The sequence below is a fragment of the Comamonas sp. GW821-FHT11H03 genome, assembly GCF_058807955.1.
On the sequence record NZ_JBXARF010000006.1, the window covers coordinates 55,985 to 113,655 of the forward strand.

50 protein-coding genes and 1 pseudogene (1 of these 51 cut by a window edge) are annotated in these 57,671 nt (G+C 58.4%); 21 read left to right on the forward strand and 30 right to left on the reverse strand.

The window, feature by feature from the left end; all coding sequences use genetic code 11:
• Window positions 1-154: 154 nt before the first annotated feature.
• Entirely contained in the window at window positions 155-751 is a 597-nt protein-coding gene (gene ssuE / locus AC1RTQ_RS14595) for an NADPH-dependent FMN reductase (protein WP_302089999.1), read from the reverse strand.
• Window positions 752-819: 68 nt separating this feature from the next.
• Complete coding sequence (locus AC1RTQ_RS14600; RefSeq protein WP_302089998.1) at window positions 820-1,851, reverse strand: sulfate ABC transporter substrate-binding protein; 1,032 nt, start codon at window positions 1,849-1,851, stop codon at window positions 820-822.
• 143 nt (window positions 1,852-1,994) lie between these two features.
• Here AC1RTQ_RS14600 and AC1RTQ_RS14605 point away from each other — a divergent pair, with 143 nt between their 5' ends.
• Window positions 1,995-2,270, forward strand: coding sequence for an oxidative damage protection protein (locus AC1RTQ_RS14605; RefSeq protein WP_003053502.1), 276 nt, complete (start codon window positions 1,995-1,997; stop codon window positions 2,268-2,270).
• A 377-nt stretch (window positions 2,271-2,647) separates the two neighbouring features.
• A complete protein-coding gene (locus tag AC1RTQ_RS14610; protein WP_492876761.1) occupies window positions 2,648-3,811 on the forward strand; it encodes a GGDEF domain-containing protein in 1,164 nt (387 codons plus the stop codon).
• A 198-nt stretch (window positions 3,812-4,009) separates the two neighbouring features.
• On the opposite strand, the gene AC1RTQ_RS14615 is transcribed toward AC1RTQ_RS14610, so the two are convergent.
• The 8 genes from AC1RTQ_RS14615 to AC1RTQ_RS14650 all read right to left on the reverse strand — a co-directional run bounded on the left by AC1RTQ_RS14615 (window position 4,010) and on the right by AC1RTQ_RS14650 (window position 14,579).
• Complete coding sequence (locus AC1RTQ_RS14615) at window positions 4,010-4,264, reverse strand: transcriptional repressor (protein WP_492877110.1); 255 nt, start codon at window positions 4,262-4,264, stop codon at window positions 4,010-4,012.
• 14 nt (window positions 4,265-4,278) lie between these two features.
• Window positions 4,279-5,667: an efflux transporter outer membrane subunit gene (locus tag AC1RTQ_RS14620; protein WP_492876763.1), complete on the reverse strand. Its 1,389-nt coding sequence runs from the start codon at window positions 5,665-5,667 to the stop codon at window positions 4,279-4,281.
• A gap of 2 nt (window positions 5,668-5,669) precedes the next feature.
• A complete protein-coding gene (locus AC1RTQ_RS14625; RefSeq protein ID WP_492877112.1) occupies window positions 5,670-7,628 on the reverse strand; it encodes an ABC transporter permease in 1,959 nt (652 codons plus the stop codon).
• A 5-nt stretch (window positions 7,629-7,633) separates the two neighbouring features.
• Window positions 7,634-8,815, reverse strand: coding sequence for an efflux RND transporter periplasmic adaptor subunit (locus AC1RTQ_RS14630; RefSeq protein ID WP_492876765.1), 1,182 nt, complete (start codon window positions 8,813-8,815; stop codon window positions 7,634-7,636).
• A 109-nt stretch (window positions 8,816-8,924) separates the two neighbouring features.
• Window positions 8,925-9,266 (reverse strand): DUF3325 domain-containing protein, encoded by a 342-nt coding sequence (locus AC1RTQ_RS14635; RefSeq protein ID WP_492876768.1) that lies wholly within the window; start codon window positions 9,264-9,266, stop codon window positions 8,925-8,927.
• Window positions 9,263-10,975, reverse strand: coding sequence for a PepSY-associated TM helix domain-containing protein (locus tag AC1RTQ_RS14640; RefSeq protein ID WP_492877114.1), 1,713 nt, complete (start codon window positions 10,973-10,975; stop codon window positions 9,263-9,265). The genes AC1RTQ_RS14635 and AC1RTQ_RS14640 overlap by 4 nt, the downstream gene beginning before the upstream one ends.
• 305 nt (window positions 10,976-11,280) lie before the next feature.
• Entirely contained in the window at window positions 11,281-13,467 is a 2,187-nt protein-coding gene (locus AC1RTQ_RS14645; RefSeq protein ID WP_492876770.1) for a TonB-dependent siderophore receptor, read from the reverse strand.
• A 722-nt stretch (window positions 13,468-14,189) separates the two neighbouring features.
• On the reverse strand, window positions 14,190-14,579 hold the full coding sequence (locus AC1RTQ_RS14650) for a MerR family transcriptional regulator (protein WP_492876772.1): 390 nt from the start codon (window positions 14,577-14,579) through the stop codon (window positions 14,190-14,192).
• Between the two features lie 73 nt (window positions 14,580-14,652).
• On the opposite strand from AC1RTQ_RS14650, the gene AC1RTQ_RS14655 reads away from it, so the two are divergent.
• Window positions 14,653-15,732, forward strand: a complete 1,080-nt coding sequence (locus AC1RTQ_RS14655; protein ID WP_492876774.1) for an SDR family oxidoreductase — start codon at window positions 14,653-14,655, stop codon at window positions 15,730-15,732.
• Window positions 15,733-16,265: 533 nt separating this feature from the next.
• Here AC1RTQ_RS14655 and AC1RTQ_RS14660 read toward each other — a convergent pair.
• The 7 genes from AC1RTQ_RS14660 to AC1RTQ_RS14690 form a co-directional block, all read right to left on the reverse strand.
• Window positions 16,266-22,160 (reverse strand): pilus assembly protein, encoded by a 5,895-nt coding sequence (locus AC1RTQ_RS14660; RefSeq protein ID WP_492876776.1) that lies wholly within the window; start codon window positions 22,158-22,160, stop codon window positions 16,266-16,268.
• Between the two features lie 141 nt (window positions 22,161-22,301).
• Window positions 22,302-22,871, reverse strand: coding sequence for a pilus assembly PilX family protein (locus tag AC1RTQ_RS14665; RefSeq protein WP_492876778.1), 570 nt, complete (start codon window positions 22,869-22,871; stop codon window positions 22,302-22,304).
• A 5-nt stretch (window positions 22,872-22,876) separates the two neighbouring features.
• Window positions 22,877-23,962, reverse strand: coding sequence for a PilW family protein (locus tag AC1RTQ_RS14670; protein ID WP_492876780.1), 1,086 nt, complete (start codon window positions 23,960-23,962; stop codon window positions 22,877-22,879).
• A gap of 48 nt (window positions 23,963-24,010) precedes the next feature.
• Window positions 24,011-24,523, reverse strand: coding sequence for a hypothetical protein (locus tag AC1RTQ_RS14675; protein ID WP_492876782.1), 513 nt, complete (start codon window positions 24,521-24,523; stop codon window positions 24,011-24,013).
• Window positions 24,517-25,086, reverse strand: a complete 570-nt coding sequence (locus AC1RTQ_RS14680) for a GspH/FimT family pseudopilin (RefSeq protein ID WP_492876784.1) — start codon at window positions 25,084-25,086, stop codon at window positions 24,517-24,519. Before AC1RTQ_RS14680 ends, AC1RTQ_RS14675 begins: the two co-directional genes overlap by 7 nt.
• Entirely contained in the window at window positions 25,086-25,502 is a 417-nt protein-coding gene (locus AC1RTQ_RS14685; protein WP_492876786.1) for a type IV pilin protein, read from the reverse strand. The genes AC1RTQ_RS14680 and AC1RTQ_RS14685 overlap by 1 nt, the downstream gene beginning before the upstream one ends.
• A 224-nt stretch (window positions 25,503-25,726) precedes the next feature.
• Window positions 25,727-25,984, reverse strand: a complete 258-nt coding sequence (locus AC1RTQ_RS14690) for a hypothetical protein (protein ID WP_492876788.1) — start codon at window positions 25,982-25,984, stop codon at window positions 25,727-25,729.
• A gap of 593 nt (window positions 25,985-26,577) precedes the next feature.
• On the opposite strand from AC1RTQ_RS14690, the gene AC1RTQ_RS14695 reads away from it, so the two are divergent.
• Complete coding sequence (locus tag AC1RTQ_RS14695; protein ID WP_492876790.1) at window positions 26,578-27,558, forward strand: helix-turn-helix domain-containing protein; 981 nt, start codon at window positions 26,578-26,580, stop codon at window positions 27,556-27,558.
• Window positions 27,559-27,989: 431 nt separating this feature from the next.
• Here AC1RTQ_RS14695 and AC1RTQ_RS14700 read toward each other — a convergent pair whose 3' ends face one another.
• Complete coding sequence (locus AC1RTQ_RS14700) at window positions 27,990-28,472, reverse strand: GreA/GreB family elongation factor (RefSeq protein ID WP_492876792.1); 483 nt, start codon at window positions 28,470-28,472, stop codon at window positions 27,990-27,992.
• A 284-nt stretch (window positions 28,473-28,756) separates the two neighbouring features.
• Between AC1RTQ_RS14700 and AC1RTQ_RS14705 the strand changes: the two genes are divergently transcribed.
• Window positions 28,757-29,731: a Bug family tripartite tricarboxylate transporter substrate binding protein gene (locus AC1RTQ_RS14705; protein WP_492876794.1), complete on the forward strand. Its 975-nt coding sequence runs from the start codon at window positions 28,757-28,759 to the stop codon at window positions 29,729-29,731.
• A gap of 699 nt (window positions 29,732-30,430) precedes the next feature.
• On the opposite strand, the pseudogene AC1RTQ_RS14710 reads toward AC1RTQ_RS14705, so the two are convergent.
• Window positions 30,431-30,550: pseudogene (locus tag AC1RTQ_RS14710) on the reverse strand (IS30 family transposase); the annotation flags it as partial.
• Window positions 30,551-30,787: 237 nt separating this feature from the next.
• On the opposite strand from AC1RTQ_RS14710, the gene AC1RTQ_RS14715 reads away from it, so the two are divergent.
• The 7 genes from AC1RTQ_RS14715 to AC1RTQ_RS14745 all read left to right on the forward strand — a co-directional run bounded on the left by AC1RTQ_RS14715 (window position 30,788) and on the right by AC1RTQ_RS14745 (window position 36,651).
• Complete coding sequence (locus AC1RTQ_RS14715) at window positions 30,788-31,030, forward strand: hypothetical protein (RefSeq protein ID WP_492876796.1); 243 nt, start codon at window positions 30,788-30,790, stop codon at window positions 31,028-31,030.
• 476 nt (window positions 31,031-31,506) lie between these two features.
• Window positions 31,507-32,364 (forward strand): helix-turn-helix transcriptional regulator, encoded by an 858-nt coding sequence (locus AC1RTQ_RS14720; RefSeq protein ID WP_492876798.1) that lies wholly within the window; start codon window positions 31,507-31,509, stop codon window positions 32,362-32,364.
• A gap of 594 nt (window positions 32,365-32,958) precedes the next feature.
• Window positions 32,959-33,558 (forward strand): hypothetical protein, encoded by a 600-nt coding sequence (locus tag AC1RTQ_RS14725; RefSeq protein ID WP_492876800.1) that lies wholly within the window; start codon window positions 32,959-32,961, stop codon window positions 33,556-33,558.
• A 54-nt stretch (window positions 33,559-33,612) separates the two neighbouring features.
• Window positions 33,613-34,020 carry a hypothetical protein gene (locus AC1RTQ_RS14730; RefSeq protein ID WP_492876802.1) on the forward strand — a complete coding sequence of 136 codons (408 nt, stop codon included), beginning with the start codon at window positions 33,613-33,615 and terminating at the stop codon, window positions 34,018-34,020.
• A gap of 22 nt (window positions 34,021-34,042) precedes the next feature.
• Window positions 34,043-35,431 carry an LssY C-terminal domain-containing protein gene (locus tag AC1RTQ_RS14735; RefSeq protein ID WP_492876804.1) on the forward strand — a complete coding sequence of 463 codons (1,389 nt, stop codon included), beginning with the start codon at window positions 34,043-34,045 and terminating at the stop codon, window positions 35,429-35,431.
• 201 nt (window positions 35,432-35,632) lie between these two features.
• On the forward strand, window positions 35,633-36,160 hold the full coding sequence (locus tag AC1RTQ_RS14740; RefSeq protein WP_492877116.1) for a DUF3011 domain-containing protein: 528 nt from the start codon (window positions 35,633-35,635) through the stop codon (window positions 36,158-36,160).
• Entirely contained in the window at window positions 36,160-36,651 is a 492-nt protein-coding gene (locus AC1RTQ_RS14745) for a lysozyme inhibitor LprI family protein (protein WP_492876806.1), read from the forward strand. Before AC1RTQ_RS14740 ends, AC1RTQ_RS14745 begins: the two co-directional genes overlap by 1 nt.
• Window positions 36,652-36,906: 255 nt before the next feature.
• Here AC1RTQ_RS14745 and AC1RTQ_RS14750 read toward each other — a convergent pair whose 3' ends face one another.
• Genes AC1RTQ_RS14750 through AC1RTQ_RS14765 form a run of 4 tightly spaced genes read right to left on the reverse strand, consistent with a single transcriptional unit; the run spans window position 36,907 to window position 39,740 of the window.
• On the reverse strand, window positions 36,907-37,464 hold the full coding sequence (locus tag AC1RTQ_RS14750) for a DUF924 family protein (RefSeq protein WP_492876808.1): 558 nt from the start codon (window positions 37,462-37,464) through the stop codon (window positions 36,907-36,909).
• A 13-nt stretch (window positions 37,465-37,477) separates the two neighbouring features.
• Window positions 37,478-38,683, reverse strand: a complete 1,206-nt coding sequence (locus tag AC1RTQ_RS14755; protein ID WP_492876810.1) for a low temperature requirement protein A — start codon at window positions 38,681-38,683, stop codon at window positions 37,478-37,480.
• Window positions 38,680-38,943, reverse strand: coding sequence for a hypothetical protein (locus AC1RTQ_RS14760; RefSeq protein WP_039049033.1), 264 nt, complete (start codon window positions 38,941-38,943; stop codon window positions 38,680-38,682). Before AC1RTQ_RS14760 ends, AC1RTQ_RS14755 begins: the two co-directional genes overlap by 4 nt.
• Window positions 38,944-38,966: 23 nt before the next feature.
• A complete protein-coding gene (locus AC1RTQ_RS14765; RefSeq protein ID WP_492876812.1) occupies window positions 38,967-39,740 on the reverse strand; it encodes an SDR family oxidoreductase in 774 nt (257 codons plus the stop codon).
• Window positions 39,741-39,878: 138 nt separating this feature from the next.
• On the opposite strand from AC1RTQ_RS14765, the gene AC1RTQ_RS14770 reads away from it, so the two are divergent.
• Together AC1RTQ_RS14770 and AC1RTQ_RS14775 are read left to right on the forward strand one after the other, a co-directional pair.
• Entirely contained in the window at window positions 39,879-40,781 is a 903-nt protein-coding gene (locus AC1RTQ_RS14770) for a LysR family transcriptional regulator (RefSeq protein ID WP_492876814.1), read from the forward strand.
• A gap of 216 nt (window positions 40,782-40,997) precedes the next feature.
• Window positions 40,998-41,342 (forward strand): hypothetical protein, encoded by a 345-nt coding sequence (locus AC1RTQ_RS14775; RefSeq protein ID WP_492876816.1) that lies wholly within the window; start codon window positions 40,998-41,000, stop codon window positions 41,340-41,342.
• A gap of 706 nt (window positions 41,343-42,048) precedes the next feature.
• On the opposite strand, the gene AC1RTQ_RS14780 is transcribed toward AC1RTQ_RS14775, so the two are convergent.
• Window positions 42,049-43,449, reverse strand: coding sequence for an aminotransferase-like domain-containing protein (locus tag AC1RTQ_RS14780; protein ID WP_492876818.1), 1,401 nt, complete (start codon window positions 43,447-43,449; stop codon window positions 42,049-42,051).
• Between the two features lie 171 nt (window positions 43,450-43,620).
• Here AC1RTQ_RS14780 and AC1RTQ_RS14785 point away from each other — a divergent pair, with 171 nt between their 5' ends.
• From AC1RTQ_RS14785 to AC1RTQ_RS14800, 4 genes are all read left to right on the forward strand, one after another.
• Window positions 43,621-44,910 carry a hydroxymethylglutaryl-CoA reductase, degradative gene (locus AC1RTQ_RS14785; protein WP_492876820.1) on the forward strand — a complete coding sequence of 430 codons (1,290 nt, stop codon included), beginning with the start codon at window positions 43,621-43,623 and terminating at the stop codon, window positions 44,908-44,910.
• A gap of 82 nt (window positions 44,911-44,992) precedes the next feature.
• Window positions 44,993-45,436 carry a hypothetical protein gene (locus AC1RTQ_RS14790; RefSeq protein ID WP_003081546.1) on the forward strand — a complete coding sequence of 148 codons (444 nt, stop codon included), beginning with the start codon at window positions 44,993-44,995 and terminating at the stop codon, window positions 45,434-45,436.
• Between the two features lie 17 nt (window positions 45,437-45,453).
• Window positions 45,454-46,836, forward strand: coding sequence for a tripartite tricarboxylate transporter permease (locus AC1RTQ_RS14795; protein WP_492876822.1), 1,383 nt, complete (start codon window positions 45,454-45,456; stop codon window positions 46,834-46,836).
• A 15-nt stretch (window positions 46,837-46,851) separates the two neighbouring features.
• The gene (locus AC1RTQ_RS14800; protein ID WP_492876824.1) at window positions 46,852-47,745 is read left to right on the forward strand and encodes a hydroxymethylglutaryl-CoA lyase; all 894 of its coding nucleotides are present in this window, start codon (window positions 46,852-46,854) and stop codon (window positions 47,743-47,745) included.
• 39 nt (window positions 47,746-47,784) lie between these two features.
• Here AC1RTQ_RS14800 and AC1RTQ_RS14805 read toward each other — a convergent pair whose 3' ends face one another.
• Window positions 47,785-48,555 carry an AraC family transcriptional regulator gene (locus AC1RTQ_RS14805; protein WP_492876826.1) on the reverse strand — a complete coding sequence of 257 codons (771 nt, stop codon included), beginning with the start codon at window positions 48,553-48,555 and terminating at the stop codon, window positions 47,785-47,787.
• A 20-nt stretch (window positions 48,556-48,575) separates the two neighbouring features.
• Between AC1RTQ_RS14805 and AC1RTQ_RS14810 the strand changes: the two genes are divergently transcribed.
• Window positions 48,576-49,484 (forward strand): sulfite exporter TauE/SafE family protein, encoded by a 909-nt coding sequence (locus AC1RTQ_RS14810; protein WP_492876828.1) that lies wholly within the window; start codon window positions 48,576-48,578, stop codon window positions 49,482-49,484.
• Window positions 49,485-49,721: 237 nt separating this feature from the next.
• On the opposite strand, the gene fabF is transcribed toward AC1RTQ_RS14810, so the two are convergent.
• Window positions 49,722-50,993 (reverse strand): beta-ketoacyl-ACP synthase II, encoded by a 1,272-nt coding sequence (gene fabF / locus AC1RTQ_RS14815; protein ID WP_492876830.1) that lies wholly within the window; start codon window positions 50,991-50,993, stop codon window positions 49,722-49,724.
• A gap of 97 nt (window positions 50,994-51,090) precedes the next feature.
• Between fabF and AC1RTQ_RS14820 the strand changes: the two genes are divergently transcribed.
• A complete protein-coding gene (locus AC1RTQ_RS14820; RefSeq protein ID WP_492876832.1) occupies window positions 51,091-51,672 on the forward strand; it encodes a TetR/AcrR family transcriptional regulator in 582 nt (193 codons plus the stop codon).
• Between the two features lie 222 nt (window positions 51,673-51,894).
• Here the strand turns inward: AC1RTQ_RS14820 and AC1RTQ_RS14825 are convergent, their stop codons facing one another.
• The 3 genes from AC1RTQ_RS14825 to AC1RTQ_RS14835 form a co-directional block, all read right to left on the reverse strand.
• Window positions 51,895-53,475 carry an esterase-like activity of phytase family protein gene (locus AC1RTQ_RS14825; RefSeq protein WP_492876834.1) on the reverse strand — a complete coding sequence of 527 codons (1,581 nt, stop codon included), beginning with the start codon at window positions 53,473-53,475 and terminating at the stop codon, window positions 51,895-51,897.
• 108 nt (window positions 53,476-53,583) lie between these two features.
• Window positions 53,584-54,684 carry a porin gene (locus AC1RTQ_RS14830; RefSeq protein WP_492877118.1) on the reverse strand — a complete coding sequence of 367 codons (1,101 nt, stop codon included), beginning with the start codon at window positions 54,682-54,684 and terminating at the stop codon, window positions 53,584-53,586.
• A 439-nt stretch (window positions 54,685-55,123) separates the two neighbouring features.
• Window positions 55,124-56,350, reverse strand: coding sequence for an FAD-dependent monooxygenase (locus tag AC1RTQ_RS14835; protein ID WP_492876836.1), 1,227 nt, complete (start codon window positions 56,348-56,350; stop codon window positions 55,124-55,126).
• Between the two features lie 140 nt (window positions 56,351-56,490).
• On the opposite strand from AC1RTQ_RS14835, the gene AC1RTQ_RS14840 reads away from it, so the two are divergent.
• On the forward strand, window positions 56,491-57,432 hold the full coding sequence (locus AC1RTQ_RS14840; RefSeq protein ID WP_492876838.1) for a LysR family transcriptional regulator: 942 nt from the start codon (window positions 56,491-56,493) through the stop codon (window positions 57,430-57,432).
• A gap of 199 nt (window positions 57,433-57,631) precedes the next feature.
• On the opposite strand, the gene AC1RTQ_RS14845 is transcribed toward AC1RTQ_RS14840, so the two are convergent.
• Window positions 57,632-57,671, reverse strand: partial view of a bifunctional diguanylate cyclase/phosphodiesterase gene (locus AC1RTQ_RS14845; protein ID WP_492876840.1) — the final stretch only. It continues 1,907 nt past the right edge of the window; the window shows 40 of its 1,947 coding nt (coding positions 1,908-1,947); its start codon lies beyond the right edge, outside the window; its stop codon occupies window positions 57,632-57,634.

The window sequence follows — 57,671 nt, forward strand, 5'->3', positions numbered from 1 at the left end:
TTCAGGCGCAGCTCGGCCTTCGCAGTGCGGGAACTGCTATCAAAAAAATGGTAAATGCGTCAACGCTGCGAGAAAGGACGGCCAGCAAGGACCGCCCCGCAGCAAAGGTCGTCGTCCCCTGGGGGAAGCGGCAAAGCCGCTCAGGGGGACCTACTTAAACGCTACATCGCACGTCGGCAAACGCAATGCTTTCAAAGTCATTGGCTGCGGCCCATTGGGCACTGCGGCGCAGATCGGTGGCCAGCAACTGGGCTGCATCCTCGACGCGCTCGGCGATCTCGGGGGCCAGGCCATAGCCGCCTTCAGGCAGCAGAGGCACACCCTGGTCGGTGGCATAGATGCCCGGCAGTATGTGGCGCGCGCCAAGCGACTGCAGCACGGGGCGCAGCGCGTAGTCCAGCGCCAGCATATGGTGAGGGCTGCCGCCAGTGGCCAATGGCAGAACCAGCTTGCCCTTGAGCGCCGTCTGCGGCAGCACATCGAGAAACACCTTGAGCAGGCCGCTATAGGCCGCCTTGTAGACCGGCGTGGCCACCACCACCGCGTCGGCACGGGCCACTCTATCGGTCACGGCACGAATCTCGGGGTGATCGAAGCGGGCATGCAACAGGGCTGCGGGCTCCAGCTGGTTGAGCTGCAGCACGGGCTCGGTGCTCAGCCCCTGCACCTGCAGGCGAGCGGCCACGGCATTGAGCAAGGCACTGGAGCGCGAAGGCTGCGAGGGACTACCGGCAATCAGCAAAATCGACATGGCTTGGCTTTATCTTTTTGTTATTGCAAAGTCAGGAGCACTCATCGCGCTCCCTTCCTGCGTTTCGCTTATTTCTTGGTGTAGATCTGATCGAAGCTGCCGCCGTCGGCAAAGTGAGCCTTGTCTGCCGCTGCCCAGCCGCCAAAAGCCTTGTCGATAGTGAACAGCTCCAGCTTGGGGAACTGGCCGGCAAACTCGGCCGCCACCTTGGCATCGGTCGGGCGGTAGAAGTTCTTGCCGGCAATGCGCTGGGCCTCCTCGGAGTACAGATACTTCAGATAGGCCTCGGCCACGGCACGCGTACCCTTTTTATCGACCACCTTGTCGACCACGGCCACCGAAGGCTCGGCCAGGATCGACAGCGAAGGCGCGACGATCTGGAACTTCTCGGGGCCGAACTCCTTGAGCGCCAGATAGGCCTCGTTCTCCCAGGCCAGCAGCACATCGCCCAGGCCGCGCTGCACAAAGGTCACGGTGGAGCCGCGCGCGCCGGTGTCCAGCACGGGCACGTTCTTGTAAAGCTTGGTGATGAAATCCTTGGCTTGTGCATCGCCGCCATACTTGCGCTTGGCAAATTCCCAGGCCGCCAGATAGTTCCAGCGTGCACCGCCCGAGGTCTTGGGGTTGGGAGTGATCACCTGAATGCCAGGCTTGACCAGGTCGTCCCAATCCTTGATGCCCTTGGGATTGCCCTTCTTGACCAGGAACACGATGGTGGAGCTGTAGGGCGCGCTGTTGTGCGGCAAGCGCTTTTGCCAGTCGGCCTTGACATTGCCGTTCTTGACCAGGGCGTCGATATCGCCTGCAAGGGCCAGCGTAGCCACGTCGGCCTCAATACCGTCGATGATGGAACGCGCCTGCTTGCCCGAGCCGCCATGCGACTGCTTGATGGTCACATCCTGATTCTGCGTGGCCTTCCAGTGCTTGGCGAACGCCTGGTTGTAGTTCACATAGAGCTCGCGTGTCGGGTCGTAGGATACGTTGAGCAGTTGCACACCGGTTTGCGCAAAAGCGGGCAATGTGGGCAGAGCCGAGAGGGTCAAGCCAGCAATCAGACCGGCAGCCAGAGGAAACTTGATAAAGTTGCGACGATTTTTCATTGGACTGTGTTCTTGGAGTGAATGGTTAACGGGCTTCTGCCCCGTTGCTGTGCATTCTTGAGCCGCATTCTTAAAACTCAAACTACTAAGATTTCAGTTTGTTATTACTCAAACATCTGAAATCAACCAAGAGGACCCTACACATGGCACGTACCGTTCACTGCATCAAGCTTGGTCAAGACGCTGAAGGCCTGGATTTCCCTCCTGCCCCGGGCGAACTGGGCAAGCGTATCTATGAAAGCGTGAGCAAGCAGGCCTGGGCCGACTGGCTCAAGCACCAGACCATGCTGATCAATGAAAACCGTCTGAACCTGGCCGATGCCCGCGCCCGCCAGTACCTGGCCCGCCAGATGGAAAACCATTTCTTTGGTGGTGGTGCCGATGCCGCAGCCGGCTATGTGCCTCCCAGCGCCGAGTAAGTTCTTCTGACTCGCACACCAAGCCCCGTGGCCCTGCCCCGGGGCTTTTTTATGTGTAAATTCGCAGCAGTAACGGCGAGGTTGCACGGCTGGTCCGCATGCTGCGGGTCAACGAAGACAGCCCGCCGATCGCGGCGGCAACGGCAGGCCGTCCTCTCCTTATGCCCGGCTCCATCCGCCACTTCCTTTCGACGACCCAGCCAACCAGAGATACTTGAAAATCCGCATCCTGCGACAATTCGCCTCGCGTGCGGCCCGTTCCATTTCAATGCCACGGCCCCGACCGTCACCCCCGAGCAACTGATCGGCTCCCGCGCTTTGCCCCTGGCCGGACGGCTCTCGCGCGGAGCCCACCCGCGCTGACACATCCATCGTCCATGGTTCTCGATCCCTTCACCCTGCTCGTTCTCACCGCGGCCATGGCCGCCGCCTCGGCGCTGTATCTGGCTGCGGAATGGGGCAGCGTGCGCGAACGCTCGCTGCTGCTCTGGAGCGGGGGGTTTGCCATCATCGCCGTGGGCTGTGTGCTGGCCCTGCTGCGCTCCAGCGGCCATGTGCTGTTGGGCATCTGGTTTCCCAACGGCTTGCTGATCTCCGCGCACTGGCTGTTCCTGGCCGGCGTTGCCGCGTTCACGCACACCCGGCTGCCGCGCACCTGGTGGCTGGTGGCCGTCGTCTGGCTGGCGATGCTGTTTCTACCTAGCGGGCCGTGGTGGTCCAGGGCAATGCTGGGCATCCAGTCGCTGCTGATCGCCGTCATCAGCCTGCGCGCCGGCCTGCTGCTGCGCCCGCAGGGCGGTACGCTGGGCGTGGGCGCGGCGCAACTGCGCTTCGTTCTGCTGGCACACGGCCTGTTCTACCTGGCCAAGGCCGTCTCGACCGTGGCGCTAGACACCTTCATCAACCTGACCAATTTCCACGGCACGGTGATCCTGGTCTCGCTGGTGGAAGGCGTGATGGCGATCATGCTGCTCGCGATGTCCATGACCGGCACCGAGCGCCATCGCCGTGAAGAGCGTATCGCGCAGATCGCCGCCCGCGACCCACTGACCGCCCTGGACAACCGCCGAGCGCTCTATCTGCGCGCACCTGAGTTGCTGCGGCAGGCCTCGCCGGCCAGCCCCGGTGCCCTGCTGCTGATCGACATTGACCACTTCAAGCAGGTCAACGACCTGCACGGTCACGATGCAGGCGACCGCCTGCTGGTGACCCTGAGCGACCTCATCCGCGGCTCGCTGCCCCACGGCGCGCTGGCCGCGCGACTGGGTGGGGACGAGTTCGTGATTCTGCTGCGCAGTGTCTCTGGCACCGTTGCGCAGGCGCTGGGACAGAGCCTGCGCGAGTCGTTCGCGCAGCAGGCGCGCGCCATGTTCGCAACGCCGGAGCCAGTATCCCTGAGCATCGGTGCGACCTTGTTCGACCAGTCCGAGGCCGAGCTGTCACATTGGCTCAAGCGGGCCGACGAAGCCCTATACGCATCAAAGCGCAAGGGACGGGACCGGATGGAACTCGCCCCGCCTCCGCCAGGGCGGCCGCAATGATACTCCTCTAGCCTCGACAGGAGCCAGTGCGGGGGCCCGGATGCACTTCACCTTTGGCGGTGCCCTGGCCTCATGGTCGTTACCGTGATGCGCCCTAAGCGGATGCCCCTCAGAGGCACAGGTATGTCTGCTTCTGGCAGGTTGCGGCTGTCGCCATTCGACGGCGGATTCAACCGGTTGCTGCCTGTCATGCTCACATCACAACCTACTGGTCACTGCCGCATAACGGTCAGACTCGCGCACTTTGATACCGTTGTGATGCACAACCCCCAGCCTGCTCAGCTGAGCCACCACCTGCATGACAGCCCCCACACTGACCGGGGTTCCCCAAAGGTATAGCTGACGATAGATCTCGTCTTTGCTGAGCGCATGCGCAGAAGAGCTCAGCAGGACCTGCAGCACGCCAATTCTGGCGACGGTTGGACGCAGTCCTGCTGCCCTCAACCGTGGCATCACACTTGCAAACCTCAACCCTCAGGCCCCTCTGGGGTTCGTCTCCAGCCACCTCCTAGGGCCCTGTAAAGCGCAATACTCGCCTGAAGGCGCTCCTGCCGCAACTGAACAGCGAGGTCCCGGCTCTGATAGGCCACACGCTGCACGTCCAGCAAGGTCTGCAAGTTGTCCGCACCAGCCTTGTATCGGCTTTCCGCCAGCGCAAGCGCCTTCTGTGCCTGAATCACTTCCTGCGCCTGAACCTGCGCCTGTTTCTCGGCACCGTCAACCGCATTTAATGCAACTTGAACATCATTGAAGGCCTGCAAAATGGCTTTGCGGTAGCCAATCAACAGCTCCTCCTTTTGCGCTACAGCCAGGTCACGATTGGAAGCAAGCCGTCCGGCATCGAAAATCGGAGCCAGAATCCCTGCTGCCAGAGAAGACAACGGACTCTCCAGCAGATTGCGGATCTTTTCGCTCTCAGAACCCAGGCTTGCGGTCAACGTTACGCGCGGCAGCATGGCTGCTCTGGCTACGGCAAGATTGGCATTCGCTGCAAGCAGCTGAGCCTCGGCTTTCGCCACGTCCGGCCTGTGTGTCATCAGGTCCGCTGGCGTACCCTCGCGAATGCCCGGAATCGCCAGATTTGACAGACTGGCCTCGCTCACCAGATCCATAGCCCATTGACCCGACAGCAGAGCCAGCACCGCATGTGCATCCGCTAGCTGCTTGCGCAGCAGAGCTACGACACGCTGCTGTGCGGCAACCTGACCGCGCTGCTGAGCCAGTTCCACGGAGGTTGCGGCCCCATAACGGGCTCGGGACTCCACCAGCTTCAACAGCCGCTCGGAAACTTCGAGATTGAGCTGGGCAATCGCAACGCGCTCACGCAAGCCCACACACTGGAGCCAAGTCTGAGCGACCGAGGCCGTGACCGTCAGGCGCACGGTCTCTCGGTCAAACACGCTGGCCTGTCTGCCGGACTCGGCGGCGTCCCTCAACGCCCGCTGGCGCCCCCAGAAGTCCAGCTCGTAGCTGCTCGACAGGCCTATCCGCCAGGCACTGGCATTTCTTTGCGTATGACTGTCCAGAGCGGCTGATCTTGAGGCCCCGAAATCTGCATTCACCTCCGGCACCAGCGCTGCGCGTGCATAAGCTGCGCGGGCATCCGCCTGCTGCACTCTCGCCACGGCTGCTGCCACATCCAGACTTTGAGTTCCGGCCCGCTCGACCAGTGCGCTGAGTTCAGGGCTGCCAAAATCATGCCACCAACGGGAGTTGACCTCCTCGCGCTCCGATCCCTGCTGTTGCGCCCAGGCATGAGGAATATCGAGAGACATTTTCCGAGCCTCATCACTGGATTCCTGTGCCGCGCATCCAGCCAGAGCAAGTGCCGCCAGTGCTGCGTTCCATTTGTACATGCCTACTCTCCCGCCAATGCTCGCACGGGCTCCAGCCGTGCCGCCGTTCTGGCCGGCATGAAGCCGAAGACCAGACCGGTGAGCACCGCACAGGCAAATGCCCCCAGCATGGCTTTCACCGAAAAAACCACGGGCACGCCCGAAGCAATCAGCACCAGGCCGATGCCCAAGCCTGCAAGCAGGCCCACGCCGCCGCCCACAACGGTCACCATGCTGGCTTCCGTCAGGAACTGACGCAGGATGTCACGCTGTCTGGCACCCACCGCCATGCGAATGCCGATCTCTCTGGTCCGCTCGCGCACCGTCATCAGCATCACGTTCATGACCCCGATACCTCCGACCACCAGCGAAACGGCTGCAATCAGCCCCAGCATCACGGCCATGCTCTGGCGCGTTGCTGCCTCGGCCTGAATACGGGCTGCAGCATTGCCGATGCCGAAGTCTTCCCTTCCCCCGTGCCGCGCCAGCAGGAGGCTGCGGATGGATTGCTCGGCTTCATGGACCCGCTCGGAAGAGCTGGCTTCCACGACCACGTAATCGGGCTGTGTCTGCGCCTGATAGACCCTGGCGCGTCCCGACTGATAGGGAATGAACACCATGTCGTCATAGTCCTGGGCACCAGAGTCCGCCCCTCGCTCGCTCATGACGCCAATGACCTCGAACGCCGAGTTTCCGATGATCAGCTGCCGACCCAGGGGATTGGCCACCTCCGGGAAAAAATGCCGGTGCGCCTTGTGCCCTATCACCACCAGCGGAGCCAGATCGCGATCTTCCACATCGGTGAAGTAACGGCCTTGAGCCACACTCCAGTGGTGGACCAGCGGCATCTCCTGGCTGGCCGCAAACACATAGAGCTGCTTGTCGGCCTTGCCATAGCGCACGGTGACGGGGTCTCCGATGACAGGCATCACTCTGCGTATCGCTGGCAACTCCCGCATGGCAGCCAGATCGTCTTCGGTGATCTGGCCCGCAGGTCCACCGCTGGCCGGCGGCTTGCTGCCCATATAGAGAATGGCCGTTCCCATGGTGCCCATCTGCTCGACCACCTTGCGCCGGGCACCTTCGCCGATGGCCAGCATGACGATCACCGAGGCCACACCGATCACGATGCCCAGCAAGGTCAGGCTGGTACGCACCCGGTTCATGCGCATTCCGCGCCAGGCACTGCGTGCAGCTTCGGAAATTTCAGCCACCCAGGAGACTCCCGATGTTGCTGTGTTGCGCTGCGCGGTCAATGGCGGTAGCTCGCCGTGAGCCTGACTGCCATGAGAAGCACTGTCATTGACGACGCGTCCATCGCTGATTTCGATGACACGTCTTGCCTGGGCGGCAACTTCGCGATCATGTGTGATCACGATGATGGTGTGTCCCGCATCGGCCAGTTCGCGCAGCAAGGCCATCACCTCGGCTCCGCTATGCGAATCAAGAGCCCCGGTAGGCTCATCGGCCAGGATGATGTGACCGCCATTCATCAAGGCCCGAGCAATGGACACTCGCTGCTGCTGACCACCCGATAGCTGATTGGGGCGATTGCCCAGGCGCGATCCCAGCCCCAGGCGTTCGAGCAGAAGCTGAGCCCTGTGCATCCGCTGCGCCTTGGGCAAACCTGCGTAGATGGCAGGCATCTGCACATTCTCCGAAGCGCTTTCACTGGGAATCAGGTGGTAGCCCTGAAACACGAAACCGAAGGCCTCACGACGCAACCAGGCCAGGGCATCCGAGTCCAGCAAGGACACGTCCTGACCTTGAAACCGATAGCAACCCTCGCTTGGCTTATCAAGGCAGCCCAGGATATTCATCAAGGTGGACTTGCCCGAGCCAGAGCTGCCGACGACGGCAACATACTCGCCCGCGCGAATGTCCAGAGCGATGCCACGCAATACGGTCACCGACGGCTGGTCGCCCACACCGCCATAGTGCTTGCGAATGCCACGCAGCGAAATCAGCGCAGCCTGCTCCATCGCACTCACCATTGCAGCCACCGCAGGCCGCCTGGAATCAAGGTTTCGCCGACGATGACACGCTCGCCTTCGGCCACACCGTCGAGCACCTGCACCTGGTGGCGGCTTCTGACGCCCAGCTTCACACTTCGCAGCTCAGGCTGGCGTTCGGCCGTCAGCACCCGCACGCTCTGCGATTGCGGCTCCTTCTCAGACTGGAGCGCTGTCAATGGAAGCGTCAGGGCCTGCGGCGCGCTGCCGGTCACAAAGACCACCTGGGCCGTCATCTGCGGCAACAGTTCCGCATCCTTGTTGTCCACGTCAAACAATGCCGTATAGGTCACGGCCTTGGTGGCCGCAGCAGGTGTCGCAGCATTGCCTGCCACGGGGGCCACACTGGCCGGCGGCGCAGGCAGTACCTGCCTCACCCTGCCATTCCAGCGGCGCGCCTGTTCCTGACCGGCACTGCCCAGAGTCGTGAAATACACGGGCATGTCCGCTCTCACGCGCCGCACGTCGGCTTCCGACACATCGGTCCAGACCGTCATGGCCGTCAGATCGGCAATGCGCAAGATATTGGGCGTCTGATAGGTCGCATTCAGGGTCTGGCCTTCACGGGCATCGACAGACACCACCGTGCCGGACATGGGGGCATAGATGCGGGTGTAGCCCAGGCGGGCTTCATCAGCCTTGAGGCTCGCCTGCGTTTGCTGCATCTGTGCCTTGAGATGGTCGATGCGCGCCGCTGCACCGGCAACCTGGGCCTCGGCAATCTGCACGTCTTCCTGCCTAGTGGCTTCCTCGGCGGCCAGCTGCTGCTGTCGCTTCAACTGCTGACTGGCAAGCTTCAGCTGCGCCTGCTGCTCGGCGATCTGGGCACGCAGGCTCGCCAGCGATGCTCTTCCCGCATCCACGGTGGCACGCTGCACGCTGGGGTCAATCTCCACCAGCAATGCGCCCTTCTCGACCCTGGCCCCGGGACTGACCAGCAAACGGGTGATCTGCCCCGAAACCTGTGCCCCTACATCCACATAGGTTCTGGGTTGCAAGGTGCCGATGGCGGTGACCGAGGACTCCACATCGCCGCGCTGCACCGCAACACTCTGATACTCTATCCTTGGTCGACTGGCCCACCACAGAGCAGTACCTGCAGCACAGACCAGAAGCAGGCCGAGGCCACTCCAGCGTTTGACTTTTCCCACCGTCATGAACGTCGCACTTTCCAGAAAACAATTCGCAGCCGCTGCTCAAACGCATGCTCAGGGCATGGGTTGGAGCGATTGAAGATCCAAAGCCAAACAGGCGTCGAGGTGGCCGTCACCAGAGGCAACTGGCTGCGCCCAGCAGCGCCATCACGGCAGCAGCTACCGAAAAACGCCGAGCCGACCAGGACAGCCCTGCGACTGTCGCGAGCGCTCCCAGACTCCAAAAACCCAGCACAAGCGCAGTACCAACCGTTGCGCTCCAACTGCGAATGGCCGGTAGCCAGACTGCCAATAAAAGTAGACCGCCCAGCACACGTAGCGCCATGCGATGTGCGGCAGGCACCTCGTCCCGAGGCTTCAGTTGCGCGTAATGACGGTCCATGGCAAGGGCCAAAGCCGTCATTCCTCCCATTGAAAGAGCAAGAGCCTGCAAAGATGATTGCCACAGCGTCATGAGAGGCTCCCTTGCTTTGCGGAATCAGCATCCACCACCACAGACAAGTCTTTCGACACTTCACGAGGCATCTGTTTTCGCACAGGCTTTGGCCTGCGCATCCAGAACAAGGCAGCGACAGCCGCCACCCCGACAGCAATGGAAAAAAGCTCGACTCCCGCGCTTTCCCAATCCCCCTCCAGAAGGTATGCAGCAAGGTGATCTCCAGTGCTCAGAAAATTCAGCACAGGCAGCAGAAGACACAGCACAGCCAGGGCCGTCATCTGATCACGCCATGCCATTGGCGGCGACCTCAACAGCGCATGCAGAAGAGCCAGAATCCAGAGTGCGAAAAATGCCGTCAGCTCCCATCTGGAGCGTTGTGAAAGCTCGATGGGAAGCAAGCGATTGGCCCATAAAAATCCCACACAGGCGATGCCCAGCCCCACGATGGCCGCCACATTCACGGCTTCAATCATCCGGTAGACCGTGGAGGTGCTGGAGCCAAACTCTCCCTGATGCTTGCCCCGCCGTTTGACCATGAAGAGAATGGCCCCCGTGGCCATCATGGCGCTTCCTGCTAGCCCGCAAATGAAGTACAGCCACTTAAGCGGCAGCCCGCCATAAGTTGCCATATGCAGCCCGCCGATCACCGATTGCGTAAGTGATGCCACACCGCCATCCACACCTCCAGGCAGACGCAACTGCTGCAGCTCTCCAGTGGCAGCCGAGAACATGGCCATGCCACTGGTAGAACTGAGACGCTGGTTCAGATCATCGGCGGCATTCCACCCATAAACGCCAATACGTGCCGCAGCATCTCCGGGGTAGTCAATCACCACCGCGCGCACCGGTTGCCCGATCAAGGCCTGACCGCGCAGCACGAAGGACTCCAGATCCGGCACGGGCATGGACTGACCCGAACGCTGTGGCTTGCCAGGTTCATTCAGCGCCACCTGAAAAGACTTGACGGCTTCGGCACTGCTGCCGAAGTAGGCTGCAATGCCTGCAGGCATGAAGGTCGAACAAGAGATGGCAATGCCTGTGTAGGCGATCATGAACTGGAAAGGCAGCGTCAGCACCGCCACGGCGTTGTGCATGTCCAGCCAGCTTCTCTGCCCCTTGTGGGAACGAAAGGTGAAGAAGTCCTTAAAGATTCGTCTGTGGGTGATCACCCCGCTGACCAGGGCCACCAGCATGGCAAGCGCGGCGATGCCGACAATCCAGAGGCCAACCTGGCCCGCATGAAGCTGGTAATGGAAATCTACAAAATGATGACCACCCAAGGTCTCGCGCACCTTGGGTGCATCAGCAGCGTCCACGGCATTGCCAGACTTGGGATCGAGCCGCGCCGCAGCGTACTGCCCGTTGGCATCAAACCAGTAGACGCGTAAATCGCCTCCCCCTTGGGCATCTGCAGGCCAAAGCTCCCACATATCCGCACCTGGGTGCTGCCGCTTCATATACGCCAGGCCCCACTGCAGACGCCGACTCAGAGAAGACTCGGCTTCTTGCGCAGTGCCGACAGACCGCGCCTGGGCTTGCTCATGTGCATGATGCTCCGGGGTCATCCAATGGGTGATCGGCTCCTCGAATACGGCCAGTGTCCCAGTCAGGAAAACGGCATACAGCAGCCAGGAAAACCATAAGCCACACCAGGTATGCAACCAAGCCTGGGCTTGACGGAAGCTTCCTTTTCCGGCACCAAACTCACTCTTTGACTGCGCCATCACAGCCCCCTCAAGTACAGCAAAGCAATGGTTGCCGCGAGCATTAGAAGTATCAGAATGCTCAGCACAAACCATATCCTTCGAGGTGAGGCCGGGGAGAATGCCCAAATCACAGCAGCGACATACCACAGCCAGCTGGACTGCATGCCTCCCACAATCGCTTCAGCACGCGCTTGACTCATGGCGCCACATAAAACGACCCAGGCGCTCGAGATGGCATAGCCCCCCAGCACCGCTGCAGCTACGCGCGCGCCCACTCCCCAGCCAGAATGCGATGCATCAGTTTGCGACATTGCTACGCCTCTTCAAAACCGGCCCTTGAGGGACAAAGTCACCGAGCGCTTTTCACCGTAGAAGTTGCCATAGCCCGCATAGCCGACCGTGCTGTAGTAAGTCTTGTCAAACAAGTTCCCCACATTCATCGCAAGGCTCCAATCCTTGTTGAATGCATAGGCCACACGAGCCGACCAGACTGCGTAACCCGGGGAAGTGAAGTTGTACGGTGTCCAGGCTCCGTCATAACGGCCCGTTGCCGGGTTGTAAGCGCTGATGCCCGAAGCCCGGTAGTTCGAGCTTTGCGTCACCACGCCACCACCAACGCTCCAGCCACGCATGGCACCACTCATGCGGTAGTCCGCCCAGGCCTTGAACAGATGGCGCGGCGTGACCGTGCTGAACTGGGCGCTGTCCTTGCGTCTGTCTTCGTTGCTGTTGTAGGTATAGCCCACCGCCAGCTGGAGATTGGGAGTGATTCGCCCCGTCATCTCCAGATCAATGCCCTGGCTCAGCTTGAAGCCGTCGCGGAAGTAACAGCAACCGCCGCGCCAATCGGTCTGGGGATAAGCGGGGTCGTAAACGGCCTCGCCTTTTTTATCGGTACGAAACAAGGCCGCACTGGCAATCAGATCGGGGGTCAGCTCGCTTTTGACACCCAGCTCGTAGGTACGACCACGCACCGGATCCAGCGGCGTCCCCGGCAGTGGTGCCGAGAACTTTCCGGCCTGGGACTGATAGATCTCGGCGGTGCTGAAATACAGATTGGTCGACTTGGTCAGCTCATGCATCAGCCCCATATAGGGTACAAAGACATTCGATTCCCGACTCTTTGCCGTGAGCGCACCGTTCATGTCGTGCTGGGTATTGCGATCCTGCAGCACATAGCGTCCGCCCAAAACCACGGACCAGCGCTCAACGGGACGCAGGCGAATAGAGCCATAGAGGCCGCTCTTTTGCGTTTTTGTCTGCGAGCCGCTGGTCCAGTCACCCAGCGGATAACCGGGGTCCTCCGGTGGAATCCGGTTGAAGACGTCGGCCGGGCCCACTCTCGGCCACAGGCTCCGATTGTTATTGCTGTTGCGGTGCTGATCAAAACCCAGGATCACATCGTGCCGTTGACCAAAGGCATCGAAGCCGCCCTGCAAGTTGATGTCGAAGCTGGTTTCACGTTCGCGTGACTTGGCTTGATGGATCCACCAGTCCGCCCCCTGCAGCGTGACGGGATCCGGCGAACTTTCGATCTCCGCGCCGTTCACGCCTTCATTGAAGCGGGTGTGTCTGAGCTGGGTCTTGAGCAGCCAGTCGTTGCCTAGCTGCTGCTCGAGCTTGGCAAAGACCGTGGTGTTCTCGCGATTGATCCAGTTCCAGGGCGCGCCAAAGTTGGTATTGCGCGCAAAGCCGATATCGCTGCCGTCCGCATAGCGCGGCAGGCTGGCATTGAAGCCCGTATTTCTGTCCTTCTGATAGCTGGCACCCAGCGTGGCGACTGTGCTGGACGTCAGATCCAGCTCCAGCGCTCCATACAGCATCTGCCGCTTGAGCTTGGATGGTGCTGCCATTTCCTTGCGGTCATGGTTCACAGCCACGAAACGGCCACGCAGAGTTCCGCTCTCATTCAACGCGCCCGTCGTGTCGAGCTCGGCGCGATAGTTGCTCATGGTTCCGCCGGAAAGCATCACCTGGGTCTGACGTTTGGCCTGTGGCCTTTTGTAGGTGAAGTTCAGAACCCCACCCGCCTCACCTGCACCGAACAGGCCGTCGGCCCCGCGCAGCACACTGACGCTGTCGAACTGCGCCATGTCCAGACTGCGGCTGCCCGAGCGAGAGGAGCTGGCAGCACCGCCATCGAACCGGAAATTGGTGATGTTCATGCCGCGGGACATATAGGTCGTATCCAGCCAGGTCTCTTCGCGCGTGATCCCGGTGGTGTACTTCATCACATCATCGAGCGTGCGCATGGCCTGATCGTCCATACGCTGCCGGGTCACCACGGTCACAGACTGCGGAACTTCCTTCAAAGACTGAGCGGTCTTTCCTACCTCCACCCCATTGGCCACATAGGAATCACTAGACTCCCCGTAAACATTGGGCATTGCTTTTTCCTGCACTGTCACTTCCGACAGCGTGGACTCACCGCCCTCTTGTGCATGGCTGAGGTGCGGCAGCAAGCTGGCCACACCTGCGGCCAAGGCCATCGCATGAAGACGAAAAGGCAAAGCCCCTCTTAAGGGGCAAAACGAGCGTTCCAGCATGAGCGTTTCAAAGCAAACGAAGTGTTCTCTTCGGGCTGGAAGTTTTCAACAGCCGAAGAACCAATGACGCTGTGGCTAGAACGGAGACACCGTATGTGGGCTACCAGCAAATATAAATGAGAATGATTCTTCACATCATTTCTTCGCATTGTAAATATTGCGTCAAGAAAATCAACTGATTTGTAAACTCGCTAAGTTCTAGCGCAGCGCTGCCTGCGCACCAACCAGATACGAGATCACGTGCAGCATGGATAGCCATGGACTCCGTGAGTTGCGCGCGTCATGTCAGGCACGGATGAGTGTTAGCGCCTGGTGCTAAAAACTTGCGGCAGATCCCAACTGAATCAATCAGAGCGTTGTAGATCGAAGACTCGACCCAATGACTGCTCTGAGCATCAGCAGTCAGTGCCATTTCTGACTTGAGTGACGGCAGCCAGCCTGGACCGGCTGCTCGCACCCATGCGCCCGGCGACCGCTTCTGGCCGGACTGCGACCGATCGCAGATCGCCCCATCACAGACCTTGGCGTGCCGTCGCCCAGGCCTGCTTTGCAGAAGTTGCGGACAGAGTGGACGCACAGGCCTGCACTGAACCAGACAGAGCCTGGCCGCAAGGTTCTGGAAAATGCGTGAGCGGGGGCTTGAGGCCGCAAGCCTGCGGCAGCTTCCGCTCCTGGATACCGACAGCTCAGCTCGACGCCTTGGCCAGTTGCTGCAGCTCCAGTTGCCTGGCAGCGCTGGCTTCAAGATTTGCACGCTCTTCATCCAGATAGCGATAAATGCTTTTGAGGTCGGCGATTTTCTGTCTGATCTCCGCCATCTTCTTTTCAATGAGCTTGGCGCCGTCAGCACAATCGATCGTCTTGTTCCGCTGCGCATCCAGAATCTGACCTATTTCCCCCAGCGAAAAACCCATGCTTTGTGCGCGCTGGATAAAGGTCAGCTCCTGCAGAGTTTGCGCAGAGTAGACGCGATAGTTGTTAGATCGCCGCGTCGGCGAGATCAGGCCGATTTGCTCGTAGTAACGCAAAGTATGGCGGCTGGCGCCGCTGCGGGTCTCAAGTTCGCCGATTCTCATGAAAATACCGCTTGACTATAGAGGTAGGTCGACACTCTACATTTGATTTCTCACCTTACCAAGGAGCAGGAGAATGAGCGTGGAGTGCTTTGTCACCGGAGGGACGGGCTTTATCGGTCAACATTTGCTGGCGAACCTGAGTGCCAAAGGTCACACCGTTCGGGTGTTGATGCGGCGCCCAGAGCGACTAGATGCACTGCGAGAGCAAGTCGACAACCTGGGAGGGATTGCCACCCGGATATTTGCCGTTGCGGGCGACCTGGAGCAGGACAACCTCGGGCTGAGCCCTTCCGACCAGGCAGTGCTAAGGCAGTCCGCAGTCGTATTCCACCTGGGTGCCCACTTCGCTTGGGGGCTTTCTTTGGAGCATTCTCGGGCAGTCAATGTAGAAGGGGCAAAGCGCGTGGCGCTGTTGGCGGCTGGGCAAAAGAGCCGCTTGGTGATGATCGGCGGCTACATGCTGAAAAATCATGAACACCTGCTGCGCATCGGAATTGATCCTCGTCATCCGGAGCTGACGAATTGGCCTGCCGTCTACCGGCGCGTCGGTGCTTACGAGGCGAGCAAGCTGGAGGCGCACTTTGCGACTCTGGATCTCATGTCCGCCAAGGGCGGGGAAGTGACCGTAGTTCACCCCGCGACGGTCTGTGGCCACAGCCGCACGGGGCATATCCTTGACGGTCAGCCGCTGGTGGCGCTGATACGCAATCTTGCTCAGGGAAAGCTGGCTGCAGTGCCCGGTACCGCCGAGCATTGGCTGCCACTGGTCACCGTGGATTACCTGGTTGAGTTGGTGGCAGCTTGTGCTTTCGACCCTGCCATGGCGGGCAAGGAACTACTGGCGCTTGATGACCAAAGCCCCAACTTGCGGGAACTCCTGGGACAGGTGGCACGCCCCATGGGCCTGAAGCCTCCCAGGCATCACATTTCACTGCGATTGCTGAAATTGCTCCTGAGCATTGCGCCCGTCGCACGCCTCTTGAATACAAACGCTGAAGCCTTGGACTTCATCCAGACCACTCGCTTTGATACGGCGGCAGTCGAGCAATTTGCCAATAGGCATGGAATAGCCAAACCGGATATCCGCCAGTCTTTGCAGCACACTGCAATGTTCCTCAACTCATATTGGGCAGCTAGGCACAGGGCTGCCTGACTGACTCCTCGGGACACGAAACAACATCAAGATCCAAGGTGGTCGTACGAGGCAGGACAGCGCGGTCTCGGGCATGCCGCAGATATGAGCCAGCAAATGTCCGCCAGCGTCTGCTGCACCGTCTCGACATACGCGAGAGCAGTCATCCAGATGCAGTCTGACATGACCACAGATCGCATGGCCGATCTGGGACGGAATCGCTATTCAAGGCCGGTCGACAAGACAGCTACCGGCAAGAAAGGTCAACCGGCGACCGCTTTCGAGGGCAGGATTGAAATGGAGATTCCGGCCACAAGCCGTCGCCAAAGGCATACGAAACGGACGCTCAGCGCAGGTATCGAATATCGGAGGCGGTGAGGAGGTACATGCAACCGAAGAGCGCGCGAATCTGTGCGCATTTCGTGGGTCGGTGGTGTCAGTCACTCCAAGGAGGGTCTGCAAACCCCTGTTTCCATGCACCAATCCATCACAACCTATTGATTGGATTGGGTTGAGTGTCCAGAAACCGAGGTTTTGCAGAGGGCCCCTCATGCTTATTTCACCAGTTCACGCCAGCTAATGCGTCTACCCAGCGGCTTGGGTGCAGCATAGGGAATGTCAACGTCCAAAGGCTTGTCTCCGACGCCCGTCGTCGATATGTGATCGGTTGCCTTGCCATCGCCGGTGATAGTGGTGGCATGTCCCGAGATCGTTGAGCCATCCACAATGGTCGATACATCGCCCTTGCCATCCGGCCCTTGAATCACGGCCTGACCAGTGTTGAAGTTCAGGTAATTGATCCAGCCATAGCCGCCTGCCAGGCATACATCGGGTGAAGGCACGTTGCTGGCGATGACCAGGGTTGAGTTAGCTAGCCGCATGTCGATATTCACGCGCTCACCTGAGTCGGGCAAATCTACGTACCAACCTTTGGCATCATCCTTGCAGTCAGTCGAATTGCCCAGGCACTTTATCGTGCGCGTGCGCTGGCCGCCCGCTCCGGTACTGGACTCCAGCAGCATCTGATTGAGCCGGCTGCGCAGCGATTCCCCCGACATGCCATCCATGTTGTCATCGAAGCCATAGACGCTTTGCGTACTCTTGTCTGCAAGATCGTATGAACCAAACAGCCTGCCGGTTCCCACCAGGATGCGCGGCCTCTCGGTCGCCGCAGAAGTGGGTACCAGTTCCATACGCGTGGTAATGGGCTGAGGCTTGCTGCGTTCGTCCACGAGTTGAACGACCTTCTTCGCGCTCTTGGCTGAGCCGTCCTTATTGAACTCGAAGCGCCAGACATTGCCTTCCAGATCGCCGCCATACAGCAGCTGCGTAGTGTTGTCGATGGCCGGGTTCCGTACGAAGTTGTTGATCTCCCTCAGGCCGCTGCCTGCCGTGGCAATCGTGTGGATGATGCTGCCGTCGTTGGCATCAAGCACATAGAGATACCCCTTGTTATCCGTATTGTTGTAGCCCGAGGTCAGGAACACGGCCCAGCGGCCGTCAGGCAACTTGGACACCAGTGGCCGCCCAAAGCTATGGCCCATGGTGGAGATGCTCGTGCTGTTGACTTCCCATAGCGGCTTGGGGTCCTGCGGGTTGGTGATATCCAGCGCATAGTAGCCCTTGCCGCCCTTGTTGAATCCGCCCACCAGGATGGTTTTCCAGGTGCCGTCGGCCTGGATGTCGGCCGTCACCGCAGAGCCGTCCACAAAGTAGCGGTGACCGCCTTCATAGCTGACGCTGGCCAGTCTGGGCAGCTCTGGCATCACGGTCGTTGGCACAAAGGCCCAGGCCTCGCGTGCAGCCGTCTGCACCTGCTTGCCGCCTTCGATGCTGGAAGCACGCGGGTCTACCTCCGCATAGAAGGCATGCAGCATGCCATCGTTGCCCCCCACATACACCATCGGCGTGCGGCCACGCTGGGCCAGTCGAAAGGCGCTATGACCTGCATCTCGGTACTTGTGCAGTGGCTCTCCCACATACAGCGGCTGGGAGCCGATGATGTCGCCCAGCCTGCTCTCGCGCGTACGGTACAGCCTGCCATTCTGGTCCTTGGTGAAGCCCTCCTTGCTCTGGTCGCCGCGAATGAAGTCCACCAGATTCTGGCCCAGGGCAGCCTCCTTTTGCGCGGTCGACATCTGGTCGTACTGTGCCAGACGGCTTGAGGCATGGGTGCCGTTAAAGTTGCTTTGCAGGCTGCCCAGCGCGCTCCATGTGAAAGGCTTTCGCTCCTTGCCATCCATGAAGTAAATCGTACGGGGGTCCTTGGCCTGATCACGGGCATCGAGCCTGGCCCGTGCCGACCAACCCTCAATCTGTGTGCGCTGGCCCGATTGCGGATCGATCTTGTAGGCCAGCAGGTCGCCAGACCATCGGCCGGTCTTGTAAGTGGCGCCGTAGGCGTAGTGGCTGTCGGCACTTACCAGCGCGGAGGAAACCGCCACGCCGGCCCCCGAACCCATGGCGGCGCGAATGTCTGTAAACACCTCGCTCAGGCCGGCCTCGATGGCTTTGGGATCATTGGCGCTGAAGTACAGGCCCCGGCCATTCACGGCGGTATGCCAGAAATCATCGATGGATTGCCGTTGCTCGTAGTTCGACGTGCCCTCAGTGGGCCAGATCGGCCAGGTCTTCTTGCCCGTGCGCAGGTCGGCGAAATCGCCCGCACCATTCTTGTAGTTCTTGTCGTACTTGAGCGTCCCCGAAACGCCCATGCCAATCACATAGGTGCTCATGTGCTGCCATGTAGCCTTGTCATCCTCCGCTGCGTTACCTGCGGGCTTCACCACATTGTCGCTGTCAGGGCGAAGGTCGGTCGCATAGTAGTACTGGGCCACGTCGGCCAGCGAGTTGGTGCTTCCTCCTTTGGCGTCTTGCATATTCAATTCTTCGCAGGGCAGCTTGCCACAGCCCGTGTGGGTCGCGGGAAGCTGTGTCCATGGCGGCGTTCCTGGCTGCGGACGCCCTCCCGGGGGTTGTTCAAGCGGAAGCAGTGCAGCCCATTCCTCAGGGGCATAGCATCTTGCAGGGGACTCCAGGTCACCGCTGAAGCTAATTCGACTACCCGTCCACGATGTTCCCGTCTCGACCATGCCGGTCATCGCCTTCTTGTCGGACCAATACTGGCCCTGGTAGGTCTTCTTTCTGCCCCAAGCTTCCTCGCAGGTCGTCGCCGCCGAGCAATTGGCGGGTTTGTCGGCCACGATTTCGGTTGTGGACTGGCCCACGCCTGAGCAGTCCGTCACCTTTTTCGTGCTCGCGTTGTAGCCTGGGATACAGGCTTCACCCTGGAGCACTGCGACGGTGTGGGGGCCGTCCTTGATGCACTGGATTTCGACACCATTGGCAGCCGAGCCCTGGCTGGCCTCGCAAGCCGCAAAGTCCGCTTCGGACTGCAAGTAGCTCAATCCGCCCGCCGCCCCTTCGTCGACCTTGAGACAACTGCTGCTGGTCCAGCCATTGGCTTGCGTTGGATTCCCGCCCCCTTCCAGCACCTGCAGCGAAGATTCGCAGGTGCCGTAGGCCATGTCCGCGGCACTGGAAGTGTTTCTACAGTTGCTAACTTGCTTGAAGCCTATCGATGATTCCGTGCAGGAAGGCACGTTGCTGGGCTCGGAGGCACTGGTGCATGTGGTCTGCGTCCAACCATTGACCGCCAAAGCGGCGCTGGAAGTGCACTGATTCGTTGCAACGTCAGTCGGACCGGTGGCATAAGTAGTGCACCAGCTGACAATACAGCCATTTTCTGCCGTAGCGGCCTGTGGTGTGCAGGTGCCTGGAGCCGTGGGACGGTCCGCCGGCAGCGCAATGCCCTCCTTGCCTGGCGCTGGCTTGCACGATTGCGGGTCTGGGACATCGCCTCTGTTTGCGCACTCGCGGCCGATCCAGCCGTTGCTTGCCGAGGGAGCCTCGTCAGCGCAGGTCCGCGCAGGCCACCAAGGAGTGCTCCTATCCTCACAGGTCAGACCCAGCGAAGAATCTGTCCGGCAGTTGCTCGGCGAAACCGGACCGCTCCAAGTGCTCGGCAAGGGCGTGCATTCATAGAAATAGTCATCCTTGTCACCGGCTGTGCAAGAATCCGGAGGAACATCAGTAGGCGTGCCCACGGGGCCTCGGCTCCCGCACTGGGTATTCATGCGCCCCGGTATGTCGGCCATGGGACCCGGGGTACAGGATGCAGTCCACTGCTGGCCTGAAGACTTTGTGCATTCCGTATACAGGTTGTTGTCGGCTGCATTCAGCACGGGGGTCGTCGTGATCTGGCAGCTATTGTCCGTGACCGATGCGTCCTGCTCTTTTCTGCAATTGGTCGTCTTGAATCCGTTGTCCTTAGTGGGCGGAACCGATTTGCATTCGTCGGCTGTGACGAATTTCTCTTCCCAGTGCCCTCTGTTGCAATTGGAGAACTGCACCATGGAAAGCGGATTGCCGCCATGGCCTTCCGATTCCTTCAGGATTTGGGCCCGCAGGTCCGGGTGAATGGTCCCGCAAGCGGCAACAGGCCCGGAATAAGGTGCGCCCCAGGTACCGTCACATTTGATGAGCCCCAGTCCCGCCACATACTGGCCATTGCTGACGCAATATTTCTGTGCGCTGACGGGTACGTTCTCGGTCTCGCACTCGACCTTGAAGAATCCGTCCATACCGGCAGAGCAGGACTGCACCACGCTCCACTGGTCGCTGCCCTCTACCCTGCAGCCGCCTGGAAATGGATTGCATACCGCCTTGTCGGTGGTCTTGAGGTCCCGTTCGCCCGCGGCAGGGTCCTTGTACCAGTAAAAATAGCGCTTTTTCCGGGTCTGTCTGGCCAGGGCCGAAGCCCAGGGCGTCTGTGTTTCCGTACTCCAGGTGCTTGTCGACTTCCAGCGGTATTGCGCCTTGGTGACATAGTCCCAGGTGATCATTTGTTGGTAGCGCTTGAGGGTGACCTGGTCTTTCCTTTGTGACTTCCAGTAGGTGCTGACGCGCTTGGGCCACAGCAGTTCCTCTGTTATATCGCCGACTTTTAGGAAGTGCTCTCGCAGCGTCCTCGTGCTTTTCTTCCTCCAGCTAAGAGTGGCAGTGTTCCACGTTTTCTTGAGAACGTCTTTCTTGACGATTTTTTTGTAGGTGGTCTCGGTCTTGGTGCCTCCGCCTGGCGTCGTCACCTTCCAGCCCAGTCTGCACCGCTGCTCCAACTCATAGCGGACCCAGGCATCGCGTACGTCTTTGGTGCCGCCGACCGAGCCATCGAAAATAGGCCGCGGGCGCAGCCCATCGGCATCGGTCAGCGATTCTGGCGGGCCGTCCTGCTGGCCGACCAGGGTTTTGCCATCAATCTTCACAGGCCCTGCGCTTTCTTGCCCGATGTTCCAGTACCCATCGGTGGTCACAATGGCGTAGTGGCGCTGGCAGGCCGAGACTACGGGGTCGACGAAGGGCGTCATGCTGGCATTGATGCTGTCGCTTTGGCCTGCATAGTAGCGGCCTACGCGAGCCAGCGCCTCGCGGGCTGGCGAGGTGCCGCCCGTCTTGACCGTCTGTATGGCATCAAGCCACTGCTGCTTGCCCTCTGTGTTGAAGTCAGCGACCGGTAGAAACTTGCTGTGGGGCCCGGCACCGGGATTGGCCACGGTCAGAAAGCCGATGCGAAAATTGTCGTTCAGCGTGGAAAAAGCCAGGCTGACCGACGACTTGGCCATATTGATGCGCGTGCGGTAATAGCTATACCAATTGGCGAAATTTTGCCTCTGGGCTTGAGGTATGGCTCGGCGTGTCCAATATCCGTCTGGGCCGCCCCCATAGATGTTGGGGCTGGTCTGGTTGACGCGCAGTGTGCCGTCGTCCACGCGCGCTGAGTTCCAGCTCGAAACATCGCTGCGGATCTTGTTGCAAACACCGATATTTTCGGACGGCTCCTCAAAATGAGGCGCCGGTCTGACTGCGGTGGAGTAATTACGCCATTCAAAGAAATAGGCTGGCTGGGCGGGATCTTCATAAAGCGCCCTGCGGCGGGTGTCGTTGTCGTAGGCCTGAAAGTTCTTGGACAGGTCCACCGTCCCCAGAGACTGGTCGTAGCCGTCCTTCCAGGCGTTCTCAAACGCAGGCGCGTCCATATCCCGGCCATCAGGCCTCTTGGGCAGCACATAAGTGGTTTGCGGGTTGTAGTACAGCGTGTTGCAAAGCGCGCTTTTGTAGCCGACGGGAAAGTAGGTGGTGTCGTCCTGCTCCCAGTCATCGGGCATGTGGGTCCACTTCATGGAGTCAGAGGTGTCCAGAAGCAGCATCACGTTCGGCTTGTTCTGATCGGCCATGACGCCCAGCGGCGTGTCCGATATCTGCACGACATCCTGGGCCGGAGCGTCGGCCACGGCCATGCGGCCAGCGAAGACCAGCAAGCCCAAACTGATGACCCCTGCCAGCGACGCCGTGATGAATGGCCGCAGCCTATATGTCAGTTTCTGGTGCATCTCGAACCTCCCATTTCCAACCTCGGGCAATCCGAGTGCCTGTCTACCTGTCTGCCTGTCTATCTGCCTGTCTGTTGGTCTGCATGCATGCCGACCTTGTCCACGGCTTCCGTTTTTGCCGCCATCCATGGCCACCCACGATCAATACATGGTCATCTGCACCAGGCTTAGGGTGCTGCGCGGGCCCGTGGCTCGTGCCGTGATGCGGTACATGGGGCGGGCGTTGCAAGAGGAAACACTGCCTGCCGTCTCTGAGGAGCCTGGGCACTCCAGCTCCTGCGGCAGCACGCAGCTTTGGCCAGCCGCATCCCAGCGGCCGGCACCCTCGCACAGCCGGTGAATGAGAAATTCCACCTTGTTGCCCAGACCATCGTCTTCGGTGACCAGATTGGCCTGGCTCCAGTCCAGCGGCGCCCTGGGGTCATGGCTGGCGAAGTAGCCACCGTCAGCGTCGGCCTCCAGCGTCGCACCGCCAGCGGAATACAGCGCATCGAGCTGGGCCATGCCTCTCTCCAGCCCCAAGTCGGCACCCGATGTGGCCCCTTGCTTGAGCGCAAGGCTGCCTGCCATGCCGGCGCCCTGAGTGGAGGTGCGCACCAAGGCCAGGCCGGTGAGCGTCATCACCAGCAGCACGACCAGTGCGACCAGAAGGATGACGCCGCGTTGCGGGGCCTGCCTGGGGGGCCTGGGGCGATGTGTGGGTGAGTGCACGGCTTTCATAACTGCTGACCCCATAGCGTGTTGCGCAGCGGGACAATGCTTTCGTATACCCGGTAGCGGTAGTGCTTCCATTCATCCCCCTCTCCCATGCTGAATTGCTTGGTGCCGTTGGCCCAGCGAGGTGCGGAGTTGGTGACTTTGTCTTTTTCGTAGTGCGGAATACGCATCAGTACGGCGATACGCACGGCAAGAATTTGCTCCCACCTGGTTGCACCGGGGGAAAGCGAGGCGGTCCATTCGGCTTCTTCATCGATCGCGCCATTGGCGTTGGCGTCATAGCCGTATTCGGCCTGAAGTTGCAATATGTCATGGGCCACGGCGACCTTGTCCGTCTCGGTTTCGTCGAGATGGTTGTAGCGGGTCAGTTGCTTCTTGTCGTCCACGCTCCAGACGTTGAGGGTGGGCTCCGGCCCCAGGCTGTAGAGCATGCCTTCGCCCAGACTGCTTTTGCTCGAATCCAGGAGGCTGATGTGAGCGCCATCATTGCGCGTGGCATCGACCTCCTTGCCTTGGTAATAATCCTGGTAGGTGCCGGTCTTTCGATGGACCTTGTTTTTGTTGGCGGCTGCTGTTGCGGATGTCGGCTCGGCCCCGGCGGTCACTTCCATCAGCAGGCAATTGTTGGTGAAGCTGTCACTGGTGCCCAGGATCACATCGCCGGCCTGAAAGCCCGCATTCGATCTATCCATCTTGAATTCACCGCCACTGCTGTCCACATAGCGGGCGCCAGCAAACATATTGCTGGAAGAGCCAGTCAGCACCCAGATTCTCCCGTCTGCGATGCGCACAGGTAGCAGCGGGAAGTCGAAAGCGGCCGTGCTGCGTCCGCTGTTGTACGCTTTCACCGAGCAGTTGAGATAGCGTGCGTCGATGCTTGCAAACCCCAGCCCTGCCGAGCGAATGTCGCGTTCAATGGCGAACAATGCCATGGAGCCTGCCGTCTGCGCTTCACTGATCGAGACGATGGTGCGCCGCCGCCCTTCGGACGTTGCATACAACTGGTAGATGGCCAGCATGCTGGCCAGACCTATGGCCAACCCCACCATGATTTCGATCAGGGAGAAACCGAGGGACCGACCCATCGCCGGTGGCGTTGCGCATGAGAGCTTGCGTTTATGCATTGGCATGCCCTAGTGCACGAAAGCCTGGATCTGGTAGTTGCGCACGGCCGGGTCATTGGGCCCTTGCCAGCACAGCGTGACCGTGATCCGATTGTCATCCGCTGCATCAACCCTGACTTGCTGCATGGCAGCCGTGGCGCCAGGCAGGCCATGTACGTTGGTTTGCTCGCCCCGTGCGGCTTTGAGCACGCTTTTGAACGTGGAGTCTCCTGCACTATCGCCGCTGAAGTTGCACATCTCGCCATCGGGCTGGTGCTGGAACGCTGTCAGCGAGTTCGCCAGATTGTCTGGCGAGCTGCGGCTCACTTTGAGTTCGATCAGCCGCACGATCTGCGAAGCGAACATGCCCGCCTCCGTGCGGTACTGCGCATGACCGGCCCAGGTCGCGGACTTCATGGTCAGCCCGGCAATTCCGAGGATGCCAGTCATGACGATGATGATGGATACAAGTGACTCGATCAGCGCAATGCCGTGTTGGTTGCGGCCCTGTCTTGCGCCTGTCCTGGCGGGAGAGGTCAGCATTTGCGGTTATCTCCGTTGTTTGAAATGCCTGGATCGCACAAACGAACCTGTCCGCCAAGCGATATGACGACATGCAGGCAACGGCGGGGACCCTGCGGATAGCAGGTGTCCGCTGCGGGGCCCAGGAATTTGACGATCTGGTTGACGGAGGCCGCACCCTGGCCGTCGAACTGCACGACGGCCTCGTTGGCCGCCACGCGCAGTCCCTTTGTTCGTGATTCCTTCGGATCTTTGCTGTCAACCCATTCCGTTCCCTCGAGCGTGCTCCAGTCGACTCCCTGCAAACCACCTGCCAGCGTGACCCAGCCGAGGGCATTCACGCTGGTCGTGGGCGGCGAAGCGCTCGGATCATCGGTCAGCAGGAGCCGTACCTCGGCATTGCGACGTACGGCCTCGGCGCGCGCAAGTTGTGCGCCGCTGTAATAGGTCTGTGCCGCTGCGCGGATGCGAGCGTCGGTCAGGTAGGCGCTGGCGCTGGGCAGCGTCATCAGCATGAAGATGACTGTGAGACCCAGGCCCACGAGCATCTCGACAAGGGTGAAACCCTGTACAGCGCGGCGCATCAGCAACTTCCGCCCTTGTGTGAAGACCAGCAATTGGCTTCAGGCGTCGTCCAGCCAGTAGGCGTTGCGACAGTCTTGCGCACGCCCTTGGTGTCAAGGGTGAAGACAAAACCACTCATGCTGCCCTTGCCTGTGGCGGTGACCTTCGGGGGTGTTTCGTCCAGGGCGCAGGTGTACTTAAAGTGGCTGGTTTCCGCAGGCAAAGGCGCGATCGAGTCCGCCGAGCAGGCACCGGTGTACTGGCGGTAATCCTGGAAATACTGCTCCAGCTTGGCCCCCATGTCCGCAAGAGGCACCAAGCCATCGGCGATGCGGCCGCGCTTGACGTAGTCGCTATAGCTAGGCACGGCGATTGCCGCCAGGATGCCCATCATGGCTACGACGATCAGAAGCTCGATCAGTGTGAAGCCTCTCACACACTCACTCTTATGCATTGGTACTCAGTTTTTATTGAATTCAGGGCGCGAATTTAGGCGGGAACCCAGAAAAGCCCCGCAGCAAAATCTCAAAATAAGCAAATTCTTATAGAAATTAAGGAGTCCTGTACGTAAAGTACATTCTTCAATCCGAGTTTCATGGATTAATCATGGGAATATTGTTGACACCGAAATTAACAACCCCATCATTATCATGATTTTTATTATCTATTCCTTTCCCATTCATGAATATTCTCCCAAGCTCCTACTTCTGGTTTCGCCGGATGATCCGAGTTGATATCGTTTTGGTTGGCGTTCTGCTCTATTTTTTGCCGGTTTTTTCGAATACTCGCCAAAACCGACCACAACAAAAAAAATACAAAAACCATACTTAATGAGTACCACGACCAGCCCACAACTGGCTCAAACTGCATCAACTTCAATATTGCAACAACTGCACCCAATAGAATCAAGAAATACATACCATACTCCCCTGCCGAACATGTGAAATATGCAGATTTCAGTCAAGCGACATTCACTTCAATGCAATTTCTTGATCGGCGACACGCCATTACATCAGCTGCGCATGCAAGCCAAAACACAAAAGAGAACAGCAACTCCCAAAGACAAGAAGATCATTCCCATACAGTCCTCACAAGCACCTAATAAATCGCCTCTCCTGCAAGGATGAATAGCCATATAAATCAATGTCCCGGCAGTAATCTTCAGCCTCTAAAAAACCAGGCAGGAGTGCCTGCTTTGTACTGAAATGGCAAATCCTGCCACTCATGAATAATAGTGATCTGACTTTTTACATCAATCACCTGCTTAGCACCTGCACTACACCTCAGATCCCGCCAGGAATTATCGATGATGAATTTCAGGAAAAAAGTATATCCGTCCCGCTTATTGTTTGATCGTACATATTTCTGATGACCTTCCTGAAGATGAAACCGATGCGCTCTATTGGACAGATCATTCTTGAGCAATAGGAAATTTTCTCAACACCCTATCTCTCCACGAGATCCACGCAACAGCCTCTCTAGGAAATCAACAAGCGATCATCAGAAAAATCATGGAAAAATGCAGTAAGGAAAACAGTTATTCAGGCGTTTGGGATCCTCCGCAGCAATCGACTTCTGCCTCACACCTGCGTACGCAGTCATGGTCCGCGCTTGAATATAGACTGGAGGAAACTTCACTTCCGCTGATTGATAGCATCAAGATCCTTCATTCCAGTGAAGGACGCGGATGGGGCGATTTAGCGGCAGCGATCACTCAGGAGTCCCCGCACACCATTGAGCACCGACCTATCTCCGGCATATGGATTGCTATGGTGCTGACTCCAGCAGACATTCAGCGGAATGCACAGGGGGAAAATTTTGCAGGCTTGCTTGAACCTCAGGCGCTTGTCATCACTCCGCCCGGTGAGGCCGTTGTAGATACGATAGGCAACCATACTCGCACGTTGCATTTCTTCCTGAAAGATAGTGTGCTTAGAGAAGTCGCTGAAGACATATTCGACTTGGGAAAGGTGGAATTTCACTACAAGGCTTCGTTCGGCGCCACCGACCCCATATTGTCGCAACTGATGCGCGCGACCAAACAGATGCTTTTGGAGGGTCTATATCAGGACTGGCGCAGCGAGTACCTCGCACGCGCAATTGGCAGCCACATCCTCCAGCGACATTGTGTACTTGACGGCAAGGAGTCCCCTCATGCCGACGTACAGTTGTCAGCGTCTCAACTCAGAAAAGTGGATGAATACATGCATTCCCACTTGGACCAGCCTTTCACATTCGGAGAATTGGCCGCATATGTTGGCTTGAGCCGTACCGTACTTTTCCAGCGATTCACCCGAACCTTGCATCTAACGCCCCACCAATATCGACAGAATCTGCGGGTTGCACAGGCCAAGGCGCTCATTAAAAATGGCGAAATGACGCTCTCCGAGGTTGCCAGGGCTTGTGGGTTTTCTGACCAAACCCACATGAATCGCATCTTCCGACAGCAACTGGGGGTGACACCTGGTCAGTATCGCAGGGACATCGAATAGGGCTCCTCGACAGTAAAGAGTCCGCCATGAACCCTCCAGTTTTCAGACTCGGGCTCGGTGGTGTTCTCCAAGCCTGAGTGGAGTCATCAGCGAGAGCACATGAGAGTCTTGTGCCCCCGTAATGAAGGTTGTATTTGGCAGTGAGGAGGACATAGGATGCATGGGGGAAGGTCAACGCCGGGCAGAAGAATGCCGGGAAGGCATTGGCCCTGCGGTCGCCGAATGACCGCCACCATGCTCGATTTGGCCTCAGGCAACTGCTCTTTCGTCCATTCACTTGTGACCGCGAAATCAGGCGCGGGACGATTTAGGGCTCACATCGAATGTCTGCTCCAGGCATTCATGGCACCCGCAGCCTCCCGGCCATGAGCCAGCCTGAAGGGTTTGAAACGAATAATTTCCGATCAATCCAGTGTGAACTTGCTCGGGGCTTAATGAACCCACAGCACCTCGAACTGCTGTTGGACCGGAGCGATCTGTACCGACACCTCATCGCCTTCACACTTACCCAGCATAGCCCTGCCCAAGGGGGCTTTGCTGCTGATGACCTGGATGATTTCCGCACCGTTGAGCAACTTCATGTTCCCCCCATCCGGGCCGAGAAAGATCTGTTGTTGCTGGTCGTCTGAATCCACCAGGCAGATCAGTGCGCCGAGCTGTATACCTTGGCTGGCGTTGTAGGGCTGCGGGCGGAACTGGCGCCAATGGACCATCGCTTGGCGGATGGCTTGCGCACGACGAGTTTGACCAGCAGCCAGGTAGGCAGCTTCGAGACCCAATGTGTCGTATTTGTTTTCGGCGATATTTTCCTCGTGAGTCGCCGCTTCATGGGCAACCCTCGCTGCCTGCTCGACTTGCACAAGGTCCTCGGCGAGCCGTTTCAGCACCTGCTGCTGCAACAACAATTTATCCATAACGAAAGGTAGGCATCTCGAACAAGTTGGAGGTCTTGATTATGAAGGCCCCTCCCCCTTTCAACGGTTCTATTGACTACAAGTCAATGGGTTGCCAGCACCTGTTCCACATCTGTACCTGGCACTTGGCCAGCAGTTGCCAGACTGAGCCCCCACGGACTGCATTGAACAAATACACTGCTTGTCACCCTGCTTCGGGCGATAACGGCCCCCAAGGCCTTGCTTCAAGCAGATTCCGGATATCGACTTCAAATGCTACCCAATAGAACTACCAAGGAGACCCCGTGAACCGTCGACAGATACTTGCTTCCATCGCCGCCGTAGGCACGCTCACCACCATGGCAACCGTCCACGCGGAAGCCGCTTTTCCGCAAAAGCCCATTACTTTTGTCGTTCCCTATCTGGCTGGAGGAACAACCGATCTCGTGGCACGAGTCGTGGGCGAGCACATGGCTCGCACGCTGGGTCAACCAGTGGTGATCGAGAACAAGCCTGGCGCCGGGGGCAATATCGGCATGGATGCGGTGGCGAAGTCCAAGCCCGACGGCTACACGATCGGTTTCGGAGCCATCTCCACCAATGCGCTGAACCCGCACATCTACAAATCGATGGCGTTTGATCCCCGCAAGGACTTCACTGCAGTTTCCATGCTGGGTTATTCCACCATCGTGCTGGAAGTGGGCAAGAGCTTCCCGGCAAACAACGTGCAGGAGCTCATCGCCTATATCAAAGCGAACCCCGGCTTTCAGTACGGTACGGCCGGCGCCGGAACCAGCATGCACCTGGCTGGCGTGATGTTTGCGCAAATGACAGGCCTGGATACTGTCCATGTGCCCTATAAAGGTAGCGTGCCGGGTATTACCGACATGCTTGGCGGCCACCTGCCCGCCATGTTTGATAACCTGCCCGCTTCCCTGCCACACATTCAGGCAGGCAAGCTCAAAGCACTGGCCGTGGCAGGTAGCGAGCGCAGCCCATCGCTGCCCAATGTGCCGACAATCGCGGAGAGCGGACTCAAAGGCTACGCAGTCGATCCATGGTTCGGCGTATATGGCCCAGCCAAGCTCGATCCCGCTATCACAGCCAAACTCAATACGGCCATCAACCAGGCGCTGAGCGATCCGGCCGTCAAGGACAAGCTGGTGCAGGCCGGATTCACCCCCAAGGGGTCTGCGGCACAAGCCTTCGAAGCGCTGACACAGTCCGAATACAAACGGCTGGGTGACGTGGCACGCAAGGCCCAGATGCAGGTCAACTGACGACGCTGCCTCCAGACGCCTGGCAATAGAGAGTCGAAGCCAGGCCTCTTCGCACCTCGACACGCCCCAATGCAAAAGGCTTTTCCGCAAAGTAGCCGAAACAACCGCCGGACGAATGCGCAGACCGTCCAGGCAGGTTTGCCTTCCGCGAGGAAAGCGCGCATGAACAAGTTGTTGGCACTGGTCTGCCCCTCTTCCGAGCGCACACCCGGGGTACAGCGCAAGGCTTCAGAGAGGGTCTGAATGCCTTGCTCGTCCATTGGGTCGCGAGTGACACGAATACCGGCTGCGGGGCCTTGTGCAGGTCGGTGTCGGTGTCGGTCTGGTGCCGATCGCCGTCCGCTTGGCAGTCCCGTCCACGACGAGACTGGTGACGGCTTCACGCTCGGCTTGCGCCGTCACCCGCACCCTACCCAAGGTGGCATCGTGCCCTGTTGCAGCGCCTGATGTCACTACGGGCGTGCCACCTGTCATTGCAGGCAGAAGCGATTGCCAGAGAGGGGGCGCATCGAGCCAATCAGCCGACCCCGAGGACGAAGTTGCCGCTCAAGGCAGGCGACGCTCCAAAAACTGGTGTGGCCGGCGGAAGCCGCTCTAGCAGTGGTCCCTGATCGGCTGCGTATTCCGGTCAAACTGACCGCGTGTGCCGGTGTGGCTGACCAGGCTGCTGGTCGTGACCGACTGAGTTCGGCTGCGGATTCAACCGATGGATGCAACACATTCGTTAAACATCTCAGCCGGGGTTCTGTACCCCAAGGTCTTCCTGGGCCGCTCGTTTAATTTTCTTGCTATCGCATCCAACTCATCTTGCGAGTAGCCACACTTCGGTACTTGAAGTGGGGTAATGTACATTTGGGATTATTGAGGATTGCTCGAAGCTAATACTTGTTTGAGTTGAATGCAATCTGAAGAAATTTACAAAAATATGATCATTTTTATAAAAACACCATTTTTTTAGTAAAGATTGGCATTTTTTTTTGGATTTTTCGTGTTGCTCGTATATAAATGCTGAATTCTGAAAATTAATAATGCATACCTCTAAGATTAGTATCTTGCATGAAGAAAATAGGCAAGAAAAAAACCAGAAGAATGATCATCCCATTGTGGGTAAAAATTTTATTTATTATATTTTTAATAATTTTGAATTCTGTTTTGCTTCATGATTACATATCAATAGCAAAAATTAAAATTATAGGAAATAAATTAATAAGAAATTATCTTGTAATGCATGAAATTAAAAAACTTAACGCAATGATTAATTTTGATGAGAAAGTAAAATTTTACAAGGATGAAAAGTGATATATATTTATCCTTTGATTTAATTAAAGTTTTTTATAAATCGCTTTTAAACTAGACTACTACCAATAGTAGAAATCGCGGCCTACCGTCATCGCAAGAAGGAGTTGATTTCAATAAATTTCTATCAGGACGGTAGCAATACTGCACCTCGTGTTGAGGTGCAGTACGCGCCATTAACTTCGAAATACTGCGCCATACGTTGACTACTTCCCTTCGCCTTCACCCGGACGCTTGAGGTCTGTGGCACCGAACGGCCAGGGCAGTCCATTGAGTTGGGTTGGTCGCGGCCGGCAAATTCAAATGGCATTGCCTGTGGCAGAACGCTTTGAGGTCAGTAGCAGCGACAAGGTTGCCAGCGATTGCATGAGTCCCGCACTCTGCCGGAAGGTCTATTCAAACATTTAATTTTGTAACAAAAAGAACGCAATTCCTACATGTGCAGGCAATGCTACATTGCACGGCAGGAGTGTTTAAAGATGCTATCGTGGATTCCTAAGCATTGGGGTGGTAAATATGAAGTACCTGAAGTGGGCGTTGCGCATACATTTGCCGAACCTGACTCCATACAGTGCACCACCAATGCCCATTACTTCATGGCATTTCTATCGACACTACCCAAGCGGACAAGGTCGTTAAACTCCGATCAGTTGCTGACGGGGTCGTCCCCAGCTGGCTCCTTTGAAATTTTTCCGCAGACTTCGGATTTATTTTCTTCTTGGCCGACCGCCAAAGAAACTCTGCTTGTTGGCTTTCTGCCACAACAGTTCGCTCGCTTGGCGCAGCTTGAGCATGAGGGAAGCTCGTTCGAACTGCATCAGCCCGGCATTGGCGTAGTTGACAAAAAAGCGCTGTTTCTTTGTCAGCAAATCAAGCATGAGATGCTCAACGAGAGCGTTGGGCGAGGCGAGAGCCTAGAAGCATTGATGACGCTGCTGGGCATTCATATTTTGCGAACGTATACCAACTTGGGCTGTAAACCGGTCAAAGTTCGGGGGGGCGGTCTTTCGGCCAGGTCATGGAGCCGAGTGTACGAATATATCCACGAGAATACAGGCAATAAATTGACGCTAGAGATGCTGGCGGAAACTGCCTTTCTGTCACCCAGTCATTTTTTGCGAGCATTCAAGGAAACCACTGGACAAACGCCTCACCAATATATTTTGAAAGCAAGGCTTGGAATGGCTAGAGGTTTGATGTACAAGACCGAACTTTCATTCGAGGATATAGCCAAGATCTCAGGCTTTGCCAGCAACTCGCACATGAGTATTTCGATCAAAAAAATGTGGGGCATGACTCCAACGAAATTGCGATCGCTGCTGAAAAATCAGCCCTGATCCTAAGGCGCTTGCATCGCTCTAGCCATATGAACGCTAGTGATAGATGCAGCACCTTGAACCAGATGATCATCGTGGCAATAAATACCAAGCCGAAGATGCCTAGCGAAAAATGCAGTCTGGGTAAACCCGAGATCGCCGGTTGCTAAAACACAACTGGTCTCCTATAGACACAGATGTCACAAGATCGTGCCTTGTCAGCAAAGCCACTCTGTTTTATCTCACTTTTACGATAGCGGTATGGCCTCATGTGTAGAAGCGTCAGTGATATCCATTTGCAGAAAATCACCATTTTCTTATTCTTATTAAAACCAGTAGCGACACATAAAGGGCTGCTTTTTTCTCATAAAGTCGGGGGCTGACGCAGCTTGCCTCCACAACTCCGTGGCTGCGCCGTTTGATCCCGAGGGAGCATTCGCGCTTTTGTGATGATGCATTGCATTAGATAAGAGGAATTTCAGTGGGGAATATCTCCCTCAGATGCGTTCAGGAAAGGACCGTTTCTCATGCTACTTCTGCACGCTTTCTACACGAACCTACCGTGGGCACAATGAAGTCTTTGTCTTGCTTGGCTAGGTGCTGTGCTGACTGCGTATGAGCATGCAAGAACAAGCGCTTTTGGCGCACGATGTCTACCCCCACATCCGTACCGTCATGGGGATGGTGATTGGGCTGGGTGTCACACGCCTGTTATCGGGGGTAGCACGCATCGTTCAACACCCCGGACAGCAAGTGTTATATCCGGTGCATCTGGCTTGGGTGGTGTCAGTGCTGCTGTCGCTAGTGCATTTCTGGTGGTGGGAATTCGCGCTCTTCCGAATAGAGATCTGGACTTTTGGCACTTATCTTTTCGTCATCGGTTATGCCATTTTGCTGTTTATGCAATGCGCGCTTCTTTTCCCAGACAGTCTGGGCGAATACGCCGACTACAAGGAGTTTTTCCTAGCGCGCCGGGCTTGGTTCTTTGGCTTACTGACCACCACCAGCCTGTTTGACGTGGTGGATACCCTCATCAAGGGCAAAGCGCATTTCGAGCGCTTTTCCGGTGAATACATGCTGCGCACTCCCCTCATGTTGCTGCTGTGCTTTACAGCGGCAAGAACATCATCACAGACCTTTCATGTGATGTTCGTGGCTATGGCGCTGATATATCAATTGTTCTGGATTTTCCGTCTGACAGACACCTTGATGTAAATCTTCCTCTTCCATTCACCAAAGCCACCGTAGCCTGTCCTAGGAGTTTCACTCATGCTCATCTCTCGATCCGTGATTATTTGTGCCGCAGCCGCCTCGCTGCTCGGATGTGCGACGGTCCGGCAACAGGACCTCGCTGCTTGGCAAGGCGTGTCTGTCCAAGCGCTAGATACGCACCCGGTATTCGTCTCCATGCCGATGTATAAGAGCATGGCCGAGAACGGCATGGAGATTCGAAACTACGTTAACAGCGAAAGCACTGAGCAGTGCTTTACCAGCGGCGGCTTGCAGCGAGGCAGCAACCGGCATGTGCGCTACAACGAGTTCATCTCGTGCTCGGAGAATCGAATCGTCTGTAACAACCTTTTCTACGTGCAGGGTGGCAGGGTGGTCCGCTACGCGCCTACTGGCAACTGCTATACCGACGATAGCGTGCGTCCGCAGCCTGTCATTGGCAGGTGAATGCGAGCCCATTTTCACTGCCATGTCCTTGTTGCATGCCATCGCTGATCCCATTGCGCGGCGCTTTTATGGTGCATTTGGTGTGTTGCGTGGATGTAGTGTTGCGCTAGTCGCATCGTTGTTAACGGCCTGTGCTGGGCTGGATAGTGGCCAAGGCAATGCTGTAGTCCCGCCTTTCCTGAGCGCAAGTCAAGCGGAGGCGCAATATCTCGATCGCGCCAATCGCCAGGCGATGACAGATGACCACGTTACCGTTCGCGTTGCCGCCTTGCGTGATGCAGAGAGCCATGCGGCTTTTGGTTTGCCCCTGGCTACGCATGGCGTGCAGCCTGTCTGGGTGCAGATCGAAAACCGCAGCATGCTTCCATACTGGTTCATGCCAGCTTTTATGGACCGCGATTTCTACTCAGCCCGGGAAGCTGCCTATCTCTTCCACTTTGGTTCTGAAAATGCAGCGGCTGCCCAGATCGAACGCTTGCTGACCGAACGCCAAGTCAAGGTACACATAGCACCCGGGCAAACAGTGAGTGGTTTTATTTACACCAATCTTACGCGCGGCATCAAGCTGCTCAATGTGGAACTTCTGGGCGCGCGTCAGTTGCTGCGCTTCGACTTCGCCAGAGAGCAGGGAGGGGGTAGTTTTGACTACCAGGCGGCCAATCCAGAGAGGTTCTATCCGCCCGAGCGCCTAATCCAGGTCGGCCTGAAAGCTCTGGGTAATGAACTACAAAAACTCGTTTGCTGCACTACCAACGCTAAAGGGAGTGCACAGGGAGACCCCCTCAATCTGGTGATGGTCGGATCTGAACATGACGTATTAGTGTCGCTGGTACGGGCAGGCTGGGATTTCACTGAAACCATCAACGCTTCTAGCGTAGGCCGCATGGTTAGCGTGTTTGCTTTCGGCGGCAACTACCGCAACTCACCAGTCAGTGCGTTGTATTTCGATGGGCGTCCGCAGGACTTTGCCATGCAGCGAGCACGTGCCAACATCTCGCAGCGCAACCATCTACGTCTGTGGTTGACGCCGCTTCAGGTAGAAGGAAGGCCAGTATGGGTAGGTCAGATTAGCCGTGACATTGGCGTGAAAGTCACCACCCGCTCACCCACACTGACGACCCATGTAATCGACCCTGACGTGGATGAATCACGTGATTACCTGCTCCAGGACATGCTGATGACCAGCAATGTCGCACGCTGGGGCTACGCCGCCGGCGTGGATGAGGCCCGCCAAGATGAACCGCGCTCGAATCTGGGGGGCGACCCGTATTTCACGGACGGTCGAAGGCTGGTGCTCTTTGTTGCACAGCATCCGCGAGCCATGCAGGATGCCGAATTCTTCCAATGGCACCCCGAGGACTGCAACCCCATCAAGCCGCTCGCCGCGCGTCGCCATTGCGCGAATGACTGAGGCTGGGCAGCCCTGACTATCAGAATCCGATGGTTTGCAAATTATTCGCATTCGTTGGTGTCACACGAGCGGGCGTTGTTTATGAAGGCAGACAATTCCAACGCTATATGCCGCCATGCACGGGATTGCATCTTGCACGTTGCTCTCAACGTTCTGTCGGCTCACAAAGAGACTGTCCACACTAAGAGAAGGGAAGATGCAATGAGAGCATTTTGGATTACGGCGGCTTGTGCAGTCGGTGCCTATGGAGTTGTTCCTGCGGCTTCTGCTCAAAGCGTCGTGGAATGTCGCTCGGTCAACTACCAATACAACGAATGCTATGCGAGTTCTCTGTATCGTCCGCAACTCATCCACCAAATTTCCAGCAGCTCCTGCATCTTGAATCGCTCCTGGGGCTTTAACCCCAGAACACGCTATATCTGGGTGGGTGAGGGGTGCGCAGGTACTTTCGCAGATGCTACTGGCTACCATCATGGCCGTAGTGATACCTATGACGATGGTGCCCGTCACTACGACAGTCGGGGGCAAGACGCTGGCCTCCTGGTCGGTGGCGCCGTGCTAGGGGTGATTCTGGGCGCTGCGCTCAGCGACGGCAGTGAATCTCACCACCAGTCGAAGTCGCGCCCTTCCAGCTCCTACAACGGTTGTCATGGCATCGGCTGCATGGTGGACAACCCTGATGATGATGGCCCGCCCGAGCCATCCTTTGGACAACCGGAGTTCAACTAATGCTGCACCGTCTTTGCCTAAAGTCTCTGCTGACCTTGGCCGCAGCAGCCTTGCCCTGGGTTGCTCAAGCTTCAGATGATCCTTGCTTTGAGAAGGCCCAGACTCAAGCGCAGTTAAACGAGTGCGCCTTCAATGCCTGGAAGCGCACCGACATGGAGCTTAATCATCTCTATCAGCAAATGGGCGACCGTCTGCGTGGTGATGACCAGGCACGTCGGATGTTGGTAGATGCGCAGCGTAAGTGGCTAAGCTTTCGCGACTCTGAATGTGCTTTCCAGACCTTGCGTACTGTTGATGCTAGCGTGCAACCTCTGCGCCAGAACAGCTGCCTCGCAGATCTCACTCGTAACCGTGTGACAGATTTTCAGAATTTGCTTGCGTGTACTAGGGGTGGTGGAGAGCAGGCTACTAGCGAATGCTCGATTCCTCTGTCTGCCTTACCTGCGGCACCAGCAGCAGCCAAATCTGGAGCGCATTTCGGCAGTCGTTGATGCGTACGCCTGTGACAAGGGTGAATGCGGTACACCTCGCAAACGACAGTATCCGTAGCATTACAGCCTTCAGTAGAGCTTGCCGAGCAGCTGTCGTGGATCGGCATCCGCCTGTCGAAAGCGCTCTTCGCTCCGGTGCGCTACTTCGCTTGCCACAGGGGAGGGCCTGCCTGCCATCTCCACCCCGTGATACTTGGCGCCCATCGGAAACCTCTGATCCGGCTTTGCCGGATCGGCCTGGCGGCCCACTGCTTCTTATCCCCGGAAGCCGCCGCACTTGAGGAAGGCTACTTCTTCTGGCGTCATAGTGCGACCGAGAATCGGATTGCGGTGCGGGAAGCGACCAAAGTGTCGGATGATGTCGCGATGGCCTTCCGCATGTTCTAGCCAAGGTTGGCCTAACTTCGCATTGAGCAGGACGGAAATGTCCTGATCTGACAGCTTTTCGGAATGCGCGAAGGGTAGGCAGAAGAACAAGCGTAGCGCTGGCTCAACACGATCCAGATGACCTGCTTCAAGCGCCTGCCGCGCATAGTGCCTGGCAAGCGGATCGGTTGCGTACATGCGCGACGTCCCGCGATAGGCGTTGCGCGGAAACTGGTCGGTCAGGATTACCAGCGCCAGCGCGCCATTCGGCATTTCGATCCAGTCATCATGCCGTCGCGCCACGACACCATCGTGTAATGGCAGGAAAGCATCACGAAAGCGCCTGTCGAAGCGCGGGCTCTTGGAAAACCAGTGGCCTTGTGACGAACGCCAGAAGTTCACGATATTCTCGATGTCCGACTGGCTCGCGCCTCGTTGTCTGGGCATCGCCATCAGTTCCTCAGTGACTGGCAATGCCGGGCAGCGAGCGGAGTTGTTTAATCCGCCCTTCCCAGATGCCGATGACCAACATGATGGCGCTGGTCAGCCATCCTGCCGTCAGTAGATCGGCCTGAAGCGATACTGGAATAAGCGCGGCAAGTGCGACGACGCCCGCAGTATGAGAGATCGGAACTCGGCCATAGACGATTCTTTTGTACACGGCACTACCGATCAAATAGATCGCCGGGCCGGCCGAAAGGATTAACGCATGAGCCAGTTGTACATGGTCATGCGGATGCGCCATGACCAGATCGTTTCCGACCGCCGTCGCGATAAGGCCCGCCAGAAGGATCGCATGGACGTAGTGGAAATAGGCACCGATGCGGCCGGGGTCGTTGGAGTGCGTGATGGTTGCGGTGGCATCCTTGCTTGACGTTCCGAAATAAAGCCACCACATGGCGAGCGTGCCCGCAAAGGTCGCCAGCATGGCCGACAGAATCGGTGCGTCCCAATGCTTCGTTTCGGCAAGCATCGCTCCGGTCGCCAGTAGCGTCTCGCCCAGGGCGACGATGACGAAAAGCTGGCAGCGTTCCGCCAGATGGCCGCCCTCGATCGTCCAGTCGTGGGTGCTGGAGCGCCCCAGGGTTGGCAGTGCGAAGCCGAACATCGGCGAAAGGTACTCGCAGGCAACCGCGACCGTCCACAGCGCTGCACGTTCCCACTGTTCGGCGAATGCGCCGCCAATCCAAAAGCAGGCGGAGATCGTCAGCCAGCCCAACATGCGCCGGTAATTGGCCGACAGCGGATGATTCGTACCTAACTCGAAGACGATGTAGGCAGTTCGTCCGACCTGTATCGCCACATAGCTGAGCGCGAAGACGAGGCCGCGCTCCTCGAAGGCTCCGTCGATAGACGAGGCCATGACCAGCGCCGAAAGCATCGTGGTGAACAGAATGCCGCGAATGCGTGGTTTCTCAGGATCGAACCAGTTCGTAACCCAACAGGTGTATTGCCAGCCAAGCCAGACGGCGAACCAGAGAATCAGCGTCTGGATCACGCCCGCCGACGTTAGATCATGCAGCAGCCCATGGCTGAGTTGCGTTACCGCGAAGACATAGACGAGATCAAAGAACAACTCCTCATAGGTAACACGCGCATGGTGCCCGTCACGCCGACGCAGGAGCGGATGATGGTCGCCGTTGTGTGCTGCAGCCCCCGTTGTCATGACAGCCGCCAAATGGCAACGGCGGCAAGCGCTGCCGGAACCGCAAAGACCAAGAGCAGGATCGGCAATTCATCCTGCACCGAATAACCGGCATGGTTCACGCCCACCCACATGTTGACGAGCGAGATGGCGAGCCAGATGGGAATGAAGCACTTCACGCCCAAAGCGATCCCGGCCACATCGCCGCCCCAGAGCCTCCCGAACAGGGCGAAAACGCCAAACAAGACAACGCCCCCTATGATCGTCAACAGCATGTGCATGTGAACCCCTTACGCCTTCGCCTTTATTTCGTGGTGTATCCGCCGTTAACCAGAATGGTCTGGCCAGTCATCCACCAGCCATCCGAAACCAGCAACCGCACCCACGGCACGATGTCCTCGATAGCGGTGAGGCCTGTCTTCGAGAATTTGGACAGCGCCGCCGCACTCTTGTGATAAGCGACAGCGTCCGCCCCCTCCGCCGGGTAGAAGAATGGCGTGTCCATCGGGCCGGGGCCGATTGCATTGACCGAGATGCCTCGCTCGCCGAACTCCTTGGAGGCTGCACGGGTGAAGTGCTCGACCGGAGCCTTCATGCCCTCATAGCTTGCGTAAAAGGGCGTATAGGCACCGAGCAGCGAGGTGACGAGTGTCAGCACCTTGCCGTTGTCGTTGACGTGACGGCCAGACTCCTTAAGGAAGAAAAAGGCGGTCTTAGAGTTGACGGCCGCCATCTCGTCGTATTCTGCCTCGCTGGTCTCGATCATCGGCTTCTTCAGCACCTTGCCGACGGTGTTGATGGCGATATCCGGCCGCCCGATCACCGTGACCATATCAGTGAACAGTTTTTCCATCGCGCTCGCCGAGGTCAGGTCGGCCTGGAAGGCGACAGCCTGTGCGCCGGCGGCCTGCACGGCGGCGACAGTCGCTTCGGCTTCAGCTCTGGTGGCGGCACTGTTGTAGTGAATACCCACGGCCTTTGCCCCCTGAGCTGCGAGATCGCGAGCGATCAGCCCACCTAGATTCTTTGCTCCGCCTGCGATAATGACAACTTTGCCTTTGATGCTGTGGTCGGCCATATAACGATCTCCTTTGTCAACTTGCAGCCACGCCCGTGGCTACTTCGATTAGCAAGGATATCGTCTAGTATTTCAAGATAAAGACTATCATTCTGACATCACTTGTCAGAAAATTAATCTAATTGAAGCAGCCGCGTTTTGGATCGCATTGACCTGTTCCGCATCTTCGCTCGCGTCGTCGAGTGTGCGAATTTCACCCGTGCCGCCGACACACTGGGCGTCCCACGTTCTTCTGTTTCCGCAGCCGTTCGGGAGCTGGAGGAGCGCGTCGGCGCCCGTCTATTGCATCGCACCACGCGCAAAGTCTCGCCTACCCAAGACGGCGAAGCCTTCTACGAACGGTGCCAACGCCTCATCTCCGATGTTGAGGAAGCTGAAAACCTGTTCCGGCAGAACGAGGCCAAGCCCTCCGGTAAGCTGAGGGTCGATGCACCAGGGCGCATTGGCCGTCTCATCATCGCACCGGCGCTGCCCGGATTCCTCGACCTCTACCCCCGGATCGACATTGACCTGGGCATCACCGACCGTGCGGTCAATCTGATCGAGGAAAGTGTTGACTGCGTCCTACGCGTCGGGCCTTTGAGCGATTCCGGGCTAATCGCCCGAGCCATTGGAACCCTGCCGCTCATCAACGTTGCCAGTCCAGCGTATCTGGAGCGGCATGGCACGCCGCAGACGCCGAGGGATCTCGCCCCCCATTGGGCAGTGAACTACGCCTCGCCCTCAACCGGGCGGGTGGGGCCATGGGAGTGGATCGAGGGCGATGACATGCGAACCCTGATGATGCGTGGGCGAGTCACGGTCAACAATGCAGAAGCTTATATCGCCTGCTGCCTTTCGGGGCTCGGGCTTATCCAGATCCCCGCCTATGACGTCCGCACTCATCTGGAGGCCGGCGAGCTGGTTGAAGTGCTGACAGACTACCGGGCCGAGCCGCTGCCGATGACCCTGCTTTATCCGCATCGGCAGCACCTTTCGCGCCGTGTTCAAGTATTCGCGGACTGGCTGGAAGACCTATTGGAGAGGACGATCGAGCGGTGAGCGAGCTTAGGGCCGGCAACACTGCGAGTTGGTTTTCAGCTTCGCATCAGCACGGAGGTGCTGCATTCGAGCGCTCCGGCGATTCCTGTGTGGTGCTTTGCTTCGTCTGCTGCGCATGCTCCGCGGCGCCGAAGGCGTGAGCCAACTCAGCGTTATGGGTGCTGGCCGATCGGCCGCGCTGAATCGGTCGTTTTTGCATAGACAGAGGCGTCAAGTATGAGTTGCACTTGCGAAATCGATCATGAACAGGGCGCACAGGCGGCCGAAAGACCACGCAATCAGCCTGCTATTGAGCTCAAGGATTGGTGCACCCTCATCGAGGCAGATACAAATTTGCGGAGTAGAACTTCACCTTATGCAGTGGTCAATCCCGCTACAGGAGCCACTATCGAGATGGCAATCGGGGAAGCAGATTCGGAAATCAGCGTAGATGGTAAATGGAAACCCTTTCTTTGTTTCAGACGAGGGAAGCTCACCATGAATTACATCGAAGGCTTTGATGACCCGAGCAACTCTCAACGTCAGAAATCGCAGCAATCGCAAGTTCACTCAGTGCTTTGATAGTCACCGACGAAGATGATCATCCGTTGAATTGGCGATGGACCGCGAGGGGGCGACGAATGCCTATTCGTGAGCCGATATAGCGGACTTCCAGAATCTCCGAAGACAGCTTGTTAGCGATGGGCTGTTGCTGACCTGAATACAGTCACTGGAGATGTGACTGTCTTAGCGCTCAGAATGACTGCTATGAGGTGCTGACCGGTAGTTCGCCCAGAGGCCATATGCAGCTGCAATCGCTGCACAGAAGACGTTGCCGGCGACAGGTTGATTGACCGCAACGGGTCGCAAGCTCCTGTTCGCGCGACGTGACAGCAGACATCCAGCGACCTATCTGCCTGCACTTGATGGTCGCTGTCCGCTACACACCTGAAACCCGTCATTGGGCAGTCCCACGCGTCGATGCTCGGATGGCCGGTATGGAACGGTGACCGTTAGGAAGCGTTGCGACTACGAGCAGCGACAACCGCTGCACAACAGACACCTGTTGACGAAGCACGAACGACAGCAACAGGTCGTTTGCTACCGATGGTTAGCACAAGCAGGCCGGTCCTCGCGTATCGGAATGATGGTCAATTAAGGCCAGCGACCGCAATCGGCTGCCATAAGCCCGTAGCGTTGATCAATCCAGGGAAGGCGGCTCTCAACCAAGGCCACTTCTCCTCTTTTGACTCCAAGCAATGAGTTGCGCAAAGCTATGCAAAAGCGATTAGCGCACCTCCTGCATTGCTCGATAGGCCACCTCAAAGCGAGGGTCCAGCATGGCACCTACATTGCAGCGCGACCAAGGCGATGTCTGGCTCGGATCGAGGTTGAAAACATGGCCCGGAGCCATGGTGACTTTGTGGGCGAGCAAACGCTCGGCTAGACGCACGGCATCGGGATTGCCGGGGAACGTGGCCCATAGGTATAGCGACTGAGGGTTACGCGCAAACACCTCGCACTCGTGCATCTCCAACCAATCCAGCGCCTGCTCCGTTGCCTTGCCCAAACGTTGGCGCAATCGCACGAGATGCCGCTCGTAATGGCCTTCGCGCAGCATCACATCAACCATGCGCTCGCAGTATTCGGACCCGCTCACATGGATCAGTGACCGCAAATCTGCCAGGTCGCTGGCTAAAGCATCACTGCAGGCGATGAATCCCACGCGAAGGGCTGCAGAAAACGACTTGGAAAAACTGCCTATATAAATCGTGCGCTCCAGCTGGTCCAGCGTGGACAAACGCACTGACGAGGTCGGTTTGAAATCGGCCAATGGGTCGTTCTCTACCAGCAAGAGGTTATGCCGTTCTGCAAGCTGCAAGACGCGGTAGGCCTTGGCAGCGCTGATGTCCGAGCCAGTGGGGTTGTGCGCCAGAGACTGGGTAAAGAACAAGCGCGGGCGCTCGATCAATAGCAACTGCTCCAAAGCCTGGACATCGGGGCCATCGGCTTGCCTGGGGACGCCCAACACGCGCGCCCCTGCCAGCTTGAGCTTGCCAAACAGCAAATAGTAGCCAGGATCGTCTACCAGTACCGTCGCACCAGGCGGAACGAAGTAGCGAATCACCAGATCCATGGCTTCATTCGCACCTTGGGTCAGGACCAGTTGCTGAGGCGTAACTCCCAGGCCGAACACGCCCAGCTTGCGCACCAGGCTGTCGCGCAGCGGCGCATAGCCAAAGCGGCTGCCATAGCGAAACAAGGACCCTAGTCCGGTTCGCACCACTTTCTGGTGATAGCGATCCATGCGCATATCGGCCAGCCACTCTATGGGCGGAAATCCATCGCCAACCGCCACAGCATCCGGCTGGGTCTTGAGTTGCTCGCGCATCAACCAGACCACATCCATCGCACGATTGAGCTGCCCTGCGTCTTCATCCTGAACCGCATGGCGGACCTGCGGTTGAACATAAAAGCCAGCGCCGCGCCGGGACTCCACCAAGCCGCGTGAGACGAGAAGATCAAAGGCGGCCACTACGGTGTTTTTGGCGTAACTGTGCAAATGCGCCAGCTCACGCAAGGACGGCAGCTTGTCCCCTGCACGATACACGCCATCGGTTATTTGCTGCCCTATCAAATCAGCTAAACGCTCTGCAATAGGGGCCTGACGCTTGCTACCACCCGCCATTCAAGTCTCCTGGATCGTGAGCCGCCAGTATGTATGCAGATGGGTCCAATGTTGCATTGCGGCAGTACTGTTCTTGCAAACTGTACCTGTATTAAAAGGTACAGTTTGAATAAATTCTCGGCCAACCGTCCCCTTGTATTGATATCCAGATTTGGATCTGTAGGAGTTTTCATGGCCGTCGATTCGCGTCTTCCAAATTTCCGAGCTCTCACCCCCGCACAGCGCTGGGAGCATGTCGCCACCGCATGCAATCTCAGCACCGAGGAACGCAATCTACTGACCCAAGCGGGCGCCCTGCCCGCCACCTTGGCTGACGGCATGATCGAAAATGTGGTGGGTACGTTCGAACTCCCCATGGGCGTCGCAGGCAACTTCCGCATCAACGGCCGCGATGTGCTGATTCCGCTCGCAGTGGAAGAACCCTCCATCATTGCAGCTGCATCGTATATGGCCAAGCTGGCCCGTGAAGACGGAGGCTTTGAAACATCGAGCACCTTGCCGCTGATGCGTGCACAGGTGCAAATCGTCGGCATCAGCGACCCCTATGGCGCAAGACTGGCGTTGTTCAAGGCCCGCGATGAGATCCTCGCGCAAGCCAATAGTCGAGACAAGGTGCTGATCAGCCTGGGCGGTGGCTGCAAGGACATCGAAGTCCATGTCTTCCCCGATTCTCCACGCGGCCCTATGGTCGTGATGCACTTGATCGTGGACGTGCGCGATGCCATGGGTGCCAACACCGTGAACACCATGGCCGAATCAGTCTCGCCACTGGTGGAGAAAATTACCGGTGGTTCGGTGCGCCTGCGCATTCTCTCGAACCTGGCAGATCTGCGCCTGGCCCGTGCTCGTGTACGCCTGACACCACAAACCTTGGCCACCAAAGAGCGCAGCGGCGAAGCAATTATTGAAGGCGTGCTCGACGCCTACACTTTCGCAGCCATTGACCCCTACCGCGCCGCTACCCACAACAAGGGCATCATGAACGGCATCGACCCCGTCATCGTCGCTACAGGCAACGATTGGCGTGCGGTGGAAGCCGGTGCCCATGCCTATGCCAGCCGCAACGGCCAATACACCTCGCTGACGCACTGGGAAAAAGACAATGCCGGCGCTTTGGTGGGAACCATCGAGCTGCCCATGCCCGTGGGCTTGGTGGGTGGTGCCACCAAGACCCATCCGCTGGCGCGCCTGGCGCTCAAGATCATGGAGGTGAAGTCTGCCCAGGAACTGGGCGAGATTGCCGCCGCCGTGGGTCTGGCCCAGAACCTGGGTGCTTTGCGCGCGCTGGCCACCGAAGGCATTCAGCGCGGCCATATGGCACTTCACGCTCGCAATATTGCGCTGGTCGCAGGCGCCATGGGTGAAGAAGTAGAGATCGTCGCCAAGCGCCTGGCTGCCGAGCATGACGTGCGCACCGATCGCGCACTGGAAGTGCTGCAAGAAATTCGCGCCCAGCGCTAAGCATCCTCAGCCTCGCCAGGCACATCCATGCGAGGCTTTTTTTACCCGAAACGGGAACAACAACAAGCAAGGAGACAAGGCTATGAGTTCCGACAAGCAAGCCTCGCACTGGCAACTCGCTGAGGTCTGGGGTGATACCGTCGACCTCAAGCACCTGAGCTGGTCCATCCTGATTGGCATCGGCATCAGCGTGCTCGGATTTTTTGCAGCCAGCCGTTGGCTAAGCTCGGTGGTCGAGTCCAAACAGCTGGCTCATGCCTACGCCATGCTCGCAGGCCTGGCCGGCTGTGTGCTGGCTGGCGTTATTTGCGCCCGCATCTTCCCCCCCAAACGTGTGGTGACCGAAGAAGACATCTCCAGCAACCCTGAATGGCGCGCCGAGGTGCTGCGTGAGCTGGAGCAGCAGCCCGGTGGTCTTGGTTCGGTGTCTGACCTGCCCCCAGTCGTGGTGCAGGAGCTCAAGGAACTCAAGCTCTACGAGCTTTTCGTCACGCCCCAGGCCTCCCAAAGCCGTGATGGCCAATAACCCAAGGAGTACACGGCATGGATCCTCAACTCATTGAACAAATCGGCGTCGCTGCGGGCATGGGCCTGATCGGCGCCATCGTCTTTGCTGCAATCGGACTGATTTCCGGCACCGACGAAACCACGACACTCGCACCACTCACCCTGCTTGTCGTTTTGCTCGGCGTTCCGCCTGCAGGCGTCTTTACCTTCTTTCTGGCTGGTGCCGTTGCCAAACACATGACCCATGCTGTTCCGACAGCGCTGCTGGGCATTCCCGGGGATACACTCGCCACGCCTTTGCTACAGGATGCAGACTTGCTGCGCAAACTTGGCGTGCCGCATATTGCCTTGCGCAAAATGGTCTCGGGTGCCATCGTCGCGGCCTTTGTCGCCGTGCCGCTGGCGGTGCTGTTTGCCGTGATGCTGGCGCCGTTCGGCTCAACCATTACCAAGACTGCACCCTGGATTTTTCTGGCCGCAGCCGTGCTGATTGCTTATTTCTCCAAAGGCCGCTGGGGTGCAATTGCTTTGCTCGTGCCTTTTGTGGTGGTGATTCTGGCTCTGCAGGCACTGACTGCCAAGTACGACACCAAGCTCAGCATCAGCTACTTCCTGGGTATCGCAATTGGACCTCTGGTCGCCGATCTCTTTACCGTCATGGCGCCCGCAGGCCGCAAGAGCATGTTGCGCGACAAGGTTCGCCAGTTCAACCTGGCTCCTGATGTCAAAGGTTGGTCGGGCTATTTCCCCAACCCTCTCAAGGTGCTGGATCGCACCCAGACACGTTGGACTTTGACGACCGCCGCCATTTCCAGCGCAACCTTTGTATTCAGCCCTGTGGCCATGACCGTGGTGTTGGGAGAGTTGGTGGGTTCTCGCATCAAACACGCTTATCACCGCCTGACCACGGTGCTGAGCGCTCGTAACGGCGTGACAGAAGCCACCTACATTGCTGAAGCGCTGATCCCGCTAATCGCCTTTGGTTTGCCCTTGAGTCCTGTGGCTGCCGGCCCGGCTGCACCGTTGTTCAATGCGCCTCCACGCTTTACGGTAGATGCTGCTACGGGCCAGACCCACAATCTGCACAACCTGCTGAGCCACTGGGAGTTTCTGGGCTACGGCATGTTGTCGGTGTTGCTTGCCGCAGTGGTGTCCTATCCGTTTGCAATGAACTACGCGCGCCGTGCTGCAATGTTCGTCTCGCGCAAAGTCAGCCATGAAGCAATCATCGCTACCTTTGTCGGCCTGATCATCGTGATCAGCGTCTGGGAAGGCGGTCTGCTGGGTCTGCTGGTGATCTTGACCATGGGCCTCATGGGGGGCCTGCTCTCACGCACCTTCGGCTTTAACACCGGCGTGCAGTTCATGGGCTATTACACAGCCGTGCTCAGCGTTCCTGCGCTGCTCAAGCTGTTCTGAAAGCGAGGGGCAGCAATGTTGAATGCATCAGAGCGCCGGGTCAAGATCGTGGAAGTCGGGCCACGCGACGGCCTGCAAAACGAAAAGCTGCCTGTGCCATTGAATGCCAAGGTCGAGCTGATCAATCAGCTCAGCCGCGCAGGCCTGCGCTTTATCGAAGCGGCTTCGTTTGTGTCGCCCAAATGGGTGCCGCAAATGGCCGGCAGCGCCGAAGTCATGGCCTTGATCGACCGTAGCCCTGGAGTTCGCTACAGCGCACTGACGCCCAATCTGCAAGGACTGGAAACTGCTCTGACTGCTCGCTGTGATGAGGTGGCGGTCTTTGGCGCGGCTTCGGAAACCTTCTCGCAACGCAATATCAATTGCAGCATTGCGCAGAGTCTGGATCGCTTCAGGCCTTTGGTGCAGAAGGCGCTGGAGGCCGGCGTCCCTGTGCGTGGCTATGTGTCCTGCGTGCTGGGCTGTCCCTATGAAGGCGATGTTGCTGCAGAGGCAGTCTTGCAGGTTGCGCAAGAGCTTTTGGCCATGGGCTGCCATGAGATTTCTCTGGGCGATACGATTGGCCGCGGCTCGCCCGAGTCCACACGCAAGTTGCTGGAAGTGTGCCTCAGGGACCTTCCCAGCGCGCGCCTGGCGGGCCATTTTCACGATACCTATGGTATGGCGGAAGCCAATGTCTGCACTTCTCTGGAGATGGGACTGCGCATTTTCGATAGCTCTGTGGCCGGCCTGGGCGGCTGCCCCTATGCCCAGGGAGCTTCAGGCAATCTGGCCACCGAAAAGCTGGTCCATGCCTTGCATGCCATGGGCTATGAAACCGGCGTAGATATGTCCGGGGTTCAAGCCGCAGGTCGCTATATCCGACAAGTGCTGAGAGATTTGCATGACCAGCAAGTTGTGCAGCACTGAAACCTGCGCTTCTACATAAGCACCAGCGCAAAAAGCGCCTTACCGCTCTGTCGCCATGAAGTTTGACGGCTTGCTCCCGAGCCTCTTGCGAAACATCGTGGAGAAGGCACCCGGACTGTCATAGCCCAGTTGAAGCGCCACGGTTGTCACCGAATCGCCGGTCCCCAGCTTGGACATCGCAAAAAGAAGACACGCCTGGCTTCTCCACTCTGAAAACGAGATTCCGGTTTGCGAGCGAAAGAACCGGCTGAAGGTGCGTTCACCCTGGTGCAACTGCTGTGCCCAGGCCAGTGGCGACAAGCGCACGTCGGGCTGGTGAAGAAAAGCAATGCACAGAGTCGCCAGCCGTTCATCTCGCGGTAGCGGCGCAAAGAACGGCAGCGCTTCAGCGCGGCCGACCTCCAGCAGCAAAAGCGACATCAGCACGCCATCGCGACCGCGCTCGTCGTACAGCGCCGGCAAGTCGATGGCTTCGATGAGCAGTTGCCGTAGCAGCGGGGACACGGCCAGTACCTCGCAATGCGATTGGCTCCGTGGTACCTCATCAGGCTCAACGTACAGGCTTCGAGTGTTGACTCCCACCATCTTCACCCTGTGCGGCTTGCCTGCTGGAATCCACACACCACAGTGGGGAGGTATCACCCAGGCGCCATCGTCAGTACCGACCTCCATCAATCCGGTCGCGCCATAGAGGAACTGTGCTCGGCGATGGCTATGGGTATCCAGAACGGTGCCAGGCGCGTAGTCGGTGCCAATGGCCACAACGGCGCGAGGCGTGGCATCGAGGGAGTTCAATGATTGATTGCGCACAACAAGACTGCAAGAAGCGAATGGCTGAAATGCAAATATTGTTGACCAAACATCGAAAGCGCGCCACTCCAGAGCCATCTACTGTGACGGCTCCTGCATCAATGGAGTTTTTCGTGTCGTTGTATTTGTTGTTGGCGGTCTGCGGATGTGTGACGGGCGTCACTACCGTTCTCTTTGGTTTTGGTGGCGGATTCGTGGTGGTGCCTCTGCTGTACCGCTTGTTGTCTACACCGAATGCCTCAGACAGCGCAGTGGGACAATCGGCCATGCAGATTGCCGTTGCAACATCCACCTGCGTGATGGTCTTCGGTGCGCTCCTCGCTACTTGGCGTCACCAACGCGCAGGAACCGTGGATTGGAGGGATGTCAGGCCTTTGCTGGGCCCCATTGGCTCGGGGGCCGTACTTGGCGCACTTGCGGCAACCGTTGTTCAAAGCGAATGGCTGCGCTGGGCCTTTGCGGCCTATCTGGCACTGACCATTCTGGACTGTTGGTTGAGGCCTGGATTTCTTGCTCAGCCCGCAGCAAAGCAGCACCGTCCTGGGCCGCTGGCGAATGCACTGTCCGGACTGGTTATCGGCTGGGTTGCTGCATTGCTAGGGGTCGGCGGCAGCGTGATGACCGTTCCCTTGATGCGCCGCCGTGGAATCGAAATGACACGAGCTACCGCCATGGCGAATCCGCTATCACTGCCCGTCGCGCTGGCAGGAACAGGGACTTACATCGTCCTGTCCACTCAATCTCCTCTACCTCTTGGAGAGTGGCACCTCGGCTATATCGACATACGAGCTGCTGCTGTGCTCGTGGCCGGTTCCTGGATTGGTATCCATGCAGCATCGCTGTGGATCGGGCGTATTCCAGACCGAGTTCACGCGAAGGTTTATTTAGGGCTGTTGATCGCCGTCTTCTTGGCTATGGTGACAACATGACTGTGCACTACTCTGCCTTCATCCCGAACGTCGGCTTGTGAACAAAAGCTCTATTTCGACAGAGCCCCTGAAGCAGCCGCCAGCCGACTGGCTGCTTGCATCGAACGTCTGCTGACGCAGGCTTCTATAGGTCCCGCACTAGCGGCCATTGGCATTCGTTCGGGTGAGAAGCCTGCGTGATCGACCAAGAGCCGCATGTGCGATATGACCTGATGAGGCCTCAGATAGAGGTATGGCTCAGGCAGTAAATCGCTTCAGAATCAACGACGCATTTACACCGCCGAAACCAAATCCGTTGAGCATGGCGTGCTCCATTGCATGGGCACGCGCACTCCCGGCGATCAGGTCCAGTCCGTCCGCCAAAGGGTCTGGATGCTCCAGGTTGAGCACGGGTGGCGCGATCTGGTCGCGCAAGGCCAATACGGTGAAGATCGCAGCAGCTCCGCCAGCAGCACCCAGCATGTGACCCACGGCTGATTTGGTGGCCGTGATGGAGGGGCCGGGGCCTGCTCCAAACACTTGACGAATGGCTGCCAACTCACCTCGGTCACCAACGGGAGTGGAGGTTGCGTGAGCATTCAGGTGTTGAATATCACGAGCTTGCAACTGTGCCTGTCGCAACGCGGCGCGCATCGATCGCGCGGCGCCTGATCCATCCTCGGGCCCGGAGGTGACATGGTATGCATCGGCAGAGGTGCCATAGCCCACGACCTCGGCCAGCGGCTTTGCGCCGCGCGCCAACGCATGATCCAGTGCCTCCAGCACCAGCAGGCCCGCACCTTCGGCCATGACAAAACCGTCCCGTGCCTGATCGAAAGGTCGGGAAGCCTTCGCGGGATCGCCGCCGCAGAAGGCGGTCACTGCTTTTGCCGCAGCAAAGCTGCCGAGCGCAACTCGGTCGATCGTGGCTTCGCTACCGCCGCAAAGCGCCATGTCCGCTTCGTCATTGCGAATCAGACGTGCCGCATCGCCAATGGCCTGGATGCTGGCTGCACAAGCCGTCACCGGAGCACCCAACGGCCCCTTGAGCTGGTGCCTGATCGACACCTGCCCCGAAGCCAGATTGGCCAGGAACGCCGGCACGGTGAAAGGCGACAAGCGCTGCGGCCCTTTGCCATCCGTGGTTCGCACCGCTTCAACAATGGTACTGAAGCCGCCCACGCCGGAGCCGATGACGGTAGCCGCGCGCTCCTGTTGCTCGACGCTTGGATGCGCCCATTGTGCGTGCGCCAGCGCCTGGTCTGCCGCCCCCAATGCAAATGCGATGAAGCGATCCATGCGGCGTAGCTCCTTGGCCGAGATCACGGCTTCGGGGCTCCAGCCGGCTTGCGGATCCTCCTCCAGGCCTGGCACCCGCCCGGCGATGGAGACGCCTGAGCCTTCACCCACACCGGCGCTCAAGGCGCGTACCCCGGACTGGCCGGCCAGCAGGCGTTGCCAGGCCAGCTCCACATTGCACCCCAGAGGAGAGACCAAGCCCAAACCGGTGATGACTACCCGACGACCCATGCTGCACCTTCCGCTATTGAACCCAGGAGCTGAGCCCAACTTTATTGATGATGGCCGCAATCATAAATGAGTTTTGATGATGAGTATCATCTAACGTATGAAAGTGAGCAAAGCACAGGCCGCCGAGAACCGCGAAGGAATCGTGGATGCCGCTGCGCGCCTTTATCGAGAAAAGGGCCTGGATGGCGTGGGCGTGGCAGAGATCACACGCGATGCGGGCTTGACACATGGCGGGCTGTACCGGCACTTCGAGTCCAAGGATGCTCTCGCACGCGAGGCCTGCCTGCGTGCATTTGAATGGACCATCACGCCGCTAGACGGACTGGAGTCCTCGAAGGCGGATGGCGCGCCTGCGACCAGACTCCGCGCGCTGGTGCATGGCTATCTTTCTGCGACGCATCGCGATCACCCCGGAGAGGGCTGCCCTGCTGCGGCATTGGCAGCAGATGCAGCAAGAGCGGGGCCGGAGATGTCGGAGGTTTTTGCCCAGGGAGTGGAACGCAATATCCAGCGCTTTATGGGCGTGCTCCCAGGTGATGACGCAGCCAAACGTACTCAGACTATCGTGACGCTCAGCAGCATGGTTGGAGCCTTGGTTCTCGCTCGCGCCACGGCAGCGGGCAACCCGGCGCTTTCTGAAGAAATATTGGCAACCTTGCGAGAGCAGTTAGCCCCGTAGTCGCCCGAATTAGGCATGCGCTCGCACATTTGATGCGCATCTCAATTTTGGGCCTGGCGGCTGTCACGGTCTGGCCCGGGTCGCACTGGATATCCAGACCGTTGGAGCGCGAGCGCAAGTCGCTGTGCGCCGCGTCAACACGGCCTTCGTGCGAGCGGGCCTACTGGCTCCGGTACGGTGCCCTGGGCTATAGCACAGAGCGGCTTGTGCAGCCGCTGCCCTTCAGAGAGCGCCGTATTCGCTCAACTTCTTGCTGAACCTGAAGGTCCACAGTCGCTGCGCGCGATCGTTGACGTCATTGGTGGTGAAGCGCAGGCTCGCCGCGCCCTTGGCGCATTGGCCATCATTCACGATCTTGCCGTCGGCATCCACCATGCACTTGGTGACATCCGAGCCTTCGATCTCCTTGCCGCTGGCGTCCAGCACGGCCAGCGAGACACCGAAGTCGGTGTCGTTGGTCAGCGCCAACGTGTACTCATTGACCAGTGCCAGACCCTCGGCCTTCTCGGCCACCCAGCCGGTGGCGTTCAAGTTGAAGAGCCGGGTCTTCTTGAGCGCCACTACCTTGGAATAGTCCGAGCCATTGACCGGCTTGCCGGTCAGGCTGCTCTTTTCCAGGTCGGAGCCCTGCGCAGTGATGTCGGTAGCGTTGGCAGGAAACTCGATCAGCACCAAATCGTTAAAGACTTTTTTGTCCTTGCCCGTGCCTTGCTCGATGGCGATGAACTTCCCATTGCCCAGCGAGACCACATCACCCAGCTTGGCGTTGCCGGTCTTGCCCTGGCTGTACCAGCTGCCGTCCACGGGCAATGCAAACAAACGGGTTTTCTCGGTAGTCGGGTCAAACTCCACCCAGCGCACAAAGCGGGCATAGTCGCGCACGTTTTCCGACTTGCCGGTCGCATCAGGAACGGCAGCAGTGGTGTAGTCGGCCTTGCCGTCGTTCAGCGGGCTTTGCAGGAAACCGTGCAGCTTGCCACTGGCCACATCGATGCTCAGCCCTTCCATGCCACGGTTGGCGCGGCGTTTGGCGAGGATGGCAGGCAGATCGGCCGTGCCAGTGCCGGGCTTGTATTTCTTCAGGATGATGCCGGTGGCCGGGTCGATCTTCACGATGAAGGGGCCGTATTCGTCGGAAACCCACAGCACATTGCGTGCGGCATCCACCACCACGGATTCGGTGTCCAGACCGAATTCACTGTAGCCCTTGGCCTTACCTGGATAAGTGAAGGAGTCGTCCAGAACTTGCTCGCCCGTGTTGCCTGTGATGCCCCGTGGCTGCACACGACCATTAGCGTTCTGCGCGGCGCTGAACTTGAGCGGCAAGGTCGAGACGAGCCTGGCTCCGTCCTTGCCGAGGGTGATCACGCCGATGGACGGCGTGAAGTTGGGCGAAGGAAACACCGTGGAACTGGCGAAGCCCGTGGGGTTGGAGCCGTCGGTGATCTGCGTGACCGGACCGGTAGTGGCATTCGGGCCGCGATCGGTGATGGCGTAGAACTCCAGCGTGCCGTCGGCGCGCCTGCCTTTCAAGGCCAGGCCCGAGCCATAGGCAGGCAGAAAGCCCTTTGGGAAATCGGCCTTGGTGCCGGGATGGTGGCCTTCGTAGGGGAAATAGAACTTGTCGTCGAACTGGACGTCCTGACGGGTGACGACGGCGCTGATGCTGCCAACGCCGGTGGTCTGCATGACCGTCTCGGGGCTTGCGGACTGGAGCGGGCGGGTGTCGGCGCAGGCGCTGAGCAAGGCAACTGCGGCGGCAGTCGCTGCCATCAGGCAGGATGAAGAAGTGAGATGGCGCATGGCGAGTATGGCTTGAGAGGAAGATGGAAGTCCCCAAAAAGCAAGCCCGGCGAGGCAAAGGCCTGCCCGGCCTTGGAGACTTCTTTGCTCAAAGAGGCGTTGTGCCGCTCAGAACGAGTGGCTGATGCCAATATCCACACCAGTCGACCCGGTGTTGGCTACACCTGCAGGGCCACCAATCAGACCAATGCTGGCGCCATTCTTGTTATTGACACGCGCAACCCCGGCGTACACAGAGGTGCGCTTGGAGAAGTCGTAGACATAGCCGATCGAATACTTGTCGGTCTTGCCACCGCTGCGCGTGAGGGCTGTGGCGTTACCGCTGAACTTGGCGCTGGCGTACTTGACGCGGAAGCTGCCTGGCCCGACGGGGATGGTAGCGCCCAGATAGAAGCCGTCCACCTTCCCGGAGGTTGCGCCGCTGGCGGGTTTCCACTTCAGGCTGTTGTATCCGCCATTGAGCACGAAACTACCGAAGTTGTATGAAGCGCCCAGCGCCAAGTCTTCCAGGTCGCTGGTTGCGGCGATGGCGCTGGGCGAAGTCACGGCTGCAGTGCCGTCGATCTTGCCGTAGCCGATACCCACGTTCAGCGGGCCGGAGCGATAGCCCAGGTTACCGCCTACGTATCTGCGGGCCTTGCTGGCACCAGAGTTGGAGGCGTTTTCATCACCAAAGGAGACCGAGACCTGGCCGTAGACACCGCCCAGGTTGCGCGGCAGGAAGTAGCCCACGGAGTTGCTGATGCGCGTGCGATCCACCGTGCCGCTTTGGCTGGCTGCGTTATAGGCGGTCTGGCGGATCGTCTGGAACAGGTTGGCCTGCACGCCGGTGGTAGTGTCGGGACCGCCAAAAGCGGTGAAGATGTTGTAGCTGGGGGTGTAGTCGCGACCCAGGCGGATTTCACCCCAGGAATTGTTGACCAGTCCGATAGTGGAACGGCGCTCGAAACCCAGAGAGCCGCTGCTGCCGCCACTCCCGGTGTCAGGGCTGAGGCCACCTTCGAGCCAGAACTGAGCCTGGTTGCCGCCGCCGAGGTCTTCCGTGCCGCGAAAGCCGATCAGGCTGGTCTTGCCTTGGCTGGAGTTCAGAGCATTGAGCCTGTTGCCGCCGGACTTGGCACTGGTGATGCCGACGTCCACTACGCCAAAAATGGTGATGGAAGACTGTGCCAGGGCCAGGCTTGACGAAGAGGCGACAAATGTGCCAATCACGATTGCCAGAGTACGCGAGCACGTTTTATGATTTTTCATTGACGAGATACGAACGGAACTTATCAGAGGGAATGACGGTGGCTTTGCTGCAACCGCTGCCGGAACTCTAAGCAACACATAAGTACTTTTTGTGACGTTTGTACTGTGTGACATGAAAGTAACAGCAGCGGTGCATGCGGAGCGTTAGCTACCGGCAGCTCCTGCCCGGACTGCGACAGTCGCAGCTCAACCCGTTGGGGTCGTTCGAGTGTCAAGGACCATGCCTGCCATGCAGCGCTTACCGGCTGGTGCCCACATGCACGCTAGCCGGATGCATAGAAAGAGGCGCTTGAATAAAAACCGACGAAGCGCATCCTGCATCCAGAAAAGCTCAGCCGGACGCGCGACTCTCGTCACTGGAGACATGGCTTTCTATCCGCGTGGAATCCTGCGCACGTCATTCAATACGGTACAGGCTGCCCAAGCCACCCCCTTGCGCCGGCGTGCCGTCGGTACAGCCTGGCATCGGCAGGCCCTGCCCCCATCCGGCAGCCAAGACCTGCACGTCATGCATAGGATCGGACGCCTTGGCACGCTCATTGCGGATGCGACAGGTTTCAGGATCAGTGGCGAACAGCCCGCGCGCGAACACCCGGCCCTGTTCCGCCAGCCTTGCGGTTTTCGAGGCACGGATATTCGCAAACGCCTGGAAGATGTCGTCCAAGCCGCCGTTTGCGCCATCCAGGCACCGGGCCAAATGCCACGCATCCTCGAGTGCCTGGCAGGCACCTTGCCCCGAAGTCGGCAACGGCGCATGCGCGGCATCCCCAACCAGCAGTACATTCGCCCGGCTCCATGTATGCAGCGGCTCCAGATCATGCACCGCAATCAGCCGGATGGCATTGGCGGGCGTGGCTCGGATGAGATGCGCAACTGGTTCGGGCCATCCCGCAAACAGGTCCTCGGCCTCCTTGCGCATATCTGCGGCGGGCGTGGCCTCATTGAGGGGCCGTGCCTGCGCTGCGGCCCAATACACCAGTTGAGGTCGAATCGCCACGCAGCCAAAGCGCTCGCCCGCCCCCCAGAAATCCTGAATCGCAATATCGTCCACCAGCGCATGCTGCCCCTGCGCCACGCCGATCCAGTTCACGAAGCCCTGATAGACAGGTGTGTTGTCACCCGCAACAAACTTGCGCGCCACTGACCCCATACGACCGTCGGCGCCAATGAGCAGATCCGGGCGGATGTTTGCACCGTTCTCGAAATGGGCCACGGCTTTGCCATTGGCATCCAGCTCGATGGCCATCGCCCGGTGTCCGAACTCCACCGGTATCCCGGCCCGGGCTGCGTGATCGAGCAATACCTCCTGCAAGTGCCTGCGTAGCACCGTGTAGGTCGGGTATCCCATCGTCCGGTCCAGCAAGGCGATATCGAGGCCTCCCAATGCATTGCCCATGGCATCCTGGCGGCGCATTGTCAGCGGCCGACCGCCAACGGCCTCGATGTCTTGCAGCAGCCCCAGCTCTTCCAGCACAAAGCTCGCATTGGGCCAAAGCGTCACGCCTGCCCCCATGGTTGCCGGCTCCGTTCGGCGCTCATAGACGCGAGGGTTGTAACCCTGTTTGCGCAAAGCCAGCGCCACGCTCAAGCCCGCAATGCCACCGCCAAGTATTCCAATTTCCACGCTAGATCTCTCCTGTCCATACGATGCCCAATGCACGCCCCACTGCATTCCATCGAGCAAAAAGGGCATCTTAGATTTCGCCACCAAAGAGAACTAGCATGCAAAATTTGGACGCTTTCATACCTCAAACGGGATAATCAATGCGCGATGCACTCGATCTGAATACCGTACGCGTCTATACGGCGGTTGTTGATGAGCAAAGCTTTGCTGGTGCATCGCGTCTTTTGGCCATGCCCTCGTCCAACGTCAGCCGCCACGTCGCGTCACTGGAGCGCAGACTCGGCACACGGCTGCTGGAGCGAAGCACCCGCCACCTGCGCATGACGGAAGCCGGTCGATTGCTCTACGAACGCGCAAAGCCCTTGCTCGACGCCCTGCTCTCCACGCAGGAGGAGCTTGGCGCGGTGCAGCGCGAACTGCGTGGCCCTCTGAAGATGTGCATGCCCGGCGAGGCACCAAGGTTGCTGGCCCCCATCCTCGCCGAATTCTGCAGCCTCCATCCGGAGATCGAGCTCGAATGCGATACCCGCATGACCGGACTCGAAGTGCTTCGAGAAGACGTAGACCTTTCCATCGTCTTCCACCGAGGCGATCAGGAGGACAGTGCTTTCATCACCCGGGAACTCGCCACCCTGCCCAGCATCGTGGTTGCCGCCCCCTCCCTGCTGGCCAGGACCGGTATGCCACGCCATGTGCGTGAGCTGAAATCTCTGCCCTGCATCACCACCCTCAGCGCGCTGAAGGGCCAGCCATGGCAATTTCAGGACGCTGCAGGGCAAATCGTCAAGGTGCCGGTCCGCAGCCGCTACCGCGTCAACAGCGGAGAGCTTGCCGTGGCAGGTGCACGGCAAGGCATCGGCTTCGCGATTGTGGCGGCCTATCCCTGCCAGGAAGACCTTGCAACGGGTCGATTGCAGGAAGTGCCACTGGACCTTTGCCCTGCCCCCCTGCAATTGCTGGGGGCATACAGCCATCGACATTCCGTGACTGCGCGTGTCCGGGCACTGCTGGAATTGATACAGCTACGGTTGGCCGAATCGGGAAGCTCTCTCACGGACCCCGGAGCACATGGGAAGGTCTAGGACCAAAGTAATGCACCGCGCTCAAAGTCGAGTCTTTCCGAGTGCAAGCAGTCCCTCGGCATGATTTTTTCAATGCCCGCTTCTGGCCGGACTGCGCCAGTCGCAGATCGACCCGGATCAGCCACTGAAACATTCACACAAAGCCAACGTTGAGTTCGTCCGCATAAAGAGGCACTTTTCATATTGCATCGCTCGCGGGTCAAGCTGCGACTGGCGAATGCTCGAATGTGGGTCCACTC

Coding starts and splice junctions, on each gene's coding strand:
- ssuE (WP_302089999.1), bottom strand. CDS start 751: ATGTCGATTTTGCTGATTGCCGGTAGTCCCTCGCAGCCTTCGCGCTCC.
- AC1RTQ_RS14600 (WP_302089998.1), bottom strand. CDS start 1,851: ATGAAAAATCGTCGCAACTTTATCAAGTTTCCTCTGGCTGCCGGTCTG.
- AC1RTQ_RS14605 (WP_003053502.1), top strand. CDS start 1,995: ATGGCACGTACCGTTCACTGCATCAAGCTTGGTCAAGACGCTGAAGGC.
- AC1RTQ_RS14610 (WP_492876761.1), top strand. CDS start 2,648: ATGGTTCTCGATCCCTTCACCCTGCTCGTTCTCACCGCGGCCATGGCC.
- AC1RTQ_RS14615 (WP_492877110.1), bottom strand. CDS start 4,264: ATGCCACGGTTGAGGGCAGCAGGACTGCGTCCAACCGTCGCCAGAATT.
- AC1RTQ_RS14620 (WP_492876763.1), bottom strand. CDS start 5,667: ATGTACAAATGGAACGCAGCACTGGCGGCACTTGCTCTGGCTGGATGC.
- AC1RTQ_RS14625 (WP_492877112.1), bottom strand. CDS start 7,628: ATGGAGCAGGCTGCGCTGATTTCGCTGCGTGGCATTCGCAAGCACTAT.
- AC1RTQ_RS14630 (WP_492876765.1), bottom strand. CDS start 8,815: ATGACGGTGGGAAAAGTCAAACGCTGGAGTGGCCTCGGCCTGCTTCTG.
- AC1RTQ_RS14635 (WP_492876768.1), bottom strand. CDS start 9,266: ATGACGCTGTGGCAATCATCTTTGCAGGCTCTTGCTCTTTCAATGGGA.
- AC1RTQ_RS14640 (WP_492877114.1), bottom strand. CDS start 10,975: ATGGCGCAGTCAAAGAGTGAGTTTGGTGCCGGAAAAGGAAGCTTCCGT.
- AC1RTQ_RS14650 (WP_492876772.1), bottom strand. CDS start 14,579: ATGAGAATCGGCGAACTTGAGACCCGCAGCGGCGCCAGCCGCCATACT.
- AC1RTQ_RS14655 (WP_492876774.1), top strand. CDS start 14,653: ATGAGCGTGGAGTGCTTTGTCACCGGAGGGACGGGCTTTATCGGTCAA.
- AC1RTQ_RS14660 (WP_492876776.1), bottom strand. CDS start 22,160: ATGCACCAGAAACTGACATATAGGCTGCGGCCATTCATCACGGCGTCG.
- AC1RTQ_RS14670 (WP_492876780.1), bottom strand. CDS start 23,962: ATGGGTCGGTCCCTCGGTTTCTCCCTGATCGAAATCATGGTGGGGTTG.
- AC1RTQ_RS14675 (WP_492876782.1), bottom strand. CDS start 24,523: ATGCTGACCTCTCCCGCCAGGACAGGCGCAAGACAGGGCCGCAACCAA.
- AC1RTQ_RS14680 (WP_492876784.1), bottom strand. CDS start 25,086: ATGCGCCGCGCTGTACAGGGTTTCACCCTTGTCGAGATGCTCGTGGGC.
- AC1RTQ_RS14690 (WP_492876788.1), bottom strand. CDS start 25,984: ATGTATTTCTTGATTCTATTGGGTGCAGTTGTTGCAATATTGAAGTTG.
- AC1RTQ_RS14695 (WP_492876790.1), top strand. CDS start 26,578: ATGGAAAAATGCAGTAAGGAAAACAGTTATTCAGGCGTTTGGGATCCT.
- AC1RTQ_RS14700 (WP_492876792.1), bottom strand. CDS start 28,472: ATGGATAAATTGTTGTTGCAGCAGCAGGTGCTGAAACGGCTCGCCGAG.
- AC1RTQ_RS14715 (WP_492876796.1), top strand. CDS start 30,788: ATGAAGAAAATAGGCAAGAAAAAAACCAGAAGAATGATCATCCCATTG.
- AC1RTQ_RS14720 (WP_492876798.1), top strand. CDS start 31,507: ATGCTATCGTGGATTCCTAAGCATTGGGGTGGTAAATATGAAGTACCT.
- AC1RTQ_RS14725 (WP_492876800.1), top strand. CDS start 32,959: ATGAGCATGCAAGAACAAGCGCTTTTGGCGCACGATGTCTACCCCCAC.
- AC1RTQ_RS14730 (WP_492876802.1), top strand. CDS start 33,613: ATGCTCATCTCTCGATCCGTGATTATTTGTGCCGCAGCCGCCTCGCTG.
- AC1RTQ_RS14735 (WP_492876804.1), top strand. CDS start 34,043: ATGTCCTTGTTGCATGCCATCGCTGATCCCATTGCGCGGCGCTTTTAT.
- AC1RTQ_RS14740 (WP_492877116.1), top strand. CDS start 35,633: ATGAGAGCATTTTGGATTACGGCGGCTTGTGCAGTCGGTGCCTATGGA.
- AC1RTQ_RS14745 (WP_492876806.1), top strand. CDS start 36,160: ATGCTGCACCGTCTTTGCCTAAAGTCTCTGCTGACCTTGGCCGCAGCA.
- AC1RTQ_RS14750 (WP_492876808.1), bottom strand. CDS start 37,464: ATGCCCAGACAACGAGGCGCGAGCCAGTCGGACATCGAGAATATCGTG.
- AC1RTQ_RS14755 (WP_492876810.1), bottom strand. CDS start 38,683: ATGACAACGGGGGCTGCAGCACACAACGGCGACCATCATCCGCTCCTG.
- AC1RTQ_RS14760 (WP_039049033.1), bottom strand. CDS start 38,943: ATGCACATGCTGTTGACGATCATAGGGGGCGTTGTCTTGTTTGGCGTT.
- AC1RTQ_RS14765 (WP_492876812.1), bottom strand. CDS start 39,740: ATGGCCGACCACAGCATCAAAGGCAAAGTTGTCATTATCGCAGGCGGA.
- AC1RTQ_RS14775 (WP_492876816.1), top strand. CDS start 40,998: ATGAGTTGCACTTGCGAAATCGATCATGAACAGGGCGCACAGGCGGCC.
- AC1RTQ_RS14780 (WP_492876818.1), bottom strand. CDS start 43,449: ATGGCGGGTGGTAGCAAGCGTCAGGCCCCTATTGCAGAGCGTTTAGCT.
- AC1RTQ_RS14785 (WP_492876820.1), top strand. CDS start 43,621: ATGGCCGTCGATTCGCGTCTTCCAAATTTCCGAGCTCTCACCCCCGCA.
- AC1RTQ_RS14790 (WP_003081546.1), top strand. CDS start 44,993: ATGAGTTCCGACAAGCAAGCCTCGCACTGGCAACTCGCTGAGGTCTGG.
- AC1RTQ_RS14795 (WP_492876822.1), top strand. CDS start 45,454: ATGGATCCTCAACTCATTGAACAAATCGGCGTCGCTGCGGGCATGGGC.
- AC1RTQ_RS14800 (WP_492876824.1), top strand. CDS start 46,852: ATGTTGAATGCATCAGAGCGCCGGGTCAAGATCGTGGAAGTCGGGCCA.
- AC1RTQ_RS14810 (WP_492876828.1), top strand. CDS start 48,576: ATGGCTGAAATGCAAATATTGTTGACCAAACATCGAAAGCGCGCCACT.
- fabF (WP_492876830.1), bottom strand. CDS start 50,993: ATGGGTCGTCGGGTAGTCATCACCGGTTTGGGCTTGGTCTCTCCTCTG.
- AC1RTQ_RS14820 (WP_492876832.1), top strand. CDS start 51,091: ATGAAAGTGAGCAAAGCACAGGCCGCCGAGAACCGCGAAGGAATCGTG.
- AC1RTQ_RS14825 (WP_492876834.1), bottom strand. CDS start 53,475: ATGCGCCATCTCACTTCTTCATCCTGCCTGATGGCAGCGACTGCCGCC.
- AC1RTQ_RS14840 (WP_492876838.1), top strand. CDS start 56,491: ATGCGCGATGCACTCGATCTGAATACCGTACGCGTCTATACGGCGGTT.